The organism is Saccharospirillum alexandrii (genome assembly GCF_004000275.1).
GTDB lineage: Bacteria > Pseudomonadota > Gammaproteobacteria > Pseudomonadales > Natronospirillaceae > Saccharospirillum > Saccharospirillum alexandrii.
In genome coordinates, this window is the sequence record NZ_RCIP01000003.1 from 403,699 (window position 1) to 461,242 (window position 57,544).

The 57,544-nt window shown below is 58.6% G+C and carries 55 protein-coding genes (2 of these 55 running past the window's edge); 19 read left to right on the forward strand and 36 right to left on the reverse strand.

Annotated features, from left to right (window positions below):
• From EP166_RS15460 to EP166_RS15490, 7 genes are all read right to left on the reverse strand, one after another.
• Positions 1–584, reverse strand: partial view of a thiamine pyrophosphate-dependent dehydrogenase E1 component subunit alpha gene (locus EP166_RS15460; RefSeq protein WP_127558678.1) — the 5' portion only. 583 nt of this gene lie to the left of the window's left edge; 584 of the gene's 1,167 nt are visible here — the first part of the coding sequence; its start codon is at positions 582–584; its stop codon lies beyond the left edge, outside the window.
• A 564-nt stretch (positions 585–1,148) separates the two neighbouring features.
• The gene (locus tag EP166_RS15465; RefSeq protein WP_127558680.1) at positions 1,149–2,039 is read right to left on the reverse strand and encodes a hydroxymethylglutaryl-CoA lyase; all 891 of its coding nucleotides are present in this window, start codon (positions 2,037–2,039) and stop codon (positions 1,149–1,151) included.
• Positions 2,036–4,021 carry an ATP-binding protein gene (locus tag EP166_RS15470; protein WP_127558682.1) on the reverse strand — a complete coding sequence of 662 codons (1,986 nt, stop codon included), beginning with the start codon at positions 4,019–4,021 and terminating at the stop codon, positions 2,036–2,038. The genes EP166_RS15465 and EP166_RS15470 overlap by 4 nt, the downstream gene beginning before the upstream one ends.
• On the reverse strand, positions 4,018–4,803 hold the full coding sequence (locus EP166_RS15475; protein WP_127558684.1) for an enoyl-CoA hydratase/isomerase family protein: 786 nt from the start codon (positions 4,801–4,803) through the stop codon (positions 4,018–4,020). Before EP166_RS15475 ends, EP166_RS15470 begins: the two co-directional genes overlap by 4 nt.
• A gap of 221 nt (positions 4,804–5,024) precedes the next feature.
• Positions 5,025–6,632 (reverse strand): carboxyl transferase domain-containing protein, encoded by a 1,608-nt coding sequence (locus tag EP166_RS15480; RefSeq protein ID WP_127558686.1) that lies wholly within the window; start codon positions 6,630–6,632, stop codon positions 5,025–5,027.
• Positions 6,629–7,789, reverse strand: coding sequence for an acyl-CoA dehydrogenase family protein (locus EP166_RS15485; RefSeq protein WP_127558688.1), 1,161 nt, complete (start codon positions 7,787–7,789; stop codon positions 6,629–6,631). Before EP166_RS15485 ends, EP166_RS15480 begins: the two co-directional genes overlap by 4 nt.
• 449 nt (positions 7,790–8,238) lie before the next feature.
• The gene (locus tag EP166_RS15490; RefSeq protein ID WP_127558690.1) at positions 8,239–9,405 is read right to left on the reverse strand and encodes an isovaleryl-CoA dehydrogenase; all 1,167 of its coding nucleotides are present in this window, start codon (positions 9,403–9,405) and stop codon (positions 8,239–8,241) included.
• Between the two features lie 230 nt (positions 9,406–9,635).
• Here EP166_RS15490 and EP166_RS15495 point away from each other — a divergent pair, with 230 nt between their 5' ends.
• Positions 9,636–10,145: a putative periplasmic lipoprotein gene (locus EP166_RS15495; protein WP_127558692.1), complete on the forward strand. Its 510-nt coding sequence runs from the start codon at positions 9,636–9,638 to the stop codon at positions 10,143–10,145.
• Between the two features lie 20 nt (positions 10,146–10,165).
• Here EP166_RS15495 and EP166_RS15500 read toward each other — a convergent pair whose 3' ends face one another.
• Together EP166_RS15500 and EP166_RS15505 are read right to left on the reverse strand one after the other, a co-directional pair.
• A complete protein-coding gene (locus tag EP166_RS15500) occupies positions 10,166–10,669 on the reverse strand; it encodes a DUF2244 domain-containing protein (protein WP_220432598.1) in 504 nt (167 codons plus the stop codon).
• A gap of 224 nt (positions 10,670–10,893) precedes the next feature.
• The gene (locus EP166_RS15505) at positions 10,894–11,520 is read right to left on the reverse strand and encodes a DUF3047 domain-containing protein (protein WP_164743967.1); all 627 of its coding nucleotides are present in this window, start codon (positions 11,518–11,520) and stop codon (positions 10,894–10,896) included.
• 53 nt (positions 11,521–11,573) lie between these two features.
• Here EP166_RS15505 and EP166_RS15510 point away from each other — a divergent pair, with 53 nt between their 5' ends.
• Positions 11,574–12,299 (forward strand): DUF3299 domain-containing protein, encoded by a 726-nt coding sequence (locus EP166_RS15510; RefSeq protein WP_127558696.1) that lies wholly within the window; start codon positions 11,574–11,576, stop codon positions 12,297–12,299.
• Here the strand turns inward: EP166_RS15510 and EP166_RS15515 are convergent.
• The 6 genes from EP166_RS15515 to EP166_RS15540 form a co-directional block, all read right to left on the reverse strand.
• On the reverse strand, positions 12,290–13,879 hold the full coding sequence (locus EP166_RS15515; RefSeq protein WP_127558698.1) for an ABC-F family ATP-binding cassette domain-containing protein: 1,590 nt from the start codon (positions 13,877–13,879) through the stop codon (positions 12,290–12,292). The genes EP166_RS15510 and EP166_RS15515 overlap by 10 nt on opposite strands.
• A gap of 312 nt (positions 13,880–14,191) precedes the next feature.
• Positions 14,192–15,259 carry a saccharopine dehydrogenase family protein gene (locus EP166_RS15520; protein WP_127558700.1) on the reverse strand — a complete coding sequence of 356 codons (1,068 nt, stop codon included), beginning with the start codon at positions 15,257–15,259 and terminating at the stop codon, positions 14,192–14,194.
• Positions 15,260–15,424: 165 nt separating this feature from the next.
• The gene (locus EP166_RS15525; RefSeq protein WP_127558702.1) at positions 15,425–15,883 is read right to left on the reverse strand and encodes an AAC(3)-I family aminoglycoside N-acetyltransferase; all 459 of its coding nucleotides are present in this window, start codon (positions 15,881–15,883) and stop codon (positions 15,425–15,427) included.
• A gap of 65 nt (positions 15,884–15,948) precedes the next feature.
• Positions 15,949–16,386: a GNAT family acetyltransferase gene (locus tag EP166_RS15530; RefSeq protein WP_127558704.1), complete on the reverse strand. Its 438-nt coding sequence runs from the start codon at positions 16,384–16,386 to the stop codon at positions 15,949–15,951.
• Positions 16,387–16,407: 21 nt separating this feature from the next.
• Positions 16,408–17,670, reverse strand: a complete 1,263-nt coding sequence (locus tag EP166_RS15535) for an aminotransferase class V-fold PLP-dependent enzyme (protein ID WP_246026314.1) — start codon at positions 17,668–17,670, stop codon at positions 16,408–16,410.
• A gap of 197 nt (positions 17,671–17,867) precedes the next feature.
• A complete protein-coding gene (locus EP166_RS15540; RefSeq protein ID WP_127558706.1) occupies positions 17,868–18,782 on the reverse strand; it encodes a LysR family transcriptional regulator in 915 nt (304 codons plus the stop codon).
• An 87-nt stretch (positions 18,783–18,869) separates the two neighbouring features.
• On the opposite strand from EP166_RS15540, the gene EP166_RS15545 reads away from it, so the two are divergent.
• The 7 genes from EP166_RS15545 to EP166_RS15575 all read left to right on the forward strand — a co-directional run bounded on the left by EP166_RS15545 (position 18,870) and on the right by EP166_RS15575 (position 24,928).
• Entirely contained in the window at positions 18,870–20,132 is a 1,263-nt protein-coding gene (locus tag EP166_RS15545) for an acyl-CoA dehydrogenase family protein (protein WP_425470048.1), read from the forward strand.
• Positions 20,132–20,965 carry an SDR family NAD(P)-dependent oxidoreductase gene (locus EP166_RS15550; RefSeq protein ID WP_127558708.1) on the forward strand — a complete coding sequence of 278 codons (834 nt, stop codon included), beginning with the start codon at positions 20,132–20,134 and terminating at the stop codon, positions 20,963–20,965. Before EP166_RS15545 ends, EP166_RS15550 begins: the two co-directional genes overlap by 1 nt.
• Positions 20,962–22,005: a phosphotransferase family protein gene (locus EP166_RS15555; RefSeq protein ID WP_127558710.1), complete on the forward strand. Its 1,044-nt coding sequence runs from the start codon at positions 20,962–20,964 to the stop codon at positions 22,003–22,005. Before EP166_RS15550 ends, EP166_RS15555 begins: the two co-directional genes overlap by 4 nt.
• A complete protein-coding gene (locus EP166_RS15560; protein ID WP_127558712.1) occupies positions 22,005–22,679 on the forward strand; it encodes a histidine phosphatase family protein in 675 nt (224 codons plus the stop codon). Before EP166_RS15555 ends, EP166_RS15560 begins: the two co-directional genes overlap by 1 nt.
• A 42-nt stretch (positions 22,680–22,721) precedes the next feature.
• A complete protein-coding gene (locus EP166_RS15565; RefSeq protein WP_220432599.1) occupies positions 22,722–23,483 on the forward strand; it encodes an SDR family oxidoreductase in 762 nt (253 codons plus the stop codon).
• Between the two features lie 106 nt (positions 23,484–23,589).
• Positions 23,590–24,120 (forward strand): isochorismatase family protein, encoded by a 531-nt coding sequence (locus tag EP166_RS15570; protein ID WP_127558716.1) that lies wholly within the window; start codon positions 23,590–23,592, stop codon positions 24,118–24,120.
• A 49-nt stretch (positions 24,121–24,169) separates the two neighbouring features.
• A complete protein-coding gene (locus tag EP166_RS15575; RefSeq protein ID WP_127558718.1) occupies positions 24,170–24,928 on the forward strand; it encodes a sulfite exporter TauE/SafE family protein in 759 nt (252 codons plus the stop codon).
• Here the strand turns inward: EP166_RS15575 and EP166_RS15580 are convergent.
• From EP166_RS15580 to EP166_RS15595, 4 genes are all read right to left on the reverse strand, one after another.
• Positions 24,925–26,079 (reverse strand): alpha-hydroxy acid oxidase, encoded by a 1,155-nt coding sequence (locus EP166_RS15580; RefSeq protein WP_127558720.1) that lies wholly within the window; start codon positions 26,077–26,079, stop codon positions 24,925–24,927. The two genes, EP166_RS15575 and EP166_RS15580, sit on opposite strands and share 4 nt — an antisense overlap.
• Complete coding sequence (locus EP166_RS15585; RefSeq protein WP_127558722.1) at positions 26,079–27,059, reverse strand: EamA family transporter; 981 nt, start codon at positions 27,057–27,059, stop codon at positions 26,079–26,081. The genes EP166_RS15580 and EP166_RS15585 overlap by 1 nt, the downstream gene beginning before the upstream one ends.
• Positions 27,060–27,143: 84 nt before the next feature.
• The gene (locus EP166_RS15590) at positions 27,144–27,551 is read right to left on the reverse strand and encodes a DUF1761 domain-containing protein (RefSeq protein WP_127558724.1); all 408 of its coding nucleotides are present in this window, start codon (positions 27,549–27,551) and stop codon (positions 27,144–27,146) included.
• A gap of 185 nt (positions 27,552–27,736) precedes the next feature.
• A complete protein-coding gene (locus EP166_RS15595) occupies positions 27,737–28,351 on the reverse strand; it encodes a cation efflux transmembrane domain-containing protein (RefSeq protein WP_127558726.1) in 615 nt (204 codons plus the stop codon).
• A gap of 88 nt (positions 28,352–28,439) precedes the next feature.
• Between EP166_RS15595 and EP166_RS15600 the strand changes: the two genes are divergently transcribed.
• A complete protein-coding gene (locus tag EP166_RS15600) occupies positions 28,440–28,898 on the forward strand; it encodes a MerR family transcriptional regulator (RefSeq protein ID WP_127558728.1) in 459 nt (152 codons plus the stop codon).
• Positions 28,899–28,907: 9 nt separating this feature from the next.
• On the opposite strand, the gene EP166_RS15605 is transcribed toward EP166_RS15600, so the two are convergent.
• Entirely contained in the window at positions 28,908–29,306 is a 399-nt protein-coding gene (locus EP166_RS15605) for a MerR family transcriptional regulator (RefSeq protein WP_127558730.1), read from the reverse strand.
• Between the two features lie 374 nt (positions 29,307–29,680).
• Here EP166_RS15605 and EP166_RS15610 point away from each other — a divergent pair, with 374 nt between their 5' ends.
• Both EP166_RS15610 and EP166_RS15615 read left to right on the forward strand, forming a co-directional pair.
• The gene (locus tag EP166_RS15610) at positions 29,681–30,556 is read left to right on the forward strand and encodes a 3-hydroxybutyryl-CoA dehydrogenase (RefSeq protein ID WP_127558732.1); all 876 of its coding nucleotides are present in this window, start codon (positions 29,681–29,683) and stop codon (positions 30,554–30,556) included.
• A 194-nt stretch (positions 30,557–30,750) separates the two neighbouring features.
• Positions 30,751–34,095, forward strand: coding sequence for a methylmalonyl-CoA mutase family protein (locus EP166_RS15615; RefSeq protein WP_127558734.1), 3,345 nt, complete (start codon positions 30,751–30,753; stop codon positions 34,093–34,095).
• Positions 34,096–34,326: 231 nt separating this feature from the next.
• Here the strand turns inward: EP166_RS15615 and EP166_RS15620 are convergent, their stop codons facing one another.
• The 8 genes from EP166_RS15620 to EP166_RS15655 form a co-directional block, all read right to left on the reverse strand.
• Positions 34,327–35,934, reverse strand: coding sequence for a diguanylate cyclase domain-containing protein (locus EP166_RS15620; protein WP_127558736.1), 1,608 nt, complete (start codon positions 35,932–35,934; stop codon positions 34,327–34,329).
• A 62-nt stretch (positions 35,935–35,996) separates the two neighbouring features.
• Positions 35,997–37,721: a BatD family protein gene (locus tag EP166_RS15625; RefSeq protein WP_127558738.1), complete on the reverse strand. Its 1,725-nt coding sequence runs from the start codon at positions 37,719–37,721 to the stop codon at positions 35,997–35,999.
• Positions 37,715–39,418: a VWA domain-containing protein gene (locus EP166_RS15630; RefSeq protein WP_164743969.1), complete on the reverse strand. Its 1,704-nt coding sequence runs from the start codon at positions 39,416–39,418 to the stop codon at positions 37,715–37,717. The genes EP166_RS15625 and EP166_RS15630 overlap by 7 nt, the downstream gene beginning before the upstream one ends.
• On the reverse strand, positions 39,415–40,386 hold the full coding sequence (locus EP166_RS15635; protein ID WP_127558743.1) for a VWA domain-containing protein: 972 nt from the start codon (positions 40,384–40,386) through the stop codon (positions 39,415–39,417). The genes EP166_RS15630 and EP166_RS15635 overlap by 4 nt, the downstream gene beginning before the upstream one ends.
• Positions 40,383–40,838: a DUF4381 domain-containing protein gene (locus EP166_RS15640; protein ID WP_164743970.1), complete on the reverse strand. Its 456-nt coding sequence runs from the start codon at positions 40,836–40,838 to the stop codon at positions 40,383–40,385. Before EP166_RS15640 ends, EP166_RS15635 begins: the two co-directional genes overlap by 4 nt.
• Entirely contained in the window at positions 40,820–41,734 is a 915-nt protein-coding gene (locus EP166_RS15645; protein ID WP_164743971.1) for a DUF58 domain-containing protein, read from the reverse strand. Before EP166_RS15645 ends, EP166_RS15640 begins: the two co-directional genes overlap by 19 nt.
• Positions 41,735–41,750: 16 nt before the next feature.
• Positions 41,751–42,728 carry an AAA family ATPase gene (locus EP166_RS15650; protein WP_246026315.1) on the reverse strand — a complete coding sequence of 326 codons (978 nt, stop codon included), beginning with the start codon at positions 42,726–42,728 and terminating at the stop codon, positions 41,751–41,753.
• 159 nt (positions 42,729–42,887) lie between these two features.
• On the reverse strand, positions 42,888–43,256 hold the full coding sequence (locus EP166_RS15655) for a DUF6164 family protein (RefSeq protein ID WP_127558749.1): 369 nt from the start codon (positions 43,254–43,256) through the stop codon (positions 42,888–42,890).
• A gap of 137 nt (positions 43,257–43,393) precedes the next feature.
• Here EP166_RS15655 and EP166_RS15660 point away from each other — a divergent pair, with 137 nt between their 5' ends.
• Both EP166_RS15660 and EP166_RS15665 read left to right on the forward strand, forming a co-directional pair.
• A complete protein-coding gene (locus EP166_RS15660) occupies positions 43,394–43,765 on the forward strand; it encodes a hypothetical protein (RefSeq protein ID WP_127558751.1) in 372 nt (123 codons plus the stop codon).
• Between the two features lie 52 nt (positions 43,766–43,817).
• Positions 43,818–44,303 (forward strand): YajQ family cyclic di-GMP-binding protein, encoded by a 486-nt coding sequence (locus tag EP166_RS15665; protein WP_127558753.1) that lies wholly within the window; start codon positions 43,818–43,820, stop codon positions 44,301–44,303.
• Positions 44,304–44,355: 52 nt separating this feature from the next.
• Here EP166_RS15665 and EP166_RS15670 read toward each other — a convergent pair whose 3' ends face one another.
• The 7 genes from EP166_RS15670 to EP166_RS15700 form a co-directional block, all read right to left on the reverse strand.
• Positions 44,356–44,862, reverse strand: coding sequence for a copper chaperone PCu(A)C (locus EP166_RS15670; RefSeq protein ID WP_127558755.1), 507 nt, complete (start codon positions 44,860–44,862; stop codon positions 44,356–44,358).
• A 114-nt stretch (positions 44,863–44,976) separates the two neighbouring features.
• The gene (locus EP166_RS15675; RefSeq protein WP_127558757.1) at positions 44,977–45,348 is read right to left on the reverse strand and encodes a hypothetical protein; all 372 of its coding nucleotides are present in this window, start codon (positions 45,346–45,348) and stop codon (positions 44,977–44,979) included.
• Between the two features lie 58 nt (positions 45,349–45,406).
• Positions 45,407–46,465: an amidohydrolase family protein gene (locus tag EP166_RS15680; protein ID WP_127558759.1), complete on the reverse strand. Its 1,059-nt coding sequence runs from the start codon at positions 46,463–46,465 to the stop codon at positions 45,407–45,409.
• Complete coding sequence (locus tag EP166_RS15685) at positions 46,462–47,106, reverse strand: DUF6962 family protein (protein ID WP_127558761.1); 645 nt, start codon at positions 47,104–47,106, stop codon at positions 46,462–46,464. The genes EP166_RS15680 and EP166_RS15685 overlap by 4 nt, the downstream gene beginning before the upstream one ends.
• A gap of 8 nt (positions 47,107–47,114) precedes the next feature.
• The gene (locus EP166_RS15690; protein WP_127558763.1) at positions 47,115–48,314 is read right to left on the reverse strand and encodes a pyridoxal-phosphate-dependent aminotransferase family protein; all 1,200 of its coding nucleotides are present in this window, start codon (positions 48,312–48,314) and stop codon (positions 47,115–47,117) included.
• Positions 48,315–48,365: 51 nt separating this feature from the next.
• Complete coding sequence (locus EP166_RS15695) at positions 48,366–49,334, reverse strand: helix-turn-helix domain-containing protein (protein WP_164743972.1); 969 nt, start codon at positions 49,332–49,334, stop codon at positions 48,366–48,368.
• A 137-nt stretch (positions 49,335–49,471) separates the two neighbouring features.
• On the reverse strand, positions 49,472–51,151 hold the full coding sequence (locus EP166_RS15700; protein WP_127558767.1) for a putative bifunctional diguanylate cyclase/phosphodiesterase: 1,680 nt from the start codon (positions 51,149–51,151) through the stop codon (positions 49,472–49,474).
• A 249-nt stretch (positions 51,152–51,400) separates the two neighbouring features.
• Here EP166_RS15700 and EP166_RS15705 point away from each other — a divergent pair, with 249 nt between their 5' ends.
• The 3 genes from EP166_RS15705 (at position 51,401) to EP166_RS15715 (ending at position 56,247) form a co-directional block, all read left to right on the forward strand.
• Positions 51,401–53,002 carry a methyl-accepting chemotaxis protein gene (locus EP166_RS15705; protein WP_127558769.1) on the forward strand — a complete coding sequence of 534 codons (1,602 nt, stop codon included), beginning with the start codon at positions 51,401–51,403 and terminating at the stop codon, positions 53,000–53,002.
• Positions 53,003–53,260: 258 nt separating this feature from the next.
• Positions 53,261–54,010: a TVP38/TMEM64 family protein gene (locus EP166_RS15710; RefSeq protein WP_127558771.1), complete on the forward strand. Its 750-nt coding sequence runs from the start codon at positions 53,261–53,263 to the stop codon at positions 54,008–54,010.
• Positions 54,007–56,247 carry a YkoF family thiamine-binding protein gene (locus tag EP166_RS15715; RefSeq protein WP_127558773.1) on the forward strand — a complete coding sequence of 747 codons (2,241 nt, stop codon included), beginning with the start codon at positions 54,007–54,009 and terminating at the stop codon, positions 56,245–56,247. Before EP166_RS15710 ends, EP166_RS15715 begins: the two co-directional genes overlap by 4 nt.
• Positions 56,248–56,251: 4 nt before the next feature.
• Here the strand turns inward: EP166_RS15715 and EP166_RS15720 are convergent, their stop codons facing one another.
• Positions 56,252–56,986 carry a glucosaminidase domain-containing protein gene (locus EP166_RS15720; RefSeq protein WP_220432600.1) on the reverse strand — a complete coding sequence of 245 codons (735 nt, stop codon included), beginning with the start codon at positions 56,984–56,986 and terminating at the stop codon, positions 56,252–56,254.
• A gap of 153 nt (positions 56,987–57,139) precedes the next feature.
• Here EP166_RS15720 and EP166_RS15725 point away from each other — a divergent pair, with 153 nt between their 5' ends.
• Complete coding sequence (locus EP166_RS15725) at positions 57,140–57,415, forward strand: DUF8082 domain-containing protein (protein ID WP_127558775.1); 276 nt, start codon at positions 57,140–57,142, stop codon at positions 57,413–57,415.
• A gap of 40 nt (positions 57,416–57,455) precedes the next feature.
• Positions 57,456–57,544 carry the 5' portion of a Tll0287-like domain-containing protein gene (locus tag EP166_RS15730; RefSeq protein ID WP_127558777.1) on the forward strand. Its footprint extends 904 nt past the window's final position, so the window shows 89 of its 993 coding nt (coding positions 1–89); its start codon is at positions 57,456–57,458; the stop codon falls past the right edge of the window.

The following is a 57,544-nucleotide window of genomic DNA, read 5'->3' on the forward strand; positions in this document are numbered from 1 at the left end:
GCCATATTCAGGCCGGCATGAAAGTCACCCTCACTGGCCGCACCTTCACCAAAATAACAGATGGTGCAGGCATCAATACCGTCGAGCTTCTGGCCATAGGCATAACCGGCGGCTTGCGGAATCTGGGTACCGAGGGGCGAGGAAATGGTGTTGTAATTCAGCGCTTTGCTGCCGTAGTGAATCGGCATCTGGCGGCCCTTGCCAAGATCGCGCTCGTTGGAAAAGCACTGGTCCATAAACTGGTCGACACTGAACCCCCGGTGACGCAGAGCGCCCTGCTCCCGATACTGGGCAAAGATCATATCCTGAGGCTTCAGCGCACCCGCACTACCGACACTCGCGGCTTCTTCACCCAGCGAGGCCAGATAAAACGGAATACGACCCTGGCGCTGCGCCCCAACCATGCGTTCATCCAACACCCGAATGAACACCAGGTCGTCATACAGCTTCAACGCCATCTCTTTATCAAATTCAGGCTCCTGCGCCCCCTTATACAAGGTGCCGTCCTGCTTCAATACTTTAAAGGTGGGGATATCGAGGGCATCGCCCAGCACAAAGCCTGGCTTATGGATGCTTTTACTCATAGGACCCATTCCTGTTCTTATAGTTTGTTAACATTCAGACCGCCTTTTGGGCGCTCCCGCTCAATGTTCTATTTTTGCCAGGGGATCACCCCGGTTCTGGTTAGCTTAGGGGCTAATCGTTTGGTTGACAGCCACGTCTGTATTGATGGCATGAGTTACCCTGTTGGGCTGGGTTTACGGTTGTGGCTTTGGGCCGCGATGGGCGCCGGGTACAGCCTTGGCGGGTCGCTGTAAATACATCCATGTAAGCTCGACGGTCACCATCCATGGTGACCGACGCCCCGCCAAGGCTGCACCCGACACCCATCGCTGGTCTTGGGTGGTTAAGCCAAAAAAACCATCGAAAGATGAACCCAGTCTATCCATATCTTTTAGTCATTATTATTTGGCCGGATCGAAACCACATTGGCAGCTTCAGGGGTGTTGGGTATGCCTTTTTCGGACCGTTAGATCACATGGATGTGATCTTCGAGCCCCCATGGAGGGGTTTACGGCGTGTCCGCAAAAGGCATACCCAACACCCCGCCCAAACCTCCCAGGCCGCTCAACAACGTGCCACGGACCTCAACCCATAGCCTGGTTAACCTTGGAAGGCACGGGCTTGCCTAGCCTTTCAAACAACCACCGACCTGTAGCCGCCAGTTCCTCAAGATCGACGCCGGTATCGAAGCCCTCGTTTTCCAGAAGGTAGACCACCTCCTCGGTGGCGACATTGCCGCTGGCCCCGGGCGCATAGGGGCAGCCGCCGGCACCGCCGACGCTGCTGTCGAAGGTGCGGATGCCGAGGTCGAGGCCAGCCATGATGTTGGCGGCGGCCATGCCGTAGGTGTCGTGACAGTGGAGCGCCAGTTGATCGGCGTCGTGTTCGGCCAGCAGCGCGGTGAGGACGGCTTTGATTTGGCGTGGCGTGCCGCGACCGATGGTGTCACCCAGGCTGACTTCGTAGCAGCCCAAATCGAACAGGGCGCGGACAACGGGCAGCACCTGCGCCGGGGTGATTTCGCCTTCGTACGGGCAGGCGACCAGGCAGCTGACGTAGCCGCGTACGCGGACGTCGGCGGCCAGTGCCTGTTCTGCTACCGGCTTGAAGCGGGCCAGGCTCTCTTTGATGGAGCAGTTGATGTTTTTCTGACTGAAGGTCTCGCTGGCGGCCCCGAAAATGGCGATGTCTTTCGCGCCGCAGACCCGGGCGGCTTCCCAGCCTTTCAGGTTGGGTACCAGCACCGGGTAGCGTTCGACATTGTTCAGGTCGAGCCCGGCCAGAACCTGATCGGTTCCGCCCATTTGCGGGACCCATTTGGGCGAAACAAAGCTGCCTGCCTCGACCGTCGTTAAGCCCGCCTCGACCAACCGCCGAATCAGCTCCAGCCGGTCAGCGACCGACAGGGGCGTCGATTCATTTTGCAGGCCGTCACGCGGCCCGACTTCAACGAGATTTACCGCGGGTCGGCTCATGCGGCGGCCTCCTCTTCAGGGTCCACTACAAACAGCACCTGGCCATCGTCGACCCGATCGCCGACCACGAGTGAGCATTGCACGAGAGTGCCGTCTACAGGGGCAGTCAGGGTGGTTTCCATTTTCATGGCTTCCATCGACAGGATCTTGTCGCCGCGTTTTACCCGGGCACCTGCCTTCTGGTGTAAGGCGGTCACCGTGCCGGGCATTAATGCTTTAACCTGTCCATCGCCGCCCTGGCCATCCTCATGAGCGGCCTCAGCCTGCCACCAAACCTGGTGCCAGCGACTGTGGCCGTCGTCTACTTCAATGCCGGTAGCATCGGGCCAGGCGTCCAACTGACAACGGCGCTGACCTTCTCTGCCTTGCAGGCGGAAATGCGCACCACCCAGAAGCTCGACAGTAACATCACTCAGGGTCAGCGTTTCAGAGGCGCAATGCGCTTGCCAGACGCCCTGGTGCTCGGTGACCGCGCATTGCTCAGTTTCGCTGCGGTTGTACAACCAGCGCCGTTGCTGAAACCGGCGCCAGCCGGAAAGCCGCTGCCAGGGGTCGGTGTGTGTGGCATCTCGCTGGTTCTGCACCACGCTGGCGGCCAGGGCCGACCAGCAAGCAGGTTGGTCTGGCTGGCGTTGCCAAAGGTCTCGGTGAGCTTCGATCCAGTGGGTGTGGATGTTGAAATCGGCGACATCGGTGGCAGCGCAGAGGCGGCGCAGGAAGTTCAAATTCGTCGTAAGGCCGACCAGTCGGGTTTCAGCCAGCGCTCGGTTCAGGCGGGCCAGGGCTTCGTCCCGGTTGGCGCCGTGCACGATCAGTTTGGCAAGCATCGGGTCGTAGAAGGGTGACACCTCGCTGCCACTTTCGATGCCGGTATCAACGCGTACACCCGGGCCCTGAGGCCAGACGACGTGGCTGAGGGTTCCGGTGGTCGGGCGGAAGTCCTGATCCGGGTCTTCGGCATAGAGACGCACTTCAAAGGCGTGGCCCTTTGGAGTCGCAGGGCGCTCTTCCGGTAAAGACTCGCCTTCGGCAATGCGCAACTGAAGCGCGACCAGGTCGAGCCCGGTAACGCATTCGGTGACCGGGTGTTCGACTTGCAGGCGGGTGTTCATTTCCAGAAAGAAGAAGTCACCACTGGCGTCGACGATGTATTCGACCGTGCCGGCGCCAACATAGCCGATGCTCGATGCAGCCACTTCGGCTGCCTGCCACATGGCCTTGCGGGTGTCGTCATTGAGCGCGGGAGCCGGGGCTTCTTCGACCACTTTCTGGTGGCGCCGTTGCAGTGAACAATCGCGTTCAAACAATGACCAGACGTTGCCGTGCGTATCGGACATGATCTGCACTTCAACATGGCGCGGGCTAACCAGGTAGCGTTCCAGCAACAAGCGGTCGTCGCCGAACGCGTTGCGCGCTTCGCGGCGGGCGCTTTCCAGGGCATCGGCAACCAGCTCGAGTTTTTCAACCACACGCATGCCCTTACCACCGCCCCCGGCCGAGGCCTTTACCAGCAACGGGAAGCCGATGCGTTCGGCTTCTTCCAACAGGCGGGCATCGCTTTGGTCAGCGCCGTGGTAACCGGGAATCATCGGCACGCCTCGCGGTTCCAGCGTTTGCTTGGCGGCGGCCTTCGAGGCCATGGCACGCATCGCAGCAGGCGGTGGCCCGACCCAGGCGATGCCGGCTTCAGTCACGGCCTCGGCGAAGTCGGCGTCTTCCGACAAGAAACCATAGCCCGGGTGTACGGCATCGGCACCGGTGTCGCGTACGGCTGCCAGCAGGGCATCGCGATTCAAATAACTCTGGCTTGCTGTGGTGCCACCCAGGCAAATGGCGTGATCGGCTTCACGCACATGCAGGGCGTTTCGATCGGCGTCGGAATAGACCGCAACGGTTTCAATACCAAGGGCGCGAGCGCTGCGCTGAATGCGCCGGGCAATTTCGCCGCGGTTGGCGATGAGTAAACGGTGTATGCGTTTCATGAGGGTTCAATCCAGTTCGGGTTGCGCTTGTCGAGAAAGGCGGTCAGCCCTTCCTGGCCTTCGGCACCGACGCGTTGACGGCCGATGCGTTCGGCAAGCTCATCCATAAGTTCATCGTCGACCGGGCGCTGAGCAACGTCTTTGACCAGGGCTTTGGCCATGGCCTGGGCCTCGGGGCCACCGGCGGTCAGGTCGCTGAGCAGTCGCGACAGTTCAGCCGCCAGATCTTCTTCATCGACCACTTCGTGCACTAGGCCCATAGCGCAGGCCTGCTGGGCCGTAAAACGCTCCCCAGTCTGAAAATAGCGACGCGCCTGCCGTGCACCTATAGCGCCTACCACAAAGGGTGAAATCGTTGCCGGGGTTAACCCAAGCCGAACTTCGCTCAGTGCAAAAAACGCATTCTTGGTGGCCAGCACAATGTCACAACAAGCCAGCAAGCCAACGCCACCACCCATGGCCGCCCCCTGGGTAACCCCCACCAGCGGTTTGCGACAGGCATCGAGTTTCTGCATCAACGTCGCCAGTTTTCGCGCGTCGTCCCGGTTCTCGTTTTCGGTGCGGTCTTTCATCGCTCGCATCCAGTTCAGATCGGCACCGGCACTGAAATGTTTGCCTTTGGCTTGCAACACCAGAACTCTAACGGCGGGGTTAGCATCAAGTTCGTCGATCTGATGCGTCAGCTCAGCAATCAGTTCCGCACCAAAGGCATTGCGAACCTCCGGTCGATTCAGTGTCAGATAAGCGACTACGCCTTCGTGTCGAACAGTTAGTGCCTGCATAACAACTCCTGTCTCAAACAGTCTCTATTCGGAGGCCCACTGGACTGTATTGCCTTGGGTCCGTACCAGCCAGCGGATATACCGATCCGGGGCCGGGCGGGGTGCCGCCCACTCAACCCGTCCATGGGGCCTAGACCGCAGCATCCATGTTGCGGACTTCCCCGGATCGGTACATCCGCCGCCTGGCACTCACTTGGCTGCCGATTCCAAATTTAGGTCAATTACATTCTGAACACGCCATAGCGTGTTGGTTCAGTTGGTGCGTTACGACTGGCTGAGAGTGCCAATGCGAGCACGGCACGGGTGTCGGCCGGATCGATGATGCCGTCGTCCCATAACCGGCCCGTTGCGTAATAGGGATCGCCCTGAGTTTCGTACTGAGCCTGAATCGGTGCTTTGAAATCGGCCAACTCCGCATCGCTCATCGGCTCGCCGGCCGCTGCTTTCTGGTCGGCTTTTACGGTGGCCAAAACGTTCGCCGCCTGCTCACCCCCCATCACCGAGATACGCGCATTGGGCCAGGTCCACAGAAACCTTGGATCATAAGCGCGGCCGCACATGCCGTAATTACCGGCGCCAAAGCTGCCGCCGGTGATGATGGTGTACTTGGGCACTTTCGCGCAGGCCACGGCGGTGACGAGTTTGGCGCCGTCTTTGGCGATACCGCCATTTTCGTATTTCTTGCCGACCATAAAACCGCTGATGTTTTGCAAGAAAACCAGTGGGATGTCGCGCTGATTGCACAGTTCGATAAAGTGCGCGCCCTTTAACGCCGATTCTGAAAACAGAATGCCGTTGTTGGCGAGAATACCGACCGGCTGGCCTTCGATATGAGCGAAACCGCAGACCAAAGTGGCGCCATACAGGGCTTTGAATTCATCCAGCCTGGAGCCATCGACAATGCGCGCAATCAGTTCACGGGCATCGATGGGGGTGCGGGTATCGTCTGGGATCAGACCGTAGATTTCTTCGGCCGGGTAGGCCGGTGGCTCGGCGGGTTGCAGACCCCGCTCTGGTTTGGCGGGCCAGTTAAAATGACGAACGGCCTGGCGCGCCTGCACCAGTGCATGATCATCGTTGTCGGCCAGGTAGTCGGCGACGCCACTGGTGCGTGCGTGTACATCACCGCCACCCAGATCTTCGGCCGAGACTTCTTCGCCGGTGGCGGCTTTTACCAGCGGTGGGCCGCCGAGAAAAATGGTGCCTTGGTTGCGCACGATAATGCTTTGATCACACATCGCGGGAACATAGGCACCACCTGCGGTGCAGGAGCCCATCACAACGGCAAGTTGTGGAATCCCCTGAGCCGACAGGTTGGCCTGATTAAAAAAGATGCGGCCAAAATGTTCGCGATCGGGGAAGACTTCGTCTTGCAGTGGCAAATAGGCACCGCCGCTATCGACAAGATAAATACAGGGCAAACGGTTTTCGGCAGCGATAGCCTGAGCCCGCAAATGTTTTTTCACCGTCATCGGGTAATAGGTACCGCCCTTAACCGTTGCGTCGTTCGCGACAATCAGGCAATCAATACCTTCGACCCGGCCAATGCCAGCAATTACCCCGGCGCTGGGCACAGCGTTGTCGTAAAGGCCCCAGGCGGCCAATGGCGCTATTTCCAGAAAGGGTGACCCGGCATCCAGCAACCGTTCGATGCGCTCACGCGGCAGGCGTTTTCCTCTGGCCAGGTGTTTTGCGCGTGGTCCTTCGCCGCCACCCAGTTCAACCTGATGCAAGCGCTGTTGCAATTGATCTCGCAGCTCGCGGTTCGCTTTATCCTGTCGCTGAAACTGTTCGCCGCGCACGTCGATGCGCGATTGAATCCGGCTCATGCGCCACGCTCCTCAATGGATCGAACGATAAGTAAATTCTGAATGTCGCTGGTGCCTTCGTAGATCTTGGTGACCCGCACATCCCGGGCAATCTGCTCCAGCGGGAAATCACTCAGGTAACCATAGCCGCCCAGTGTCTGCAGTGCATCGGAACAGACTTTTTCGGCCATTTCACTGGCAAACACCTTGGCCATCGCCGCTTCCCGCAAACAGGGCAGACCGGCGTCTTTCAGCCGCGCCGCATGCCACACCAGTTGCCGGGCAGCTTCAATTTGCGTCGCCATGTTCGCCAGCCGAAAACTTACGGCCTGATACGTCATTAAAGGCTCGCCAAAACTGGTGCGTTCAAGTGCGTAAGCACAGGCCACTTCATGCGCCGCCTGCGCCATACCCACACACTGCGCGGCAATACCAATGCGACCACCTTCAAGATTACCAAGCGCAATCGAATACCCCTGGCCTTCCTTGCCCAGCAAAGCATCAGCAGGCAAAGCCAGATCGTTAAAAGTCAGCTGCGCAGTATCTGAAGCCCGCTGACCCATTTTCTCTTCAACCCGGCTCACTTCGTAGCCGGACAGATGCGTTGGCACGAGAAAAGCGCTGATGCCTTTCTTACCCGCCGCCGGGTCCGTCACCGCAAACACAATGGCAAGATCAGCAATCGCACCATTGGTAATAAACTGCTTGGTGCCATTGAGCACCCAGCCGTTGTCAGTTTTAGTCGCCCGGGTTTTCAACGCCGATGCATCCGATCCGGCCTGCGGCTCGGTAAGACAAAACGCACCCAGCTTTTCACCGCTGGCCAGCGGCACCAACCATTCCTGTTGCTGTTCCGCAGACCCAAACCCAAGCAGGGGTCCACACACCACAGAATTCATCACAGAGGTAATGGTCGACAAAGCGCCATCACCCCGGGCAATTTCTTCAACTACCAGCGCCAACGTCAGATACCCGGCCTCAACACCGCCAAGTTCTTCCGGCACGGTCAACCCATAAAACCCCTGCTGACCCATGACCCGAATCACATCAACCGGGTGCTCACCACTGCGATCCCACTCAGCCGAATGCGGTTTCAATTGCTCGCGCGCAAAGGCACGCGCCGCATCACGCATCATGATCTGAATATCACTTAACCCAAAATCGGACTGTACTGTCATGAAAAAGTGCCTGTCGTTTGAATCCAGTTTGCTTCGGTGCCGGGAGTTGATTTCCCAGGCTTCCCGGTTGAACCCTAAGCAATGCCAGGAGTCCGTGCTGGCCACTGGGTACACCTCTCCAGGGTCGGCGTGAACCCATCCATGGGGCCTAGACCGCAACATCCTTGTTACGGACTACCCTGGAGAGGTGCACCCAGCAGCCAGCACTTGCTAGGTGGTTTAACTCAATTCCTGTACTACAAACGCTTCTATTTTTTAGACGGTTAATGCAACCACCGTAGACCAGCTCTGGGGGTCGGGTGCGGTGCCGGCGGGCGTCGAGAGCCATGGATGGCTCTCGCCGAGCCTACATGGATGTATTTACAGCGTCCCGCCAGAACCGTACCCGGCCTCCAGAGCGACTTCTGCCACAAAGCTGCCGAAGCCGTCATTCAACCTCAGAGTTAACTTCACCGGGTTTCGTTGAACAGTTCGCGGCCGATGAGCATGCGGCGAATTTCGCTGGTGCCTGCGCCGATTTCGTAGAGTTTGGCGTCGCGCAGCAGGCGGCCGGTTGGGTATTCGTTGATGTAGCCGTTGCCGCCGAGTACCTGAATGGCATCGAGCGCCGCCTGTGTAGCGTTTTCGGCAGCGTAGAGGATGGCCCCGGCGGCGTCTTTGCGGGCGGTTTCTCCGCGGTCGCAGGCCGCACCGACCGCATAGACGTAGGCGCGGCAGGCGTTCAGGCGGGTGTACATGTCGGCGACTTTGCCTTGCACCAGCTGAAATTCACCGATGGGCTGGCCGAACTGTTCGCGCTCGTGCACGTAGGGCAGTACCACATCGAGACAGGCTTGCATGATGCCGACCGGGCCTGCAGCGAGTACCGCGCGTTCGTAGTCGAGGCCGCTCATCAGGATTTTTACGCCATCGCCTTCTTGGCCCATGACATTGTCGACCGGCACTTTACAGTCGACGAACACCAGTTCGCAGGTGTTGCTACCGCGCATGCCGAGTTTGTCGAGTTTCTGGGCGGTGCTGAAACCGGGGAAGTCTTTTTCGATCAGGAAGGCCGTGATGCCGCGTTTGCCGCCAGCCGGGTCGGTTTTGGCGTAAACCACCAGAACATCGGCGTCCGGGCCGTTGGTGATCCACATCTTGTTGCCGTTGAGCAGGTAGTGGTCGCCCTTGTGTTCGGCTTTCAGTTTCATGCTCACCACGTCGGAACCGGCGCCGGGTTCGCTCATGGCCAGGGCGCCGACGTGCTCGCCGCTGATCAGTTTGGGCAAGTATTTGGCTTTCTGGTCGGCGCTGCCATTGCGGCGAATCTGGTTAACGCAGAGGTTCGAGTGGGCGCCGTAGCTCAGGCCCACCGAGGCGGATGCCCGGCTGATTTCTTCCATGGCAACCATGTGGGCCAGGTAGCCCATGCCGGTGCCGCCCAGCTCTTCGTCGACGGTGATGCCGAGCAGGCCCAGATCGCCGAATTTCTGCCACAGGTCGGCCGGGAAGAGGTTGTCGTGGTCGATCTCGGCGGCGCGCGGGGCGATTTCTTTCTGCGCGAAATCACGGACGGTGTCGCGCAGCATGTCGAGGGTCTCGCCCAGGCCGAAGTTCAATGCGGGATAGGTGTTCATTGCGAATCTGCCGTCCTGTTGGATTTGTTGTAATGGGATCAGTCGATGCAGGCTAATTAACGTTGACGTTAACGTCAACTTAGACCGGCAGTACCGGTAGTCAAGAGAAGTTGACGCTTCCCCGAAAGCGCCATGGCAGGCTGGGTCTGTAAAAGATGGGTCAGGCGGGCTGCGCAGCGCTATGGCAATGGGGTATGGTAGCGCCAACACGAATAACCACAGGTTAACCCATGAAACACCTTCTGATTCTGCTCGCCGCTGTCACGCTGGCAGCTTGCTCTTCGAACCCGACCAAAGCCCCTTATGCCGGGGAGAACGAAGGCCTGGTGATTTTCGCTGCCGATATCGAAGTCCGTGGCGATACCGAGCTGGAGTACGATTTCATGTTCACCGTTGAAGAGGTTACCACCGGTGAACAGCACCGTTTACGCATGCCAGTCGTGGAAAACCAGCCTTATGCCGTGATGGGCCGGCTGGCGCCGGGTGAGTACCGGTTTGTGAAACGCGAAGACGTTCGGCGCGATGCCCGGGGCATTCGCCTGTTCGAGATTGAGGGTGAGTTCAGTGTTGAAGCCGGGCATGTGACGCTGCCCAAGCACGTTATGGTTGAGAAGAAGTTGTTCACTCGCAAAGTAGACATTACCGACCTCGACAGCGATGCAGCCGAAGTGCTGTTTCTGAGCGATATTCTGACCGACGAGACGTACGAGGGCTGGTCACTGTTGCGCCCGGCGGAATAACCGCTGCTCCCATCCGGGCCTCAAACCCGATACTGATCCCCTGCGCGCCGGTCGATCAGCATACCCCGGCGCTGGCATTCGCTGATCAGCAAGTCCACATCCCCCGGGTTTAAAAAACCCGCAAACGCCTGCTGGTCATCCCGGTAGGCGAGTGCCAGCTGCGGTGGCCCAAGCGGATGAGTGGGCAGTGAAATCACCAGCCGGGTATAGCGCCTCGGCCCCTCCCAGTGGCGCTGCCGACGGTAAACGCCCTGTTCAAGCCGGATCTGATCTTCCTCGAACCAGAGTACTTCCTGCTGCTGGCAACGCCAGGCGGTGACGATCAGGCCAGCCGCTACGGCCAGCCATTCCAGCCCGGCAAACGGCAGCACCACCCAGGCACCTATCCAGACCATGCCGGCGACGATGATCGTCGACACCAGCAACAGGGCGCCCAGTACTTTCATCGTACCCTGCCAGCTCATGGATCGGTTGGGCTGCAGGACCAGAAAAGGCCCTTTGTCTGACGCATTTACGGTGACCAATCGTTTTACGACTCCTCTTTAACTCGCCTAAATCAAGTTTCGGAGTTTGCTCGGGAGACTAGCACCGGGTGCCGGGTATGCCTCTGTGGGGTAGTCCGCAGCAGGGATGCTGCGGCCTAGGCTCCATGGAAGGATTTACGCCGACCCCACAGAGGCATACCCGGCATCCGGTGCGGGCCAACGCCTTTGAGGTGAACCGAACTCAGAAACCTGAGATCCAACTGTCACTGCACTTCAAGATCGGCCAGGCACAAATCGGTTTGCTGGCCGCTGTTGTCAGAATCGGCCATTAAGCCGATGGCGTCAAAGTGCTCGGGCCGGTCACCGAAGGCCACTTCCCAGTCATCGAGGATTCTCCGTTCGATGTGTTGCCAGTCGCCCGGGTCACCATTGCTGACCACCCACATGTGAAACTGCCCGGTAAAGGGGTTGGGCCAGTGAGTATCGACGTCCAATTCACGGGCGTGCACATAGGCCAGCACCCGGGAGCGCCAGAAAAACAGCGGATGCTCCACCGCCACATAGATGCGGCCAGCAAAATCATCGCCGGGCTTTTGCTGCCGCGTAACCCCAGAGATGTCCTGTGCAGGACGCCAGCGCCAACGGATCCGGGTGCTGCTATCCAGTTCAACTGCCTGCTCCCATATTCGCGCCGAGGCCGTACTGTCAGACCTCATTCTCAGGCAGGCCTCGTCGGCAAGCCATTCAAACCGCGACTCACCTTCGAAGCTGTGCTCCGTCCAGGTGTCTATTGCGTCCAGCGGCAAAGGCTCGGCCATGACAGGCGCGAAGTAAAGAGCCAGCAAAAATGTGATGCCGTGCCTTGGCACAGCGCTCAGGGGGCGTATCATTGAAACGTTACTCCATATCATTCGCCGGTTTCACACGTCACCACAGGGCCATCATGTTGTCGCACCTTACCCGCCGTTTGTCGCATCACACACGGATTGCCACCTTCACTGTTGCTGCGGCCTTTTTATTGGTCGCCTGCCAGACCGAAGAAGACGCCAGCGTGGCCGAGATCGCCAATCGCCCAGCCGAACCTGTGGTGGCTGAAAACGCAGCCGACTCACCTGGCCTGTCACTGTCTGAAGAAGAACAAACCCTTGAGCCGCCCGAAGGCTCGGAAGTCGCCCCGATGTCAGTGGCCCCGGATGACGACCTGGCGTTTCAGGAACTGAGCTGGGACGATCTGCTCCCCGCCGATTTCGATTTCAACACCCTGCGTGAAAAGATCGATCTCGACAGTTACGAAATTTACGACCTGACGGATGAAGACCCGGAGGCCCAGCGCCTGTATTCCGATCTGCAATCGGTCATGGCCGATGTCCCCATGGTCGAGGCACTCGACGGTATTGAAGCACGCATTCCGGGCTTTCTGGTCCCGCTCGAAATGGCCGCCGATGAAGTCCGTGAATTCTTCCTGGTGCCCTACTACGGCGCCTGCATTCATACGCCGCCACCGCCGGCCAATCAGATCGTTCACGTGGTGCTCGATGAACCCGTGGCGTTCGACAACCTATTCGAACCTTACTGGGCCAAAGGCACCATCGACGTCATAAAAACCGATACTGACATTGGAACCGCCGGCTATCGGTTAAATGTCGCCTCAATCTCGCCCTACGAGTGAGCCCTACCCGGCTCACCCAGCTTCAACTCATGACCCAGTGCGAGCGCCTCGGCGAAGGCATCGTCGTGAGTCACTATGACCAGAGTTCCACCATAATCCAGCAGCGCCTGCTCCAACAGAGCTTTTGAATCGAGGTCCAGGTGATTGTCCGGTTCATCCAGCAGCAGGATGTCAACCGGCGTCTGGTGGCTCAATATCGACAGCAACGCAACCTTTAACCGTTCACCACCACTGAGCGATGCGACGGGCTGCAACGCCTGGTCGCCGCGCAAGCGCACGCTGGCCAATTGGGTACGTAACTCGGATGCGGGGCGTTCGGGCTGGTCGCGTTGCAGGTTTTCAAGCGCCGACGCAGACGGATCCAGCCCGGAGAAATGCTGATCGAGGTATCGGACCGAACCGCGGACCTCTCGCTCGCCAGCCAGTGGCTCAATCCACTCCGCAAGGCATTTCAGCAACAGCGACTTGCCGCAGCCATTCGCGCCCGTCACCCGCCAGCGGTCACCACCGTGTACCGTCCAGGAGAGCGCCGGCTGCCTCACAAACGGCAAACGCAGATTCGCCAGGTGAACCTGCACGGCGCCGGTTACTTTCGGCTGGGTAATCGTCAGCCGCTGGGTTCGCAATTGCTCAAGCTCGGCCTGAGCCGTCTGGCGGTCCTCGTTCAGGGCGTCGCGACGCTGGGTTTGCTGCTGGCTCAGACGCGCCTGCGTCTGTTCCGAACGGTTTTTACGCAGCCCCAGTAACAGCTTGCCCTGAGAGTGAGAACGACGTTCCTGCATGCCTTGCTGACGTCGGCTGGCCGCTTTCTCGAGCGTAGCCTGCTGTTGTTGCTGCAGCCTTCGTTGCTGGCCGGTCAGGTGATCCAACCGTTGCTCTTGCGCCGCAAGCTGTGCGTCGCGTTGCGCCTGGTACAAGTCGAACCCGCCGCCATACTCCACCAGTTGACCATTGCGCAGTTCCAGAATTCGGTCAACCCCGCGCAACAGGGTTCGGTCGTGGCTGACCACCAGTGCACCGCCCGGGTGCCGCGCCAGGGCCTGTTGCAGCCAGTGCCGCCCGGCACTGTCCAGATGGTTGCTGGGCTCATCCAGCAGCAGGTAATGGCCGGTCTGCATCAGCGCCCGACACAGGGCCAGACGGGTACGCTGGCCACCGCTCAGCGCCTCAACCGGCAGCCCCAGGTCTGGCTCAAGCCCGGCGTCTGTCAGTTGTTTGGCCCATTCGGCAGGCCGGTGCCAGTGGTCGGCCACGCGTTCCAGATCACTGGGCTCGGCATCGCCTTGTTCCAGCCGGCTAAAGGCGTCAAACAGGGAGGCGACACCCAGTGCGTCGGCCACCCGAGGCCCGGTCAGCGGGTCCAGCTGGGTTTGGTAGTAAAACGGGACCGACCAGGTCACCTGGCCATGAGTTGGCAAATACCGCCCGGCCAGAACCTCCAGCAAGGCCGATTTGCCATGCCCGTTAGGCCCTACCAAGGCGGTAACGCCCGCTGGTAACGACGAGCTTAACCCGGACCACAAAGGCTCATGGCTCCATTGCAGCGTCAGTTGATTAAAAAAACAGATTGGATCGGACACAGAAACCCTCCCGAGGGCACGGGACCGGTGACATGCAATGCGGACTCACCGCCAGGGAAAGGAAATACAGCGCCTAAACACGCCAGCTACTTCAGAACGTCACCTGTCCATCAATTCAACGTAGGCCATACCGATCAATCAGCTCAGTCACTCAGCTCATCGACAGGCTGGCTGCAACTCGACTATCGAGTACATCCGTTGGAGACAGGTTCACTTCATTGGCTTAAGGCTCGCTTTATAGAATGGAAAGACACGCGCCGCACGACTCTGCTGCACGGCGCCTTGGCAAGTTACTCGAGGTTCGGTGTTTTTTCAACCCTGGCGGGTCAGTTCCAGCGGGGTGACGCCCGGCAGTGACCAGACAAAATCCGGCCCCATCAACTGCGAGGGTGTTGTGCTGCCTGCCCCGGTAACCGCTTGTTCCAGCACCGCTGTTACGATCGCCAGCGGTGCGGTGATGGTCAGGTCATAGCCATTGGGCGTTTTAAACCGGCCGACCACTGTGTTGCCCGTTGCATTGCGCGCTTCACCCCAGAGGTAGGTCCGGCTTCTGGCACGTTGGTCGGCGGTTGGGCCAGGTACGTTCTTTTCGATGCGACGTTTCATGAACGACTGCACCCAGGGCTGACCCATCAACCAGCGCAATGATTGCAACCGCTTCATCCGCTTCACCGTTCGATCAGCCACCGGGACATACACCACAACGTTTTCCACACCGGTGCTGTGATAAGCCGTGCTGACATCGCCCCAGGGAATGCTGACGGCCGTGCGTTCGCCCTGGCCCATATCGAGCCGGCGTGTTTTCAGTGGGGTTTCCACAATGCGCCCGTTGTGGCGAATCCGGCTAAGGCCTGCCATGCCTTCCACCGAGGTTTTGGCGGTACCCGGGCTCATCGGGCCACCGGCCTTGAAGGCCAGATCGAGTTCGGTCATGTCAGGCAGAGCTTGCTTGAGCTGGGCGGCCAGGCAATCGGTCGGTACCACATCAAATCCCACACCCGGGCAGACAAGAATGCCGGCCTCCCGGGCGCGTTCATTCATGCGCGCGCTGTGGGCGTGCTCAAACACGTCCATCTCACCGGTAATGTCGAAGTAGTGCGCCTTGCTCGCCAGACACCCTTCCAGCATGGGTGCACTGGTCGCGGAAAACGGGCCGGCACAATGCAGCACCAGAGTCATGTCTTCCAGCTCGCGTTTCACAGCGGTCGAATCGGACAAGTCAAATACCCGAAACCCCAACTTGAGTTCGTGGGCCAGGGTGCGCAACTTGTCTTCATTGCGACCGGCCAGCATGGGTTTCAAACCACGGGCAACGGCTTCACGGGCAATCAATTCACCGCTGTAGCCGTAGGCACCGTAAATCATCCAGTTCTTTTCCATGCTTACTCCCTCCAGAGCCTGATAAGTGTCTGCCATCCCACAGCCTAGCCCATCGGGCTGCAGGATGTTGGTTTGGTAGACCAAAGCCTTGGGGTTGGTGAATTGAATTCAAGAATGGCGAAAAGCAGCCGGGAATTAGCAGCGCAGTAACGCTGAGGAGCTTCTCTAGACGGAAATATCAAAATGCAGGACATCTTCCCGCTGGCCCAGCTTCGAATACAAGGCAATGGCGGCGGCATCTTCAATACCGGTGTCGGCCTGAACAAAGACCACATAAGCGCCCCGGTCGGCCGCGATACGCCGCAAGGTATTGATCAGGGAGGTCGCTACTCCTTTGCGCCGGTATTCAGCCAATACCGCCAAGTCGTATAAATAGATTTCACTGCGCGCCTGCTCAAACTTGGGCAATTCGTAAGCCGCCAGGCCACCGACAACCGTGCCGTTTGGTTCCACCGCCACCAGTGCAATAAACGCCTCATTGCCCAGCAGCTTTTGCTGATACTCCGGAGCCGGTGGCTTCCCGGTGTAGGTCGGCAAGTCATCAAAGGCCTTACCAAACACCTGCATCAAGGTGTTCAGCAGTGGCAGGTCGGCGGGGGTTAACTGCTGTATAGTCGCTTTCATGAAGGCACCCACTCCCAGTAAGCGGATCTTAAAACTGGTAGGCCGGTTACCCGCGCAAACCGAGCTTAGCGGGTATCAGGAATCAAGCGTTTGCCCAGACTCACCGCCGGATCAACACCATAGCCCAGCGCCTGGTAAAACGCGATAACATCCTCATTGGAGGAGCGGACTTGCAAATTGACCTTAGGGCACCCTCTGTCTTTGAGCAACGTTTCCACCTGCTGCATCAAGTGCCGGCCATAGCCGTAGCCCTGATAGCCCGGTTGGACCGCCAAGTAATTAACCCAGCCGCGATGCCCCTCATAACCGGCCATTGCCGTGGCGACCAGAGCGCCCTCTACTTCGCCGACCAGAAACAGTTCCGGGTTAACCTTTAACTTTCGGTCGATGTCTTTGTGCGGGTCGTTATGAGGCTTGGTCAGCCCGGTGGTATTCCACAGCTCAACCACCGCAGTGCGGTCTGATTCCTGGTAAGGTCTTATGTGACACGGGGGAGCATTCAACGGTGTTCCTCTCCTATTGTGTTATTGGCTGGCCATGTCCAGTGCCTGCAGCAACTGGTCCATCTCCGTCTGGCTGGTGTAGTGGACGAACGACAACCGCAGCACGCCGGTCGTCGGGTCAATGCCCATGGCCTCCAACAACCGCACGGCATAAAAGTGCGCCGCCCCGCATTGAATGCCCTGATCGACCAGCGATTGCGCCAACACCTGAGGGCTGTGTTGTTGGTGAAGCAACGATACCGTCGCTGCGCGCTGACGGGCATCGGCAGGGCCGACAAGACGCAATGTTGGATGGTCGTTTATAAACCCCAGCAGCTGAGCCAGCAAGGGTTGTTCGGCGGCATAAAATAACGATTGCAGCTGATGCGCTTTGGCGGACGGTTTGGTCGTTGCGGTAAAATGATGCGCATGGAGTGTATCAAAATAATCCAGCACCCCCTGTGCCGCCGCTACCTGAGCGTGGTCCGGCCCGGCCGGTACAAACCATTTGTGTGGGTAGGCTTCGTTAAAATAGTGCGCCTGGTTGCCTAGCGTGTCGGCAAGCGCCTGGCGAACCACCATCACACCCTGATGCGGGCCATAGGTTTTGTAGAGTGAGAACAGGTAAATGTCCGCGCCCAGTTCATCAACATCCGGCAAACCATGACCGGCATAGGACACACCATCTACGATGGTGATGACACCCGCCTGTTTCGCCTTCGCACAGATGTCAGCAACCGGGTTAATGTGCGCCACGATATTGGAACAATGCGGAAAGGCCATCAGTTTGGTTTTATCGGTAATCAGTGACTCGAGATCACCGATATCCAATTCACCGGTCTCTGGCTTAACCTGCCACTCCCGGATGACAACCCCGCTGCGCTCAAGTCGGCGCCATACGCCACTGTTGGCCTCATGATCCTGATTGGTCACTATCACTTCATCGCCCGGTTTCAACCAGCGCGCAAACGCCTGAGCCAACACATAGGTATTTTGCGACGTGGACGGACCAAAATGCACTTCATCGGCCGTTACGTTCAGGTAGTCGGCAAAGCGCTGATGGGACTGATCCATCAGCGCACCGGCTTGCTGTGCCACCGGGTGTAAATGATATGGCTGAACTTTGTTCTGGTGATAGTACGCGGTCAACCGGTCGATGACTTGCTGACAGGCGTAGGAGCCGCCAGCGTTGTCGAAAAAGGGCTGGTCAGCGAGAGAGGGTTCGCTGAATGCCGGAAATTGCGCGCGTACAAAATCGAGATCCAGTCCCGCCATTGATTCACCTGCATAGCCGATTAAAGACATCCTATGAACTCCACTATAAGTCGGGACACCTGTGAGAATCCAGCACGATGAAAAAACCGGGTGGCAGGATAGGAAGGACCACTTTTCGTTCGCTTCTTACGGCCGTGCTGGTGCTCTGTTTGATCGAGGTTCTCAGGCTACCCCAATGGCGCTTGAGGTTCGGACTTCGCGATCGAAATGGCCGAAATAACCCTCGCTTACGCGTTCGTCAAACCCGACAAGCTGTGCACAACTTCAGCGCGCAACCAACGACTCGCCGGGTCAGAGTCACGCGAACGATGCCAGTAAAGATACACCGACAGCTGCAGTCCCGGCAGTGGAAAAGGCGTGATGGAAAAGGGCTGAATTTGCAGCGCTTGTTGCAGAAACAGGCGCGGTACCGTAAGCAGACAGTCGGTAGTGGCCACCACCTGGCAGGCCGTCCACAGGCTTTGGCACCGAACGGCTGGCACACGCCGATGGCCGTGCCGGTGCAGCCAGTCGTCTTCCAGGCCGGGACCATCGGTGCGCCGTGAAACCAGTACGTGACTACTGGCAAGGTACCTCTCAACAGAGATATCTGACATCAGCGCCGGATGACCGGGCCGGCCCATGACCACATAATCGGACGCCAATAGGGCTTGTTGCACAATCTGATCGCTCACGTGCACCGAGGCATCAATCGCCAGATCCAGATTAGCATTCACCAGCTCTTCAACCAGAGCAGACCGCGAAACCGCCTGCCCGGCCATACGCACCGAGGGCGCCTGCTCAGCCACACGAGCCATGAGTGCAGGCAGCATCACGTTTTCGAAAGCGTTGTTCAAACCAATCACAAATGACTGCTCACTGGTTTGCGGCTCAAACCGGTCCAACCCGGTCAGGGCTTTGTGCAACTGGCGCCAGGGACCGGCGATCTCGGCCAGCAAACGCTGAGTTTGCGCGGTAGGCACCAGCGTTCGACCCCGACGTTCGAACACCGGGTCATCGAAATGTTGACGAAGCCGCTTCAGGGCATGGCTGACCGCCGGCTGCGACACGTGCAATCGCTCGGCAGCCTTAGTCGTGGAGCGGCATTCGTCGAGCACACGCATGACGACCAGAAGATTCAGATCCAGCTTATCGAGATTCATGTTTAGTATTCATCTATCTAATAATGCTTGATTAATAGAATTCATTCTTTTTATACGTTGCCATTGGCTAGACTGCAACGAGACTTTTTGCCCCTGTTGAGATCGCCCATGGTGTACGACCTGTCCGAACACGCCGAAGACTTTCTTGCGCGCGTAGCCACATGCGTTGAAAAAGACATCATTCCGCTTGAAGGCGCCTTTTCTGAAGCAATGAAAAACCCGGGCCGGGGATGGGAGCTGATGCCCGAGATCGAGGCCTTGAAAACCCGCAATCGCGAGGCCGGTGTGTGGAACCTCTTTTTACCGCCAGACACTCAACACTTACCCGAGGTCCGGGGCGTGCCAACCCGGGGGTTCAGTAACTACGAATACGCCTTTATGGCCGAAGCCATGGGCCGCTGCCTGCTGGCGCCCGAGGTGTTCAATTGCAACGCGCCGGATACCGGCAATATGGAAGTACTGCTGCACTACGGCAGTGCCGCCCAGCAACAGCAATGGCTAACGCCCCTGCTCAGGGGCGAGATTCGGTCCGCGTTCTGTATGACCGAGCCAGAGGTAGCGTCGTCAGATGCCACCAACATGGAAGCGACTGCTGTGGTCGAGGGCGACGAAGTCGTGCTCAACGGCACCAAATGGTGGAGTACCGGGGCCGGCCACCCGAATTGCGAGGTGCTGATTTTTATGGGCCGCAGCAGCACGACGGCACCGCGCCACCAGCAGCATTCAATGGTACTGGTGCCTCGCCATGCCCCTGGTGTCACGGTCGAGCGGTTGTTGAGCGTGTTTGGTAACGAGCACAAGCCTTACGGCCATGGCGTGGTGCGGTTCGATAACGTCCGCTTGCCAGCGTCGGCTCTGATTGCCGGAGCGGGCCGTGGTTTTGAAATTGCCCAGGGTCGGCTCGGGCCCGGGCGTATTCACCACGCCATGCGCGCCATTGGCGCGGCGGAACGCCTGCTACAACTGATGATCGAGCGCGGTCTGTCACGCACCGCCTTTGGCAAGCCGCTGGTCGACCTCGGCGGTAACCGGGAGCGAATTGCCAATCACCGCATCGCCATTAACCAGGCGCGCCTGCTGTGCCTGCATACGGCCAAGCTGATTGATCGCGAAGGTGTGCGCAGTGCCTTGTCGGAAGTTGCACAAATAAAGGTGGTTGCCGCTAACCTGATGCAACAGGTTGCCGATGATGCCATTCAGATGCACGGTGGCGCGGGGGTTGACGATGCCCTGCCACTGGCCGAATTCTGGGCGGGTGGTCGGGTGCTGCGCCTCGCCGACGGGCCGGATGAAGTGCACCGCGCCACCATCGCCAAACTCGAACTGAAACGTTACGGAGACAAGCACTGATGCCGACGTCCAAAACGCCCGATACCGTAGTCATTACCGGTGGCGCCAACGGCCTGGGGTTCGCGCTGGCCAAAGTTCACGTCGCCCGGGGTGACCGCGTTGTTCTGGTGGACCGGGATGCCGAACAGGGCAAGGCCAGTGCCGACGCTCTGGCTGGTAACGTTCACTTTTTTGCCTGTGACCTGACTCAGGTAGCAGAGTGTGAAACCCTGGCAAGCCACATTAAGTCGGTCACCGCTTCAGTTTCCCGTCTTTACAACAACGCCGGTATTGCCGGCAGCATCGGCACCCTGAAGCAACAGACCGATGCCAACTGGGAGGCCGTTTTCGGTATTAATGTCTTCGCACCGGCCCGGCTCACCCGGTTGCTGCTGCCGCTCCTGGCGGCAGCTCGGCGCGCGCGGGTTGTGAATGTTGCTTCAATGGCCGGTTTGTTATCGGCCAGCCACATGTCAGCCTACAGTGCGAGCAAAGCGGCGCTGGTGTCGCTATCGGAAACGTTGCATAAAGAATTGCAACCCGGCGGCATCGGCGTAACGGTCGCCTGCCCGGCCTTCTTTAAAACCCGGCTGACCGACAGCATTCCCCCGCAGGAAAGCAAAGCCAGGGCATCGGTTGAAAAACTGATGGCCAACGGAAAGCTCAGTGCTGACCAGGTGGCGCAGAGCATCGTCGGTGCAGCGGATCGTGGTCAGTTTATGGTCTTGCCTCATGCACGCGAACGCTGGCTTTGGTATCTGAAACGGCTCTCCTACCGCGCCTTGCATGCGGTGATGATGAGCCAGCAACCGGCACCGGCCAAAGCCCGCCCCGATACAGGAGCCCCGCAATGAGCCTGACGGACCCCACCATTGCCATGCGCCAGGGCGAGACGCTGGATGTTGCGGCGCTGGACCGGGAACTGAAAACGCATCTGCCTGACCTCACCGGCACACCCGAGGTAACCCAGTTTCCCGGGGGCGCCTCAAACCTTACCTATCGACTGGCGTATCCGGACCAGGTGTTGATTCTGCGCCGGCCACCGCACGGCCCTTTGCCAAAAGGCGCGCACAATATGGTGCGCGAAGCCGAGCTGATGCAGGCACTGCACCCGCACTACCCGAAAGCCCCGTCCGTACGCCTCATTGTGACCGACTCGCCTTTACTCGGTTGCGATTATTATGTGATGCGAGCCATTCCCGGTTTGATATTGCGGCGAACACCGCCCACCGACCTCTCGGCTGACCAGTGCCGCCGCCTCTGCCAGGTGTTCATTAACGGCCTCGCCGAGTTGCACCGCATTGATGTCAGCGAGACCGGGTTGTCGGCGCTCGGCAAAGGCGAGGGGTACATTAAACGCCAGGTAACCAGCTGGACCGAACGACTGGCCCGCGCCCACACCCCCGATGTGCCTGCCTTCGACGATGTCGGTTTATGGCTTGCACAGCATCAGCCCAAAGAACAACCCGCCTGCCTGATTCACAACGACTACCGGTTCGACAACCTGGTACTCGACCCCAGTGATTTCCAGGTGCGCGGCGTACTCGACTGGGAGCTGGCTACCCTCGGCGACCCGCTGATGGATCTCGGCACCGCCCTGGCCTATTGGGTTGAAGCCGGTGACCACCCCGCCATGCTGGCCATTCGCCCCCAGCCCACTCATTTGCCCGGCATGTTGACGCGCGAAGAACTGGTCGCTGCATACTTTGACGCACGCGGGCTGACGCCTGTCGATTTTCGGTTTTACTCCGTCTTCGGCCTGTTTCGTCTGGCCGGCATACTGCAGCAGATTTACGCGCGGTTTTATCACGGCCAAACCCAGGACAAACGCTTTGCCGGTTTCGGCACCGTGGTCGCCCACCTGCACCAACGCTGCCATGAGCTGACTGACTAATGGCCACTGTTTATCTAGTAAGACACGGCCAGGCTTCGCGCGATGTGCTCGACTACGATTCACTCAGCAGCCTGGGCCGATTGCAGATTCAGCACCTGGCCAACTTCTACCGGCCCTACTGGCAACCGGCGTTGCGCCACAGCGGCACCCTGGTGCGTCAGCGCCAGAGCGAGTTGGCTTTTGGCGAACAGATCGTTGCCCAGGAGGCCGCGACCGCCGATGCCCGCTGGAACGAATTCGACTTTCTCGACATCGTTCGCCAGCATCGCCCCGACTGGCAGGACCCGGCCCAAATGCAACGAGACCTTGGCCGCGAAGACCATCCCGGACGAGCGTTTTTATCGGTGTTTCGCGGCGCCCTCGAACGCTGGGTCGATGCCGGCACCGACGCCCCCTACACCGAAAGCTGGGCCGACTTTAACAGCCGAACCGCCGCTGGGCTGTCGACACTGGATGACGATAAAACACATTGGGTATTTACCTCGGGCGGCGTGATATCTGCGCTGGTTTGCCAGGCACTGAAACTGGATGCCGCGGCAGCCATGCGCATTAACCTGGGGTTGCACAATGCCTCTGTTACCACGCTGGTATCGCACCGGGGCCAATGGCGCTTGCAGGGCATGAACCAAACCCAGCACTTTGTCGACCAACCCGACTGGCTGACGTTTCATTAATGGCCATCAAACCGACACACGCTCACAGAAAACGGAGTGACCATGACCAACCCTTTTGATTTAACCGGAAAAATAGCCCTGATCACCGGCGCCAGCAAAGGCATCGGTGCCGCCATTGCCCATGCACTGGCCGACCAGGGTGCCTATGTCATTGTCACCAGCCGCAAGGCCGAAGCCTGCGCCGAAGTGGTTGACGCAATAAAAGCCAAAGGCGGAAACGGTGAAGCTGCGGCGTGCCACATCGGCGACTTGCACGCCATGGAAATGACGGTTCAAACCCTGCTGGAGCGGCACGGGAAAATAGACATTCTGGTGAACAACGCCGCCGCCAACCCCTACTTCGGGCCCATCGACCAAACGCCGCTCGATGCCTTCAATAAAACCCTGGAAGTCAACATTCGCGGTTATTTTTACATGACCAACCTGGTCGGCCAGTCTATGAAGAAAACCGGTGGCAGCATCATCAACATTGCCTCTGTGAACGGTGTGATCCCGGGTGATTTTCAAGGCGTGTATTCAATCACCAAATCGGCCGTTATCGCCATGACCAAAGCCCACGCCAAAGAGTGGGCCCGCCACAACATTCGCGTTAACTGCTTACTGCCCGGCCTGACCAAAACCAAGTTCGCCAGCGCCATTACCGACAACCCGGACATGATGAAACAGGTGATGCCACACATCCCGATGCGCCGCGCCGCCGAGCCGGACGAAATGACCGGCCAGGTGGTGTATTGGGCCAGCGATGCCAGCAGCTACACCACCGGCAGTGTCGTCAATGTGGATGGCGGGTATTTGCTGGTGTGACTACAGAAACACCCGGGCAGTGATTTCCCAGGTATTTTTAACAGGCGTTATTGCCCTATGAAGAAAACCGACTTTACTATGGAGACAAACGCCCGAGGGACACCCAATGCTCATGTCAGCCGCCAAATCCACACTGGTCCTGGTCGATTTTCAGGGCAGACTCTTGCCTGCGATCAGCGATGGTGAAGCGGTCGTCGGGCGAGCCCTTACCCTGGCTACCATCGCCGGGTTACTGGATGTGCCCGTCATCGGGACCGAGCAAACGCCCGACAAGCTCGGCCCCAATGACAATCGAATCTATCGGCTCTGCCAACAAACGCTGCACAAGCATACCTTCGACGCCTGCGACGGCGGCCTGCTGAATGCGTTGGAAGATCACCGGACTCACGTCATCATCGGTGGCTGCGAGGCCCATATTTGCGTATTGCAAACGGCCATGGGGTTGCTGGATGCGGGCTACCGGGTTTGGGTGGTGGCCGATGCCGTCGGCTCGCGCCTGCCTGCCAACAAGGACTTGGCTTTACGGCGGTTACGCCAGCAGGGGGCGGATATTGTGTCGACCGAAATGGTCGCCTTCGAATGGCTCGGTGAGTCAGAACACCCTCAATTCCGGAACGCTCTGGCGCACATAAAGTAACGCCAACCGGTATAGACTGCACGACGGATCGTTACCGGATGGTCAATGCATGCTTGCCCTACTGACTCAATGGATGCCCGACTCGCTGAGCGCCCTGGCATTCTGGAGCCTGGTGTTTGTCAGCTATCTCACCTCGGCGATTACCGCCGCTCTGGGCATTGGCGGTGGGGTCACCCTGCTCGCCATCATGGCTAACCTGCTGCCCACCAGCGCCGTCATTCCAATTCATGGGGTGGTGCAGTTTGGGTCCAACATCGGGCGTTTGACGACACTGTTTCGCTTCGTCGACTGGCACCTGGTGCTGTGGTTCTCCATCGGCAGCCTGATTGGCTCGGTCGTGGGCGCTGCCGCGTCAACCCAAATGCCCGCAGCGGGCCTGCAAATCGCCATGGGCATGTTCATACTCTACACCGCCTGGCTACCGGCCATTAAATTACCCTCCGGCAAGAAGTTCATGTCGATGCTTGGCGCTCTCACCTCATTCATCAGCATGATCGTCGGCGGTGTTGCCCCACTCGTCTTCGCCGCCATAAAACCACTCTTTGCAGAAAGGACTGCCCTGGTCGGCACCCTGGCGGCCATGATCAGTGGCCAACAATTACTAAAGGTCTTGTTCTTCGGTTTTTTCGGCTTTGTGTTTACTGAGTGGTATTTGATGATCGCCCTGATGCTGGTCACCGGTTACCTCGGCACTCTGACCGGGCGAATTTTTCTGGAACGCTTTACCGCCGAGCAAGTGCAGCCGATTCTAAAAGTCGTACTGACCCTGATGGCCGCACGACTTCTGTACCTGGGTATCTTTGGTTAACGCGAGAAGACATCCGGGTTATAGAGGTTATGGCGCCCGATCCTCTGAACATCACGTTCGCCGCACAGCGCCAAAGTGACATCCAGTTCGTTCTTCAGTATTCGCAGAACATCACTTACACCGGCTTCGCCGGCCGCGCCAAGGCCGTATAAAAACGGTCGGCCAATGTAGGTGGATTTGGCCCCGAGACACAGCGCTTTCAGCATCGCTTGCCCGGTGTGGATACCACCATCTATATGTACTTCGATGTCATCACCGACCGCATCCAGAATCGCTGGCAGCATTTCAATGGTGGAGGGTGCACCATCAAGCTGGCGCCCACCGTGATTCGACACGACAATAGCGTCGGCACCGGTTTTTACCGCCAGTTTGGCGTCTTCAGGGTCCATAATGCCTTTCAGAATAATAGGCCCGCCCCAGCGCTCCTTGATCCAGGCGATGTCATCCCACGACAGTTTCGGGTCCAGCTGTTTGGCCGACCATTCCGACAATGACGTCATGTTCTCGATGCCTTTAACATGCCCAATCACATTGCCAAACCCACGCCGCTTCGTGCCCAGCATACGCATCGCCCAGCCGGGCCTTGCCATAATCTGCAACAGGCTGTTCACACTAAACGACGGCGGCGCACTGAGGCCATTGCGCACATCTTTATGGCGCTGACCCAGAATCTGCAGGTCCAGCGTCACGACCAGGGCGCTGCATCCGGCCGCTTTGGCACGGTCAATCAACCGGCCAATAAAATCCCGGTCACGCATGACATACAGCTGAAACCAGAACGGCTTGGCGGTATGTGCAGCCACATCCTCAATCGAACAAATGCTCATCGTCGACAACGTAAACGGCACACCGGCTTTCTCCGCCGCCCGGGCCGCATGAATCTCGCCATCAGCCCATTGCAAACCGGTTAACCCCGTCGGCGCCAACGCCAATGGCATCGACACCGCTTGGCCAACCATGGTGGTTTCGAGATTACGATCACTCATATCAACGGCAACGCGCTGACGAAATTTCAGCTTGTCAAAATCTGACGCATTCGCCCGGTAAGTCGATTCAGACCAGGATCCGGAATCGGCATAGTCATAAAACATACGAGGTACCCGACGACGGGCCAGACGCTGATAATCGAGAACATCACAGGGCTTTGCCATTAAACCACTTCCTTAGCAGACGCTTCACTTGCTTCCAGGGTAATCTCCGGATGCGGACTCTCAGTCGGTGTCGCCCGCTGCGCAAGAAAAGCACCCGCTATAACCACCAGAGCACCCATCAATTGCACGGCAGACAACGCCTCACCCAACAACAACCAGGCCAGCACGATGGCCGTTACCACTTCCAAATAGGCCACGCCACCTGCTACCGGCGCCGACAACCGCCGAATGGCCGCAACGCCGGTTACATACGCCAATGCCGTCGCAATCAACCCCAACCACACCACCGAGACCATCGCCGAGGTTTGCATACCAGCAATGGTGATGTCGCCCGCCAGAATCGACCAGGGCAATGCCCAGGGCTGGGCAATCAGTGACAGGGACAAAAAGGCCACAACGCCACCGATGGAAATGAGGGCGAGCGGTTCGACATCGTCCTGTGCCGCGTCAGACAGTAAGAAGAAGGAAGCCTGGCCGACGGCAGCACCCGCGGCGAGCAATAAACCGAGTGGATCGAGTACCAGACCCTCCCAAACTTCCAGCAAACCCGCCAGGCCGAGCACGGCCAGCGCAACGCCCAGAATCGCTGACCCGGCTACAGGCTGGCGGCGCACCAGGCTTACCCAGAGCAGCACAAGAACCGGTCCGAGGAACTCAATCAGCAAAGCGATGGCAACGGGAATACGGGAGACGGCGCCAAAATAAAGCGCCTGAACACCGGCAATGGGGAACACGCCATAAGCGAGCAGCAAACGCCACTGGGTGCGCAACAAACGCCGATAATGCCACGCGACCGGCAACAGAATCAGCACCATACCCAACAGCCGCAGCCAGGTCACGTGCAGCGGTGACATACCTGCCACCATCAGCGGTTTGGCAAAGGCGCCCGCCCCACCAAAAGCCAGTGCAGACAGCAGGGCAAAGCCCAGCCCGGTTAATTTCTGGCGGGCAGCGCCCGGCGCAGTTATGGCAGTGGACATGGTTCAGATTCGGGTTACAAAATGAACCCGGAGTCTACTCCGGCAGACGCCTGAATGCATCTGCACGGAGCGTTGCAAACGCCGTTATCGCCAGGCGCCCAAAATCAGCCCCATCAGCGTGAAGACAACCGTCCAGTAGCCACCATGAATCAGAATATAGCGCCAACTGCGTTGCTCAAACAGCCCGGTTACGCCAAAGGCAAACAGCAACCAGCCGAAGCCGGTTAAGAAGCCATAAAGGGCACCCGTGCCAGCGTTAATCTCGGGCGTATTCAGAAACATGGCCAGGCAATAGGCCATGATCAGCAAAAAAATAAACGACAGCCCAAAGATTTTGGGCATGTTGGCCGATTTTATTTTTTCTTCGTCCAGTCCGGCTTCACGCATCCAGACAGTGGCAAACAACAGGGGGGAATACCAGAGAGCGCCGACCGCGAAGCCGATGAGTGATGCCAGCAGAATTGCCCAGATGTTCAAGGTTGCTACGTCCATTCCGTTGTCTCCATTCTATTTTTTGTCGCAAGCCAACATCCGGGAGGCCCCTGGCTTGTTCATCGAGTATAGAACGAGCGCGTCAGACCGGGAATAAAAACGGCAGCAATTCCAGGGCACCTCCAAGAGGCAGCTAACGTTGAACATAGCGGCCGTTGCGCAGAAACGCCTTCGTACACGTCTTATTAGGCCACCTGACGCAGCTCACCCCTAGCCTGACGAATAATACTGACGCTCGATTTCAAAAAGAGCCCGGCCATCAGCGCTGCCACCACCAGATCCGGCCAGGGGCTGGCAGTGAACGCCACCAATACCGCAGCGGCGATCACCGCCACATTGCCAATCGCATCATTGCGGCTGCACAACCAGACGGACCGAACGTTGGCATCGCCATCCCGGTACCGCAACAGAATCAGAACGCTGGCCAGATTGGCCGCCAGGGCCATCACACCGATAGCGCCCATGATGCCAGCGCTGGGAACGCCCAGAATCCAAACCTGCCAGATCGTTGAGCCCAGCACCCAAACCCCCATCAGGGCCAGGCTAATGCCCTTTAACAAGGCTGCACTGGCCCGGGTTTGCAGTGACCGTCCAATCACCCACAGGCTCAGTCCATAGGTCAGTGCATCGCCCAGAAAATCCAACGCATCGGCTTTCAGCGCCTGCGAACCCGCCCAGGCGCCACCGAGAATTTCGACCACAAACATGGCCGCGTTGATGACAATAACGGCCACCAAGGCTTGCCGGTACCCTCGGGTAGTGCCATCAAAGTCATTGGTTCCACAACACTGCTGACCCATGGTGATTCCTCGCAATTGTTCAACACAGAGCCCAGTCTATTAGCTACAATCATTGTAGGTTCAAGCACTTTTTTGGGGGTGTCCAAACATGCAACATTACAGCATCGGCCAGTTGGCCAAACGACTGAACTGCGCCGTTCAGACGCTGCGGTATTACGAAAGTATAGGTCTGGTCGCGCCGCCACACCGAACCGAAGGCAACCAGCGACGCTACAGCGATGCTCACCTGAACCAGCTGCGCTTCATTCGCCATGCACGGGAACTCGGCTTCTCACTCGAGGCCATCAAATCCCTGCTGCGCCTGTCGCGCCACGCCGACGAGCCCTGCCATGAGGCCAACGCCATTGCCGAAGAGCAACTGACAGCCGTGCGTTCGAGGATTGCCCGGCTGCAGGCACTGGAGGAGGAATTATCCCGGATGGTGGGGGTTTGTGAAGGTAATACGGTGGCGCATTGCCGGGTCATTGAAGTGCTGGAAAACCATGCGTTGTGCTTGCACGACCACGACGATATGACCCCTGAAAAGCCTCTGGCGAACCACTCATAAATTGGGCGCCTAGCCCTGCTTTCTGGCCAGCGCCGCCCGACAATCCCGCTCCGCCTGTTCCAGCTCCTGCAAGGTTTTCTCGAGATCCTCCTTTTGTTGCAGCAGCGTCTCCCGATGTTCGGTCAGGGTTTTCAGATACTGCTCCAACTGCGGAACTTCATCTTCGGGGGTTTCATAGGCGGTGACCAGCTGCTGAATTTCATCCAGGCTGAAGCCCAGGCGTTTGCCACGCAATATAAGCACCAGACGAGCGCGGTCGCGCTTGTGATAGATGCGGCGCTGGCCATCGCGCTCGGGGGTTAGCAGGCCTCTGTCTTCGTAAAATCGGATAGTGCGAGTGGTCACGTCAAATTCACCGGCCAGGTCGCGGATGCTGAAGGTTTGCAATTCGGGTGTCGCTTTATTCATGAGATCAGGGTCTTCAGGTAATAAATCACAGGTCACCACTACAATACGGATACCACAAAAAATGGGGTCTGATCATCTAGTTTTGATTGGCAACCAATTAAGTGCGGGTACCGGGTGTGCTTATCCGGGGAAGTCTGAGGCATGGATGCCGAAGCCTAGGCCCCATGGACGGGTTGAGTGGGCGGCACCCCGCCCGACCCCGGAGAAGCATGCCCGGTATCCAGCACGGGCTCATGCCACAACGCCTAGCCCAGACTGTTTGCCAGAGTTTACGCACGCCTGATCACACATGGCTCGCTACAAGTTGACGTTAACGTAAACGAAAACTAGCCTCGGGATCAATAAAAATTACAGCTCATCCACAGGATCCCTCTATGACGACGACCGCGTTCAGTACGGACTCACTTCACACTATCGGTGTTCTGGGGGCCGGTACCATGGGCCATGGCATCGCCCAGGTGTTTGCCCAGAGTGGCTATACCGTTCATCTCGTCGATAACCAGCAAGCCCAACTTGAGACCGCTTTAAAAGCCGTCGACCGCAGCCTGGGCAAGTTCGTAGAGAAGGGGAAACTGACCGCCGACCAGCATTCAGCCAGCCTGGGCCGATTGCATACCCATACCGACATTGAGGTGTTTGCCGGTTGCGACCTGGTGGTCGAGGCCATTACCGAGAACGAAACGGTGAAAATCGACCTGTTTCGCAAGCTCGATGCCCTCTGCCCGGCCGAAACGCTGTTTGCCTCCAACACCAGCGCCATCTCTCTCACGCGCATGGCGGCCGCCACCTCACGGCCCGATCGTTTTATGGGTATGCACTTCATGAACCCGGTACCGCTGATGCAACTGGTGGAACTGATCCGGGCGCTGCAAACCTCAGATGCAACCTTCAATGCCATCAAATCGCTCAGCGAACGACTGGGTAAAACCCCCATCGAAGTGCGCGACGCGCCGGGCTTTGTGTCGAACCGCATTTTAATGCCGATGATCAACGAAGCCATTTTCACCTTATACGAAGGCGTCGCCGAGGCCGAGGCCATCGATTCGGTGATGACACTGGGCATGAACCACCCGATGGGCCCACTGACACTCGCCGACATGATCGGGCTCGATACCTGCCTGTTCATCATGAACGTCTTGCACGACGGTTTTAAAGACCCGAAATACCGGCCCTGCCCGCTGCTGGTTCAAATGGTCGATGCCGGCTATACCGGCCGCAAGAGTGGCCGCGGGTTCTACAGCTACGACTGACGTTGCCGCTTTCACCCAAGTTTCGGAGTTCGGTTCACTTCAGTGGCCTTGGCCCGCACCGGGTGCCGGGTAGGCCTCTGTGGGGTCGGCGTATACCCATCCATGGGGCCTACCCGGCACCCGGTGCTAGTCTACCGAGCGAACTCCGAAACTTGGGTGATAGCCTAAAAAGACACCTGCTGGGAAAACGCCTTATGAGTCACGAAAACACTGCACCATTGCGCATCATCACCGCCGCCAGCCTGTTCGATGGCCACGACGCCGCCATCAACGTAATGCGCCGTTTGATTCAGGATCGCGGCTGCGAGGTGATTCATCTCGGTCACAACCGCAGTGTTGATGACCTGATCAAAGCCGCCTTGCAGGAAGAGGCCGATGGCATTGCAATCAGCTCTTATCAGGGCGGGCATATGGAGTATTTTCGGTATCTGGTCGATCGGCTCAAAGCCAGCGGTGCAGGATACATGGCTATTATTGGTGGTGGTGGTGGGACCATTACGCCTGAAGAAATCGCTGAACTCGAAGACTACGGCGTTACCCGGATTTATCACCCGAACGACGGCATGAAACTTGGTTTGCCGGGCATGATCGACGATGCCGTGGCGCGGATTCAGGCCGCACGCGATGCCCGGCCCAACACATTACCGAAAGACGCCCACCCCGATCTGATTCAGGCGCGGGCGCTGTCGGACATCGAAGCCCGGCGCAAGACGCCGGACACTAAAAACACAGGCGCACCGACACTGGGCCTTACCGGCACCGGCGGCGCCGGAAAATCGAGCCTGACCGATGAACTGGTGCTGCGTTTTGCCACCGAATTCCCCGACAAACGCTTTGCCGTTCTGGCGATCGACCCGACCCGGCGACGCACCGGCGGTGCCTTGCTCGGCGACCGCATTCGCATCAACAGTCTGCGTTTACCCAACGTCTATTTTCGCAGCATGGCAACGCGGCGCCAGCACCTGTCGACCAGTGAAGTGTTGCAGGACGCCATTGCCGAATTGAGTCAGCAGGGCTTTGACCTGGTGTTTGTCGAAACCGCCGGTATCGGTCAGTCCGACAGCGCCATTGTCGATCTGGTCGACCTGCCCGGCTACGTGATGACACCCGATTACGGCGCCGCCAGTCAGCTGGAAAAAATCGATATGCTCGACCTGGCCGACTGGATCGTGATCAACAAATTCGATGGCAAAGGCGCGGCCGATGCACTGCGTGATGTGCGCAAGCAATGGCGTCGCAACCGCATCGATTTTGAATCCAGTGATCGTGAACTGCCCGTGTTCGCGAGCATCGCCAGCCACTTTTCCGACCCCGGCGTGAACCGGGTGTTCAATCATCTGTGCCGTCGCCTCAGCGAGACAACCGGCACGGAATGGCAGGCCGAATTGCCCGAGGGTGACCCGGAAGCCCATGTCCTGATTCCCGGTGCGCAGCAACGTTACCTCGCGGAAATTGCCGAACAGGGGCGAGCACTGCGTGAGCAACTGCAGAACCAGGCCGACTGCGCACGCACGGTTCAGCACCTGTATGAAAGCCTGCGCCTGCTCGGCCTTGATGAGATTACCCCGCTGACGGAAGTAACCAGCGAAGGTCTCGACCCCGCGCAGCAAGCACTGGCCGAACGGCACAATTCAGCACTGCAACAACTGCTGCCGGAATGCCGCCGGGCGCTGCTCGACTGGGATGCGTTGATGGATTCGGTACGCGCCGATACCTTTGAGTATCAGGTACGCGGCAAAGCCATTACCGGCGACAATTATCGCGACACCCTGAGTGGCAACCGAATACCAAAAGTCAGCGCCAACACCAGCCAGGACTGGGGCGAGCGCCTCTGGTTCAGCGGCCAGGAAAACCTGCCCGGCCACTTCCCCTACACCGCCGGGGTTTACCCCTACCGGCGCAGCGGCGAAGACCCGACACGGATGTTCGCCGGTGAAGGCCCGCCGGAACGCACCAATCGTCGCTTCCACTATTTGTCGCTTGGCCAGCCCGCCGCACGCCTGTCGACCGCGTTCGACTCGGTCACCCTTTACGGTGAAGACCCGGCCGAGCGACCGGATATTTACGGCAAGGTCGGCAACAGCGGGGTTTCGATCGCCACGCTGGACGATATGAAAAAACTCTACTCGGGATTTGACTTATGCGCCCCGACAACCTCGGTCTCGATGACCATCAATGGCCCGGCGCCGATCATACTGGCGATGTTTCTGAACACCGCCATTGATCAGCAAGTTGAAAAACACCTGCGCAACAACGGCGAATGGGAACAGGCAAAAGAGCGCATCAAAAACATTCTCGGCGATGCCCCAGTCAGCTACCAGGGGGAACTGCCGGAAGGCCATTCCGGTTTAGGTCTGGGGTTGCTCGGCGTCACCGGCGACCAACTGGTCGATGCCGAAACCTACCAGCGCATTGCCGCCAAAACCCTAACCCAGGTACGCGGCACGGTGCAGGCGGATATTTTAAAAGAAGACCAGGCACAAAATACCTGCATCTTTTCAACGGAATTCGCCCTGCATTTAATGGGCGATGTTCAGGCCTGGTTTATCGAACGGGACGTGCGCAATTTCTACAGCGTCAGTGTCAGCGGCTATCACATTGCCGAAGCCGGGGCGAACCCGATCACTCAGCTCGCCTTTACCCTGGCCAATGGCTTTACCCTGGTCGAATATTACCGCGCGCGCGGCATGGACATTAACGCCTTCGCACCTAACCTGAGTTTCTTTTTCAGCAACGGCATGGACCCGGAATACGCCGTCATCGGCCGGGTCGCACGACGCATCTGGGCACGGGCCATGAAGCACCGCTATGGCGCCGATGCCCGCTCGCAAATGCTGAAATACCACATTCAAACCTCAGGCCGTTCACTGCACGCCCAGGAAATTCAGTTCAATGACATTCGCACCACCCTGCAGGCACTCTATGCCTTGTTCGACAACTGCAACAGCCTGCACACCAACGCGTTCGACGAGGCCATCACCACCCCAACGGAAGACAGCGTGCGCCGCGCGGTGGCGATTCAGCTCATCATCAATAAGGAACTCGGCCTGAACCAGAATGAAAACCCGATGCAGGGCGCCTTTACCCTGGAGTACCTGACCGACCTGGTCGAGGCGGCCGTCTACGAGGAATTCGAGCGGCTGAGTGAACGCGGCGGCGTACTCGGCGCCATGGATACAATGTACCAGCGCAGCAAGATTCAGGATGAATCGATGCTGTATGAACACAAAAAGCACAGCGGTGAACTGCCGATCATTGGCGTGAACACCTTCTTGTCGAAAAAAGACAAAGAGGCAGAAGCCCCCATTGAGCTAATGCGTTCAACCGATACGGAAAAACAGCAACAGATCGAACAGGTCGCCCGCTTCCAGCACCAGCACAAAGCCCAGGTAGTCGACGCACTCGCCACCCTGGCCGACGACGCCCGGGCTCGGCGCAATTTGTTTGCGACGCTGATGGACACGGTAAAAGTCGCCAGCCTCGGGCAGATTAGCCACGCGCTGTATCAGGTGGGCGGGGAATATCGTAGAAATATGTAGTAACAGATCGAGCCCCCTGCGAGTAACTACTCAAGTTTCGGCTTTTGCCACAGAGACTAGCAGCGGGTGCCGGGTATGCCCCTGTGGGGTAGTCCGCAACATGGATGTTGCGGCCTAGGCTCCATGGATGGATTGAGTGGGCGGCACCCCGCCCGACCCCACAGGGGCATACCCGGTAACCGATGCGGACCCCTGACGCCAAAGCAAACCCAAACGCCGAAACTCGTGACGCTACCCCCGATTCAACCCGCGCTCTGCCGAGTAAACCACTACCCGGTTGCGACCCTCCTCCTTGGCCTGGTACAAGGCATCGTCGGCGAATTCCGTCAGTTCTTTCAGGCTATGGTTCTCTGATGGTTTCAGTGTGCATACTCCGGCGCTGATGGTGACTACTTGGGCGACGTTGGAATACTCGTGCTGCAACGCCAGCGCCTCTATTCTGCGCCGACAGGTTTCGGCAACCTCGGCCGGGTTTTCGGTATCGGGCAAGATCAGTGCGAACTCCTCGCCACCGTACCGGGCCACCAGATCCAGCGGCCGGGTTGCCACCTGGCGCAGGGCTTTGGCCACTTGCTCCAGCGCTGTATCCCCCTCGGGATGGCCGTACTCATCGTTGTAGGGCTTGAAATTATCGATATCGAGCATGACCAGTGACAAGGCACTGTGTTGTCGAGCCGCCAGCGCCCATTGCTGCTCCAGATGCTGGTCGAAGTGCCGGCGATTGGCAAGCCCGGTCAGACTGTCGGTCAGCGAAATGCGTTCCAGCTCGGATTTAGCTGCGTTCAGATCCCGGGTCTGGCGCTGGGTTACGAACACATAAATCACCAGTAACACCACCACCACCGTGCCCGAGCCAAACACCAGCCAGGGTACATAGCTGCGTCGCTCGGAATACAGTGACGCGGCAGGAGTCACCTCGAAATGCCATTGCCGGCCCGCCACATCGGGCAGATCGTGAACCACGGTTCGGGACGTCAGCCAGCGCTCGGACGGATGTGGCTGCGTGTTGAACAAAACGTCTTGCGCGCCCCGGGTTCGATCAACCACCTGCAACTGCATCTGCTGATTGAGGCGGTTACCGACCGACTGATTGACCAGTTCGCCAACCCGAAAAACCCCATTCACAAACACCACGCGCGGCTCGTCACCGATGGCCTCACGCTCGTTTACCGGCGGCAAAAATTGCGGAGTAAACACCAGAAACCCGCGCTGATTGTCAGGCTCCTGCACCAGGGTAATACCCGCAGTCGCCACCATTTTGCCACTTTCCATCGACTGCAGCAGCGCCGCCAGACGGCGGGGCTCACTGGCCAGATCAAAGCCGAGAGCCGCCTGGTTCGATTCGATCGGCTCGATCATCTGCACCGGCACATATTGTGGCCGCATTAACACCGGCACCACCTCGCCACTGGCATTGCGTTCGGTAACCCGGTAGCCCGGGTACCAGTCATTCATGCGGGATTCGAAAGCGGCTAGCGTCTCGGGGGTCACAATCTGCGCCCAGGCAAAGGCCTGAATGGCCGGCGACCGGGCCAGAACGTCTTCTGTCAGCTGATCAAAGCGGTCTGGCGTCATGGTCTCGACCAGCGACACCGAAGCATTGAGCGCAAACAGAATTTCCAGATTCAGCACCACCTCTCGCTCGAACGACAACGCCTGTTGCGCCACTTCCGCTGCAAAGGATTGATGAATCGCGTTGGTCTCAGCCTGGTACAAAAACCGGGCCAGTGCCGTAAACAAAGTAATGCTCAGGGCCGCCAGAATCAGTGTCACGATTCGGATGACCGGTGATGCTTTGGCGGTGGATGCCACTTCTGTGAAGGGCCGTACTGGCTGCACAGGCAATCCTCGGCGTGGGTATAGTAATGACACTAGCCAAATTCAGGGCCAGCGCCATCAATTCAGGGGTAAAGTGTCATGACATTCGGTTCAGAGGCCTTATCTGTCGGATGCTGCAACGCCAGCACCGCGTCGTTCAATGCCACCAGGGCGGCCTGGTCGGGCGCCGTCGTTTCTGCACTGGCAGCGAACAGATAAGCCTCTACCTGCGTCAGTGTGGCTTGCTCTGGCTCTTCGAGCCGGGTGCGCAATTGTCCCGGCGTTCGCTCCGGCTGTCTTCTGAGCCAGCGCAGCAATGCGGTATGGTAGGCACCCACGTCGCCATCGCGGGCCGCTCTGGTCATCTCATCCCGGGCTGGGGCCGGCGGTGTGGTTACGTCGCGCCCGCTACTGAGCGTGGTCTGCTGCAGCCGACGTTTCAAGTAACGATGGCTGGCCCAAAACACCAGGGCCGTGGCCAGCCAGCCTATGCCCAGGCTGGCACTGACCCAGGGCCAGACGCCGCTCAGACGATCTGCTGCAGGCTCCGCATCCTGAGCTTCCGCCGATTCGCCCGAACCGGACCCGGGTTGCCGCGCGGGGTCGGCCAGCCGGTCCATAGCTTCACTGCTGATCCCCTCTATACGAACGGTGCGCGCCGGCAGTTCAGCGTACTGCAGTTCATCGGTATTGGTGTTCCACCAGGGCACGCGCACGGCCGGCAAGTCGTAGCGGCCGGGTTGTGCAAACACCAAGGCCGCCTGATCGGTTCGCTGCTGCTGACCGCCAGGCTGGCTGAACTCGGGGCTGTTCCGGTAGAGCCGAAAATCGTCTTCCGCCAACGTCGCCAGTGGGTCGGGCAACTGGGTAGCAGGCTGGCCTTCAATGCGAGTACGGATCTGCCAGTCGAGATGCTCACCCACCTCGGCTTGCACACTGGCACCCAGGTTATCGCTCAGGGTGACCGCCTCGGCGGGCAGCCAGACGGCATCGGCCGGGTAGGAGGCCGGTATGGGCTTAACCTCAACATCAAAGCCCGGGTGAATGCGGTGCATGCGCAATTGCTGGCCGTAGTTGCTGCTTTCGTACTGCCCGACAAAGCGAATTTCGGGAATGGACAGCGTACCGTCCCGCTCCGGCGTCAGGCGGTAAACCAATTGGTAGCGCCGATAGGGCTGGCCGCCGTGGCGCGTCTGGGTATTGTCTTCGTTCAGTTTCTCGGCATCGAAGGCGCTGAGATCCAATTGGTCGAAATTGCCCTGTAAGCGCACCTGGTAATCAAGATTGATGGTCAGGGTGGTGCTCTGCCCTATGTAGAGACGCTCATCGTCGATCACGGCCGACAGGATTACGGCTTCCTCAGGCAAGCCTTCCTGACGATCGGCCGGGTCCATCACGGTCACCATGATCGGGCTCGACTGGTCGCCGCCCAACGTGAAATTGGGAATCGCCAAGGTGCCGATTTCGCGCGGTTGCAACTGCAGCCGCCATTCCCGCCAGCGCTCCTGGCCCTGGGCGGTCGAGTACCGGCTCTGAGTGGTTTGCGATTGGCCGACCACCTCAAACAGAGTGGTCAGCGCCGTCAGGTCCAGTGGCTCATTAGCGGCGGGGAAATCGGCGCGAATGGTCAGCGTCAGCAGTTCATCCTGATACAACCGCGTGCGATCCACATCGGCCGTCACCGCCGCCATAGCGACGGCGCTGACCAGCCACAGAGCCACCAGCAAACCGGCGGCCAAGCAGCGACGGCCGGCTCTCCGGGCATAGGCCGACAACGACATCAGGCAGTCGCGCGCGGTGTTCACCATAACGAATCAGGCTCCTCGTCCGTTGGGGCTTGTTGAAACTGGTACTGGAATTTTCGCTGCAACACCTGGCCCTGAACGGCGGGTACCCGGTTGAGCAATTGCTCCACGGCCTGGTCACGGCGCCGGGTTTCCAGGTCGGCTTCCGGTTCTGCCTGGCGAGCCTCTTCTGGCTCGCCAGGCTCTTCATCGCTACCGGCGTCACTTTGATCCTGCCCGGTAGTCTCCTCTTCCTGCGGTTGAGGCTCATCCTGGTTGCGCGGCTGCTGCGGTGACTGTTGAGCGGGGTCTTGCGACTCGCCCGATGGTGAGTCTGAATCGCCGTTCTGTTGGTCTTCGCTCTGCGAGTCCTGTTGTTGCTGATCCTGCTGCTGTTGTTGTTGCTGTTGCTGTTGCTCCAGTGCTTCGGCCACCCGGTCTCTGTTGTGGCGAGCGGCGGCCAGATCGGCTCTGGCCAGGGCTTTATCGTAGGCATCAATGGCCTCCTGCAAGCGCCCCTGATGCGCCAGGGCATTGCCCCGGTTGTAGTGAGCCGAGGCGGTATCCTGCTGTTGCCAGAGTTCTTCGGCCTGTTCGTAATCGCCCTGTTCAAACGCCAGTTGTGCGGCCAGGTCGGGGCGTTCGGTCAGCGCCATACTTCGGTCTGCCTCGCCCTCCTGATACGCCTGAAAAGCGCGCTGTTCCCGGTTTTTTAGCAGCGGGTCGGCCCAACCGGCGGCCTCGGCGGGCATGGGCTGCCACAGCAGGCCCAGCGGCAACGCGTATACCAGGCCACGCCGGTACCAGGGCAACAACAGGAACAGCACCGGCAATAACAACCAAAACCCCCATTCTCGCACCTGGCGTTCACTGGAGGCCTCACCCTGTTCGATACTGAGATCAAGATTGGCCACCGGCTGCTCCATAGGTAACAGCGTCGCGTTCAACTGTCCGGCGACGTCCCTAAACCCGGCGCGGTCCAGCGTCGGCATCACCATGCGACTGCCATCCTGCAGATAGCCACTGCCATCCGGCAAGGGAATGGGGCCGCCCGACTCGGTGCCCATCGGCATCAGCCAGAGGCGTTCCACCGGAGGGCGGGCCGCCAGAAGCGCCTCAATTCGTCCGGGGCTGGCATCATCGGTAATCCAAAGCAGTTGGCTGCGACCCTGAAACGATTCAAGTCGCTCACTCACCTGCTCAAACGCCAACTCCGGCCGGTTGCCGAACTGCGGCATGATGTAGGGCGACATCTGCTCCAGCTGCAACGCCAGGGTTTCGATATCCCGGGTAAGCGGCACCAGCCAGTGCGCCGAGCCCGAATACACTAATACGGCCGTGCGTTCAAACACGCCCGACGAGGCCCAATCTTGCACCAGGCGCTCGGCCCTGACGGCGCGGGACGGTGGCGTATCCTCCACCGTCATCGACAGGGTGGCATCGAGCACCACAATCAGGTTGCCTGCCGTGAGCGTCGTGCCGCCGGTCAGTGGTCTCGCCGGCCCTGCTGCGGCGACAATCACCAGAACACCGGCCAGCAGCAAGGCACCTTGCGACAGAGACTGCCGCCGGGCACCGCCCTGGTAATTCAGGCGACGCAGCAGACGTTCATCCATCAGCCGGTGCCAGGCACCCTGTCGCTGCTGTCGCCGCCAGCGCCAAATAGCCCAGGCCAGCCAGGGCAGTAACGCCAGCAATATCAATGGACGCGTCCAGATCATGACGGTGCCCTCCGGCGCCGGCGCGGCAGCCGGGCATGCTGACCGGTGACGATCACCAGCACGGCCGCCAGGGCCGGTACCCAGAACCATTCGGCGGCCAGTCGTTGCGCCTGCCCGGTCCGGGGGCTGGGCTCCAGAGCGTCGATTCGGTCGTACACCCGAGCCAGCTCGTCGGTGTTTTCGGCGGCAAAGAGTTCGCCACCGGTCTCCCGGGCAACGCGACCCAGGGTCTCCACATCGACCCCGGCGCCGCGCATGATGCCGAAGAAATCGCCACTGCGCTGTTGCCCGAAGGCAATGGTGTGCACCCGAATGCCACTGTCGCGCGCGGCCCCAGCGGCGGCCATGGGCTCGAGTTCACCGGCGTTATTCTCGCCATCTGACAGCAGCAGGATCACCGGGTCGGTGACCGGCTGATCGCGCAGCTGCTTAACCGCCAGGCCCAGGGCATCACCAATGGCGGTGCTGTCGCCCGCCATGCCAGGCAGAATGTCAAACAACAGGTCGCGCACGGCTTCGACATCCGGTGTCAACGGAGCCTGGGTATCGGCAAATTCACCAAACACCACCAGGCCAAGCGCATCGCCCTGGCGTTCGCGGACAAAATCGCCGACCACCTGCTGTACCGCCTGGAACCGGCGCACCCGCCGGCCATCCCATTCCATATCCGGTTCTTCCATGCTGCGCGAAACGTCCACCACCAGCATGATGGCCCGGGCCGGTTGTTCGGGTTCAACCCAGGGGCCCAGCGTCTGGGGGCGTGCGAGGGCCAGCAACAACAAGGCCCAGGCCAGCCACAGCCAGCGGCTGTGCACGGCCGAAGGCCCGCCACTCGAGGTTCCGCCCGCCGACCAGCGCGCCAGCACCGGGTGATCGAGCCGGTCACCCGCGTCCACCGCTTTTACCCAACGTGCGATCATCCAGGGCACCGGCATCAGCGCGAGCATCCACCACCAGGCCAGCGTCATCGGCACCACCGTTTGATCAGGGTGCGCGGTTCACGCCAGTCGATCTCGACCCGGGCATCGGGGCGATAGTGAGCATTTACCCAGGCGGGCACCTCGGCTCGGTTCAGGGTGCTGCGCACGAGTTGGGCAAAGGCAGGGGCCGACTCGGTCTTGAGCGCGGGTGTGCGTTGCGCAGCCGCGTTGCGCAGCAGTATGTGTAACTGCTGCAACTGGCGCTCGGCATCCGGCTCCTGTTGCAGGGTTTTCAGTGCCAGCAGGCAGCGACGCCGCATTCGGCCCCGACGCCACAGCCAGACGCCGGCAACCACCGCGGCCAGCACCAGAATGAGGCTCAGCCAATACACCGGTGCCGGAGGCCAGAACCCCGGGGCGGCAGGCGCGGTATTGCCTTCAAGTTCGGCCAGCAAGGATGCCAGCGCCGGGTCAGCCGCATTCAACTGTGGATTGGCCAACGGTTCACCTCCCCCCAGTCGAAATCGTGAACGAAATGGCTGATCAGCCTGGCCTGGTGTGCCGGCGCCCAGCGTTGCCAGGCCCGTTGACGGTGTTCAAAGGCCCGGTGGTGGGCACTGCGCACCGAGGCCGAGCCGGTATCGAGCTGGACGCTTTTATCGCGCGCGCGGCCCTGCAAGACCCCGACGTCGGGCAAGTCGGATTCGAGCCGGTCGATCGGTTGTAGGATCAGAGTGCGGTTTATGCGCGCTTGCGGCAGGCAGGTAGCCAGGGCATCGGGCTGCCAGTGCGACAGGTCGGAAACCAGCCACAGGGTCGGGTTCTGGTACAGCAGCGACGCAATGTCGCTCGGTGTCGGTGGTACGGTGCCCTCGCGATACTGTCCGGCCAGTTGGGCATGGGCGTCGACCAGGCGCTGGCAGAACTGAGCAACATCGCTGGAGCGGCGCAGTATCATCGGGCGGGCATCGCCGACGCCGGTAATCACGGCCCGCGTCGGGTGGCGCAGCGCCAGCAGGCGCCAAGCGAGAAAGGCGGCCCAGTGACAGGCCAGTACGGATTTCAGGGCTCGCTCGCTGCCAAAATACAAACTGTCGGACAGGTCGACCCAGATCAGTTGCGCGGCCTGCCGGTCTTCTTCCATCACTTGAACATAGGGCGCCTGCTTGCGAGCGGTGACGTGCCAGTCGATGCGGCGTACGTCGTCACCGGGCTGATAGAGGCGCATCTCAACAAACTCTCGACCCTGCCCTCGGTATGGAGAACGTTGCTCGCCCGCACCCAGTCCCAGGGCCCGGCGCACCGGCACCCGGCCGAGATCCGCTGCGACAAAGCGCAGGGCCAGCAGCTCGTCTCGTTCTACTTCGGTACCCTCAACAACAAAGGGTGTCGCCATGCCCGCTGTGCTCATATCACCCGACGGCCACCCGCTCCAGCAAATGGTTGACCACACTGACACCACTCCAGCCCTGGGCCTGGCCAGACAGCGACAACACCAGCCGATGCGCCAGTACACGAACGGCAACCTGTTGCACGTGTTCGGGGGTGACGAAATCCTGCCCCTCTAGCCAGGCCAGCGCCCGGGCACAGCGGTCGAGTGCGATGGTGCCCCGCGGCGAGGCTCCGAACTCAATCACCCCGGCCAGTTCGGCACTGTAGCGTTCGGGGGAGCGCGTAGCATCGACCAAATGCACCAGGTAATCGGTCACGGCATCGGCCATATACACATCGTTCAGCGCCCGGCGAGCGGCAAGCACGTCATCGGGCGAGACCTGGGGCAGCGCCCGGGTTTGGAGGGCTTCCTCTTCCCGCGCCAGCTTTAAGATGGCGTGTTCAATGCCGACATCGGGATAATCGAGCGACACTTTCAACAGAAACCGGTCGAGCTGGGCTTCGGGCAGGGGGTAAGTGCCCTCGTGCTCCACCGGGTTTTGCGTGGCCATCACCAGAAACGGCGAGGCCAGCGGGTAGGTGGTGCCGGCAACCGAGACCTGGCGCTCTGACATGGCCTCCAACAAGGCCGACTGCACCTTGGCCGGTGCCCGGTTGATTTCATCGGCCAGCACCAGATTGGCAAACACCGGACCGGGCTGAAATTCAAAACGATGCTCATCGGCCCGGTAAATCTCGGCCCCGGTAATATCAGAAGGCATCAGATCGGGCGTGAACTGCACCCGGCTAAAGGCGCCGTGCACCCCTTCCGCCAGGGCTTTAATGGCGGTGGTCTTGGCCAGGCCCGGTGCGCCTTCCACCAGCAAATGCCCGTCTGCGAGCAGCGCCAACAGCAGCGATTCGACCAGTTCCGGCTGCCCCAGAATCCGGTGTTGGAGGGCGTCTTTCAATTCGAGCAGAGGGTGTTGCGTTGCCATTGGCGAGCCTGTTTCATTCATGGAGTTGAATCGATCAGTGAACGCCGGTCCCGCAGACCGACCCGTCGATTCTAGAGCGCTGTCAGGCCGGGTCAACGGCACCGGCAAAAGGAGGCGGAGGGTTTACACTGGCTTGACCATGCTGGTTGGGCGCGTGGCCATGCCGGGGGGTAGCCTGCACTAACCCCGCACCCAATTGAAAAATGGCCAAATCGAAATGGCGACCACTACTGCCAGCCCAATCCACACCAGAATCAGAGTTGCAGGCTCCTCGCGCCACCGATCTTTCCAACTTGAGGCCCGCCCCTCTTCACGGGCTCGCTGTATGGCTTCCCGTTGCTCGGTCTGACGCTGCTGCTGATAACGATCAATACACTCGCGTGCGGCGACATAATCATCATCCTGAACCAGCCAGATGGCCGCCACCGAAATATGCCAGCGACCTGCGCTGGTTTCATAAAACTCAAAGCCCTCAGTCGACAACAGCGCTCGAACCTCATCGGCCTCTTGCTCACTGACGCCATTTAACCGGAATACCAAAACGGCCACGCCGCTCTCCTTTAAATTTCAAATGCGATACCTAGCCTATTGGCGTAAGCAACCCGCCGACCAAACCGCTGAAGCTTGCGGCTCTAAGCGGTTTGGTCGTATGGTTGCTATCCCAATCTTAGACGGCACACCCGATCATGAATTTTGGCCCGTCCGACCTGGTTACCAACAGCGTAACCTTCACCCTGAGTAATGGCGAGCCTGCCGAACAGCTGTGCTTGCGCGGTGGCTCTGTATTGGTGATCAGCGCGAGGGCGCTGGCCTTGTACAAAGATGAAGCCGCCGTCGGCGACCCGCTTGGCAATGGCCTGATAGCGCTGACCGATCTGTCCAAAACCTCACCGCTGACCCATCGCGACGGCCATTTTATGACCGAACACCGGGCCGGGTACATTGGTTTGCACGGGGAAAGGATGTTGTTGATTACGCCCGTTGCCATTCAACTGTTCGATGAACGCCGCGATGCGCTGCAGAATCGCAACGAGCGGGCCCGGTTGCCGCTGGAATAACGGATTGTGTTAAACTGCCCACAACCTCATTTTCCGACTCAAGGACACTCCCATGCCTTCCTTTGATATCGTCTCTGAAATTGATGAAGTGGCGCTGCGTCATGCCGTTGATAACGCTAACCGGGAACTGGCAACCCGCTTTGACTTTCGTGGTGTTGAAGCCAGCATCGAGCAAAAAGGCTTGGTGGTGACGCTGAAAACCGAGTCCGACTTTCAGGTGCGCCAGCTGGAAGAGCTGTTCTCCAAAGCCTGCGTCAAGCAGGGCATCAGCGCCGCCGGGGCCGATAAGGAAGACACGCCGGTGCACAGCGGTAAGACCTTCTCCTGGAACATGGAGTTCAAACAAGGCATCGACCAGCCGACGGCAAAGAAGATCATCAAGCTGATCAAAGACAGCAAGCTGAAAGTTCAGGCATCGATTCAAGGCGAACAGGTGCGGGTCAACGGCAAAAAGCGCGACGACCTGCAGGCGGTCATGGCTCTGCTGAAGCAGTCTGATATCGAGATTTCACTGCAGTACAACAACTTTCGCGACTGAGCGAAACCCAGAAATGCCGGGCTGACCTGACGTCCGCCCGGCAAATATCTTGCTAGTGACTCATATCGCCATGGTCCATCTCCATGGCGTCCCCATCCTGATGCGGCCCCTGCTCCCCGGGGCCTTCAATCGTGAGTTCAACCTCAATCCCACCGGCCCGTTCGAACTCCAGCCTCACGGTTTCACGCTCGCCTTCCACCAGCCGACGCTGCAAACCGACAAACATCAGATGATAGCTACCCGGACGCAGTACAAGCTTTCCCCCCTCAGGCACGACGACACCGTCTGGCAGATGCTGCATGCGCATCATGCCATCGGCCATGCTCGATTCGTGTATCTGCACTTCGGTGGCAAAATCGGCCGCCGCGCCAATCAGGCGGTCGGGCTGGTCGCCTGCATTGTTAATGCTCATAAAGCCCCCGCCAACGGGCGCCCCCGGTGCCGTTGCCCGCGCCCAGGGGTGATCGATCGACAGGGAGCCCAGGGTGTAGTCGTGGGCTTGTGCCACGACAGAAAACAAGAGTGTGGCCAGCGCCACGGTCAGTTTGAGGTTACGCATCGTTGAATTCCTTACTGCATCGACGGAATGACGCAAGGAGGCCTATTCCGTCGTTAGATTGTAGGTTTTATCAGTGATAGGCCGCGCGATGAGGCAACAGCCGATGGTTATAACTTACAGGTGGGCAGTCAGGGGTGGTGCGCGGCTGACATAGGCTTGAAATGCGGTTGTACGGGGGGTGACAAGGCGGTCTTGCCGGGTGACTGTTGCCACGCCTGACAAGGTTGCAAATGACCAGACTTCGGGCAAACCCAGCGCCTGGTTTACGCAGGGGCAGTGTTGCGACGACGAGCTGGTTTCAACCGGGGCCGTCTCGGCAGTTTCCAGCGTATCGATCTGTACCCAGGTAACGCCCAGCCCGGTGCACAGGCGCAGCCAACCCTCAGCGGTTTGAACGCTGCTGGCGTTAACAATGGGTATGGCGGTGAAGCACAGCCAGGTGATGACCTGGAGTGCCCAGCCCGCCCGGAGCTGCCTTCGGGTCACAGCGTCATGTCTCGCTATTTGGGTTGGTTACGATGACGCACGCGGCCGGGTGCGTCAATCAGCAAACCGGTGGCGCAACATCATCGATGTCGAGCAAATCGAAATAACTCTGCCCGAGTGCGATGTAGCGAAAGGCGCGTTTGTCGAGGTACTGGTTGATGAAGCTGTTTTGCTCGAGTGCCCGCAGGTAATCGTTATAGCTGGTGTAACTGGAGGCCACCAGGTCGGTGCCGGTCAATATTCTGCTGGCATATTTATTCAGAAATTCTACATAGGGCTCGCGCCGGTCGGCATCGCGAAAATAGCCGTCGTACAGGACGTTCCAGGAGATGTCGAACCAGAGGTTGGGGTAAGCATCCATCAGCCGGCTCATTTGGGCGACGTGTTCTTGCGGGTCGAGTTCCATTTGCTCGCGCGAGGTACCCAGATGCATCCACACGATGGTGTTGTCCGGGTACTGCTCCAGTACCGCTTCCATCAGGTGCACATAGCCGTAATCGTCTTCGTCGTTGCCCATGTCGGAATGCAGAGCCAGCGGCATATTGCGCTCGGCCAGTCGTTCCATAAAGGGCGCCCAATTGGCAATGTCGTCCAGCGTGGCCGCTTCATGGCCATAGGAGAACAACGCCTGCTTGACCAGATTCGCCTCGCCCATCCACTGAAACAACCCCGGAAATTCCCGGTCCAGTATCGCCATGCGGTCGACGATGCCCTCAGGGTTTTGCAGATCGGGGAACGTCATTGAGGCGCGCAGTTCCACCCCGGTTCTGGGGTAGGCATTCATGTTCACACCGTTGACGAAATCGTTTTTCATCGTCGGAGCAATCACTGCATTGCCGCTACAGTCGCCGCCGTTGAGACAAGCCCAGTCTTGAATGCGGGTCTGCCCGATGCCGTAAACATTGGCGTATTGGATGCCAGCACGTTGCAGGTATTCGACCATGACCTGATGATCAATATGCGGGCCGCTGAAGGGTTGAAAATGCAGGTGGCTATCCACCACCAGCCGGTGCCCCTGCACACTGCGGTCATAGCACATCTCGGCCAGCGCCGAACCGCTGACCACCAGAGACAACACAGCGCCCAATAGTGCTGCTTTCCTGCCACCCTGCTTCATTCCACACCCTCTTTTATTCCGTCATTCTTATTCATTCTGTCAGCCGGCCAGGCAAACACCTGCACCATGCAGTACGCCCAGAATGCCAGGCTCAGATGAAACACATCCATACGCACGGGCAGCCCCAGCAGGGGCTCGGTACCGCCGCCGATCACTAACCCATTGACCACGAACACCACGGCAGCAAGCAATAACCAGCTCGCCTGTACGTTCTGCCTCCGGCGCCACAAGGCCACGGCAATAACAACCGCGACCAGCGTCATGGCCAGACCAATAACCAGTTGAAACAATGATAATCGGGCCAGCCAGTAGCCGAGGATAAACACCAGCGCCGCATCGGCCAAATGCGCAAGCCACAATTTACGGTGCAGACGCAGCCAGCCAATCCAGTCGAGCAATGCCATGGTCAACAGGTAGAGACCGGCAACACCAAAAGCCCGGGAAGCCAAAGTGTGCAGGTCATCGAGCCGGGTCTGCCACTGAAAACCGAACTTGACCGCGCCAATGGCGGAAGCCAACCCCAGCAATGCAAAACAAACGGCGGCCAGAAAGGCGGCCGACCGGCGGCTTTGCATTAACCGCTGACTGGCCCACCAGGCACTGGCCGTCAAAACGACTTCGGCCACCCACCAATGCGTCATGCGCGACCTTACGCTTCGGCCGACAGGGCTTGCAGGCGATTCTCCAGCGCAGCCATACCCGCAGGAACGTCAACTGGATGGCCCAGGGCGTTAAAGGTGGAACCGAACGCATGCAGGGTGCGAAACAGGTTGTGAACCCGGCACTGCTCGCCCATCTGGCCGATTCGCACGATCGGCGGGCCAAAAGAACCGGCGATCTCGACCCTAAAATGGCGGGAAATATGTGCACACACGGCTTTCGAATCGAGCCCTTCGGGCAAGGCGATACCGACCACTGAATTCAATCGGGCTTCGGCAGGCACATAGAGCGACAGCCCCAGCGCTTCAATGCCGCCCTGGAGCGCCAGGCTGCTCTTGCGATGACGCTGAAAACGACGCTCCAGCGTTTCCTCGCACACCAGGCGCATGGCTTCGTGCAGGGCGAGCAGGCCCGAGACCGGTGCCGTGTAATGATAGGAGGCTTCATGCCAGAAACGGGTGGCAAGGAGCGCATCGAGCGTCCAGTGCGGCATCGGCACCGGCCGTTGCAGAATGCGCTGCCAGGCCAGTTCGGAGAACGCGACCAGCGAAACACCGGGTATTGAGCTCAGGCCTTTCTGGCCACCGGTGATCACCACATCGATGCCCCAGTCGTCCATGTTCAATTCCATGGTGCTGAGCGTGCAGACGGCATCGACAATGAGACGGCAATTGTAACGCTGAGCCAAAGCGCCGATAGCGGCCAGGTCTTTATTGTGGGTGGTGTTGGAGGTTTCGCCCTGAACTATGGTCATCACCTCAGGCTGAAATGTCTGCAGAATGTCCTCAATGCGACGTGCGTCGGCGCTGCTGCCTTCGTCAACCAGCAATCGTTCAACCTCGCCACCTGCACGAACGGCCATTTCAGACAGGCGCTGTGAGAAAAAGCCGTTGCAGACGCACAACACCCGGGTACCAGGCCACACCAGGTTGGTGACGGCCATCTCCATCGCCGCCGAGCCGGGGCCGGCCACGCCCATCAGCCAGGGCGATTCGGTCTGAAAAATATAGCGCCCCATGCGCTTCACCTGATCGATGATGCGCGCCATGGTCTCGCCCAGGTGATTGATCACAATGCCATTTGCCGCCGCCACCGGGCCGGGAATGGGCACCGGTCCGGCCCCCATCATCAACAGGGGTTCTTCGGGCAAAATTTGGTTGAGGCCATCAATGTGGGGAGCTTGAATCATCCTGGGCGCGTCCGGCTGGGTGGAAAATCAGTAATCGAAACAGTGCCCATATCATGATGTGCGACGCCCGGCAGCGCAACCTTCTCCCACGCGAGGATATGCCCCGGAGCCGTCTTTCAAGGACAGAGCTCGTTCACTCGCCACCAGCAGCGCCTTGCGCTTGGCCAGCGTTTCGCTGGGCTTCTCACCGAATTGACTTGCATACAGTGCAGGCAGACGCCCCAGATGGTTCAGGCCATGCTCCAGCGCATGCCAGGAAATACTGGGCGAATCGCCTTCACACGCCAGCAAGGCCATGCGCAGTCGGAGCAGCTTGCAGCGCTGGTAATAACGGTACGGCGTCATGCCGATGTAACGTTTCATCTGGTAGTAAAGGGTGCGCTCGCTGCTGTGCACAATTCTGGTCAGGTCCTCCAGGTTGAACTCCCAGCCTGGGTTGTTGGCTATGAATTGAACCGCCTGCTCAATTTTTGGATCAATAATTCGCCGTCGGGGCAGGTTGATCTGGAAGGTCGGTTCACTCAGACACGCTGTCAGTTGTGTCAGCATATGCCGGGTCTCACGGACGGCGCTTTCATAGTCCGGGAAATAACGGCTCCTCAGGTTATAGTCCTCCAGCAGCGAGCGAACTTGCTGCCGTTGACGATCGGACTCCAAAAAGCTCCGGTCACTTGAGAACCTGGCTGCGTCTGATTCTGGAAACTGAACAATCGTCAATACCGAATGGCCGTCGGTAACCAGGTTAAAGGGTTCATCGGCACGCACAAGGAATACATCATTCTTAAATTGTATCCGCCCCGTGCATACCCAGATCAGCACCGGCTGACCAGCGTTCCGTCCAGCCACCCCCGTAGGTCCGTCCACAACGATCTGACCCAGATTGCCACTGGCGGTATAAAGGACGGACATCCCGGGGAAACTTTTCACGCTGGGTGGGAATGAAAACTCAATATCGGGGAGGCCGAGCAGTACCTTAACACTCCCCAGCCACTGCCCGGGACTTGACCGGGTAAAGCGCAAATAGGAAGCCAATCCAGATCCGTAATACATCATCAGACTCTTGTTATGGTGTCATTCGAGGGGGTCTTATATGAGAATATACTAAAACCGGATCACCCGATTCGTACGGCGGACCACTGCAGCGACAATCTGCAACGCTATTGATCCATATCAAGGGCGTGAAACAATTGCTCGCTCCAACGCTGGGGTTTTGCGAAAAGGAACCCCTGGCCATGTTTGCAATCCAACTGGCACAAAATCAGTCGCTGCGGTTCGTTTTCCACACCTTCCGCAACCACTTCGAGGTTCAGGGCATGGGCCATGGCCAGAATGGCCCTGACCAGAGTAATGTCAGCTTGTTGCTGGTTAAGCCTGGCCACAAAGCTCCGGTCAATCTTGAGAACATTGACCGGTAGCGACTGCAGATACGCCAGTGAAGAATATCCGGTACCGAAATCGTCAATCGCTATTCGAATGCCCTGTTCCTGCAATGACGCCAGCTTTAAGCCCAACTGATCATTAAAATGAACCAGTGATGTTTCGGTGATCTCAAGTTCCAGTTCCCAGTTAAGCTGATCGGTAGAACGGCGCATTCGGGTTATTTCCGACACGAAACCGTCGTCCAGCATATGCCGGGCAGAAACGTTAATGGCCAGACGTATACCCATGGGTAGTCTGAAGGTGCTCTCCTTCAAGTGAACTTGAATATTTTGCAAAACAACGGTCGTCAACTCGGCTATCCAGCCTCGTTTTTCGGCAATCGGAATAAAGTCGCTGGGTGGTACCGGACCGAGAACGGGGTGATGCCAGCGCACCAGTGCTTCCAGCCCTGTTACTTCACCACTTTCAAGCATGTAATGTGGCTGATAAACCACACTGAATTCATGCTGGGACTCGACGATTGAGCGAGACAGATACTGCCCAATGGTTTCTTCATACAGTAGCGTTCGGTTGATGTCCGGATTGAAAACCTGGTACCGAAACCGGCCCAGTCGCTTCGCGGAGTACATGGCCTGATCCGCTTTTTCAAGCAGCGATCTGTCTTCGTCTGCATGCAAAGGAAACAAACTGGCACCGATCGACAAGCTCATATAATGTGGCTCATCATTAACAACAAAGGGTTCTTTGAAGACGTTCAGTATTCTCTCGCAAAACGCTTCTGTTCCGGCCATGCTGTCAACCTCGATGATGGCCGCGAATTCATCTCCCGAGAGACGCGCAAGTACATCCCCTTTGCGCAAGACCGAATGCAGCCGCTGTGCCACCTGCACCAATAACTCGTCACCTTTCGCATGACCATGAAGATCGTTCACTTCCTTGAAGAAATCGAGGTCCAGGTACAGCACTGAGAAGTGTGCGGGGGAGTGATCCTGCTGTCCGGTTCTCGATTCCAGGAATGCCTGGAACAAATGGCGGTTGGGCAGTCGGGTCAGTACATCGTAGTAGGCGAGGCTGGCCAGCTTTTCATCCATCCCCGCAAGATCACCCACGTCCATGAAGGTGCCGACATAGCACTGCGACTCATTCACTTCGACGCCGTATATCGTCAGCCATTGTGGATATATCTCACCATTGGAACGCTGGTTCCAGATCAACCCTTCCCATCTATTTTCTGTTGACAACTGTCGCCACATGCTGCGGTAAAAATCATGTCCGTGATAGCCCGAGCTGAGAACCGAGGGCTTTTCACCAACCACGGTGTCGGCGTCGTATCCGGTCACCTGTTGAAAAGCCCGGTTGACGTAGACAATCCGGGGTTCCTGAGTCGCGAGCATCATGGCTCGGGGGTGGCCGTCGACAAGTGCCTTGAATTCCCTGTCCAGAATACCTGTGTCCATAAGTCAGAATGATTCAATGTGTCGGTGTGTATGAACAGGCTAGTGAAGTTTCAGGACCAGCCTATCCAGATAATGCAAATTAATGCATCAATACATTGAAGAAGGTGACTTCTGGTTTTCGCAAGCAAGCTTTGTCGCTGGTGATTTCCTGAAAACTCCGAACCCGAATAGAAAATTTGCAGAATCTGGATGGCTGCATTTGGGTTGGCCACTCATAGTGGCTGACACCTAGAAAATCGAGACAGCAGAATGCGTAAAACAGGACCAGTTACCGGACATCAGCGGTTATACGCGGCCAGCGAACATCTGATTACTACAACAGAACTCGACAGCACCATTACTGCGGTTAATGACAGTTTTGTGGCCATTTCCGGCTACACGAAAGATGAGCTTATTGGCCAGCCACACAACCTGATACGACATCCTGATATGCCAGAAGGTGCGTTTGCAAATTTGTGGGAATCCATCCGGGCCGGCAATTCCTGGAAAGGGCTGGTTAAAAACCGGTGCAAGAATGGCGATCATTACTGGGTGGACGCCTTCGTAACTCCCATCACCAAAAACGGAAAAACCGTTGAGTACCAGTCAGTTCGGGTACTGCCAACTCCGGAACAGATTGCACGTGCCGAGAAGGTGTACGAGGCCTGGCGTACGGGCAAACTGCCTTCACGATATCAGGCTCTGGCTTTACCCTTGCACCTCAAAATAACAGCCGCCTATTTGGCCCTCACCGGACTGCTGCTGATCAGCGGTCTCTTTCAGGGGCTATGGACACTGGCATACGGTTTCACTGGCATGTCTTTGTTGTTTGCAGCGACGCTGCTTGCTGTCTGGCCTCAGGTAAAACTGGCCCGTGAAGCCCGAGTGGGAACTCATCCGGTTATGCCCTATCTCTACACCGGCAAGCGAGGCGACGCTGCCTGGCTGGAATACGACCGTATGAAGCGAGATTCGACCATGAGAGCCATCGCCGCACGGATGTACGCCAACGTGGGTATCATGGGCTCGTCCAAGGAAAAAACGCTCGACTGCATCCGGTTTTCCATGAATCACATCCAGGCGCAACGCAGTGACATAGTGTCGATACAGCAGGCCTTCGATGAGCTCGAATCCAGTGTTCAGCGAGTCAGCGAACTGACGGACATCACCCACTCCGCTACACAGTCCGCTCGCGAATCGTCGCGGCTTAGCAATGAAAAGATGCAACAGATGACCGATGCCATTACAGCACTGACATCGCAGTTGGAGCAGGCATCCACGGGTATCGAGGAACTGGCTCGGCGCAGTCTGGATATTAATCAGGTACTGAACGTCATTACCGACATCGCCGAACAAACGAACCTGCTCGCCTTGAACGCTGCCATTGAAGCGGCCCGTGCAGGCGAAGCCGGTCGCGGTTTTGCCGTTGTCGCTGATGAAGTGCGCGGCCTCGCCCGGCGCACCCGGACCTCTACCGATGAAATTAGCAGCATCATCAATGGTCTGCGTCAGGTTACCGGGTCGGTTGTGGGAACCATTCACCAGGGTCATAAAGCCTCAACGCTCGCAACCACCATGACCCGGGAAGCACAATCGAGCCTGAATGATATATTGGGGCATATTGAACTGATCGAACAACACGCTCAGGAAGTGGCCAGCGCCACCGAAGAACAATCTGTCTTAAGTGTCCAGGTTCAGCAGCAAAGCAACAACCTCGGTATGCTGGGAGATCAGTCTGTCACCAGCAGTGAGCATGCATGCAATGAATCCGAAAACCTGGCTCACGCCGTCGACCGGGCACAACTACTGGCCAGCCACTTTCTGGCCATGCTGACCCGGGGTCTCAAAGAGTCATCGGAACAAGCTCGCTGACGCCCGTGCATAAGCGCTATTAATCCCACAACGTTGAACGACCCGCCCGGCACAACAGCGTTTTAGCACGGTAGCCGTCATCAAATGCCCGCACCAGAGCCTTCCAACAAAACTTTACATCCATTTTCATCCTGGCGACCACATAACAGCGGCAGATCACTACACTAATTAGCTGACTGTATTTTTTTATGGGTTCAAGCATTGAGCCCGGATTCATTCACTTATGACCAGAGGAAGGATGATCAGGATCTGTTGCGAATGAAAGAACACACTCCCGCCCCCGCTAAAAGGGCTGCCTCACCCTTGCTGGGCCTCATTGCCAGCGTGGTGTTTGTGACGCTCTTGTTGGCAATTTTGCTGTATTTCGACGTTCACCATTACATTATCGATTTGTTGCACTGGGTGGATGCCCAGGGCATCTGGGGGCCAGTGCTGCTGATACTAATCATGGCGCTGGTGGTGGTGCTTGTGTTGCCCGGTATATTGCTGACCACCGGGGCTGGCTTTGTGTTCGGTGTCGTTGAAGGGTCGATCTACATTGTTCTCGGCACCACGCTGGGCGCGTTCGTTGCCTTTATGATTGCCCGCTATTTGTTTGGCCCCTACGCTGTCGATTTTGTGCGCCGTCGTAACCGGTTGCGGCTGATCAATGAAGAGATGAGCGCCAACGGCTGGAAAATTGTCTTGCTGACCCGGTTGATTCCGTTTTTTCCCGGCAAGCTGTCCAACTACTTTTTTGGACTGACCCGGTTTTCCTGGAAGGGGTACCTGGCCGGCTCGCTGATCGGTTTTATTCCGTTCTCCGTGCATAACGTCTACCTCGGCTCGATCGCTGCCGATGTCACTACGCTTGGCTTGCGCAATACAGAGCGCACCGGGTTTGAATGGATCCTCTACGGCGGCGGTTTTGTCATGACCGTGATCATCGTGTTCTATCTGAACCGTCTGGCACGGCGGGCCCTGAGCCAATACACCGAACCTGCTGACAACGAGGAGTCTGTACCATGAAGTGGACCAAGTGGCTGCCCTGGCGTTTTGCCATTTCCTACATTGCCAAAAAGCAGGGCATACTCGATCCCATTCCGATCATGGCGAGGGTGCAAGCTCTGGCCCAGCCCTCCGAGGTGGCCGAACCGATTGAACTGATTCGCTCAGGCGTTGTGTTTCACGCGCGCGGGCTGATCAACAGTCGCGTGATCCAGCACAACCTCGACTGGGTGTGGCCGGTCTGGATCGAACGGCAGTTCGATCCGAAAGACCCGTCTTTCATTCCGCGGGCCTTTGCCATTACCCACATCAACATCAGTAATCGCAACTGGACGGCTGTGGGCTACCCCGATTGCCCGGACTTGCCCATTGTCGACCCGAACGGCCTGCTGACCCCCCTGTTTAATGGCTGGTCACTGGATGCCTGGCTGATCACGGAAGACGGTCGCCGTTTGCTGCCGTCCAAACTGAAACAGGTTGATCAGCGCCAGCACCTGGACGATGGCCCACTGATCCGGACTGTGGCAACCGATGAAGGACTGGAGCTGCGCACCAAAGTCTGGGTTGAACGCGTCGACGGTAAAATGCTGTGTCGGCTGCACATCAGCGGCGACAGTGACCAGGCCGGGCACCTGGTGCTGGCATTGCGCCCCTACAACCCCGAAGGCATCTCCTTTATTCACGATGTGGCACTGAATGACAGCCGCGATGGCTGGCGCATTAACAACGACAGCACGGTTCAATTCTCAGCATCGGCAGACCGCCACCACCTTTCCCATTACCGCGAAGGCGACGTGAACATTCATCTGCACGATCGTGAAGACCAGCACAGCGGCCAATGTGACGTGGGCATGGCCACCGCCGCGGCTCTGTTCAATCTGGAGCCGGGTGTGACCAAAGAGCTGACTGCCAGTATTGAGCTCAACGCCAAGCCGAGCACCCCGTTAATTGACGATGCCTGGACGGCCGTCAACAACCAGAGATGCACCCTCACCTGCCCGGACCCGCACTGGCAATTCCTGTTCGATGCCGCCACAACCTCACTGGTATTGCACTCACCGGACGATGTATTCCCGGGCCCCTACACTTACAAACGGTTCTGGTTTCGTGATGCCGCCTACATTATCGATGCCCTGCTCAGTATCGGCTTGACGCATCGCGCGGAGCGGGCACTGGATCGCTTTATCGATCGACAAACCGCAGCTGGCTACTTTCGTTCCCAGGAAGGTGAGTGGGATTCGAACGGTCAGGTGCTGTGGATACTGGAGCGGTTTTTTAAGTTCACTCACCGGCGCCCGGACAAGTGGCTGAACATCATCAAGCGCGGTGCCGACTGGATCATCAAAAAACGGGTGTCAACGGAACTCGATGCCCCTCATGCCGGCCTGATGCCAGCCGGTTTCAGCGCCGAACACCTGGGGCCGAACGACTATTACTACTGGGATGATTTCTGGAGCGTCGCCGGTCTCAGGTCCGCCAGCCGGATGCTGGCCGCGACCGACCCGGAACTGAGCCAGCGCTATGTCGACGCAGCACGTGATTTTGAACAATCGATCGAACGCAGCCTGGCTACCCAGGCCGACAAATTGCGCCGGCCAGCCATGCCAGCCTCTCCCTACCGGCGGCTAGACTCCGGTGCCATCGGTTCTGTGGTATGCGGGTACCCGTTACAACTCTGGGCAGCGGACGACCCGCGCATGAGTGATCTGGTCGAGTTTCTGCTGGAGCGGTGCTTCCTGAAAGGTGCCTTCTATCAGGACATGATTCACTCGGGCCTCAACGCCTACCTCACCCTGCACGTGGCTCAGGTCATGATGCGTGCAGACGACCCGCGCTACCTCGACCTAATTGACGCCGTGGCCGACATCGCCTCGCCGACCGGGCAGTGGCCCGAGGCCATTCACCCGCTCACCGGTGCCGGATGCATGGGCGATGGCCACCATGTCTGGGCGTCTTCGGAATGGGTATTGATGATGCGCTACTGTTTCTTGCGCGAAGAAGGCGATCATCTGGTCCTGTGTCAGGGCATTCCCGAGCGCTGGCTCGAGGCTGAGGGCCCCATTTCATTCGGGGCCGCCCCGACCGAGTTCGGTGAAGTGACAGTGACGGTTAAAGCCACCAGCGCTACCGAAACTGAAGTCCGATGGGACGCCGACTGGCATGGCCCGGCGCCCGCACTGGCTATTCGTCTGCCCGGCCATCAGCCGGTCTGGATTGACGCGGGGCAATCGCAAAACCAGGCTGTGCTAAGCCGGTGAAGGGTCAGTCGTATTGTTGCAGGTCGTTGCCGCGGATCATCGCCTGCAACTCATTCACGTACTCTTGCCCCCGTTCGGAATAACGAATCAGGGTCGGTGCCAGCGCCAGGCCGCTGATATCATTACCTTCGTTGCGCAGCGACGCTCGCCGGCTTCTCAGATCGGCATAGGCTGGGTGAGTGTTGATGTTGTTCATGTATCGGCGAACCGATTCCCGAACCGACTTGAACGCGGCCACTTCGTGGCTGGCACCGGTGTTTCGTGCCTCGGGCACCAGCCCGCAACCGGCCACAAAGCACCACTGGCCGAAATAGTTGTTGCCCAGCCGGGCGAAGCGCGAGGTGCCCCAGGCACTCTCGTTAGCCGCCTGAGCCAGCGCAATGGAAGGCGGTACCACGTCTAGCCGTTTGATCAGTTGCGCCCGGTCTGTGCTCTCGGACGGGTCAAACGCCTCCAGTTCATAACGCTCTGCCAGCTGCAGCAGCCAGCGGCGCTCAGCCCATCCCGGCGAGCCATTCTCATGTATAGCCAGCAACCGCTCACGGCTGCTCAGTATGGCGGCGTTCTCCTGCTCGACCAGGGGCACCATATACTCAAAAAATGCCGCTTTTCGGGCATCACCGGCGGCATAATCGTCGAAATTCGGGGCAGCTGATGGCCCCAGAGGCAACCAGAACCCTAACAAGGGGGCCAGAACAAACAAGACGGCAATGACGGCTAAAGGCCCTATTTTGTTCATGCAAACTCCTGATAAGTCGACTATTCACTCCCACAGTCTACGTTAATAACCAGCGAGCAGGTTGATATAGCACTATTTCAGTCAACACCGGGAGTCGAATCTGGTATTTTGCTGCCTGCCCAAATGCAATCACACTGAATAACGAGACCCCCCATGGCAACACAGGGAAGCCGTTCGCAACGCCTGTTGGCACTGATCGACCAGGAATTCAAATCCGCTGTCGGCCCGATTGGCGAGATACTTATAGAAGATACCCGGCAAATATGGCGTCGCAAGGGCTGGAAAGGCCCGTCAGCGCTGCGCCACTACATCAGTGAGCTGGCATCGAACATCGAGAGCGAACGGGATAAACAGGCTTTTCTGGAAGCCACCAGCAAGGTGGTTTACAGCATGACATCCGGTACCGGGCAACCCCCGGCTCGCCGCTAATCGCATAGCCACAGACAAGGTATAAAAGGAGTTACCGCTCATGTTCGGAAAACGGTTTTCGATCAGCACCCAGTTCGTGCTGCTGTTGTTGTGTGTTCTGGCCTTAAACGCAGGCGCCTTCTTTCTATT

Bases quoted from the DNA above. Each gene is read 5' to 3' on its own strand.
- EP166_RS15465 (WP_127558680.1), bottom strand. From the start codon at position 2,039: ATGAGCCGACCCGCGGTAAATCTCGTTGAAGTCGGGCCGCGTGACGGC.
- EP166_RS15470 (WP_127558682.1), bottom strand. From the start codon at position 4,021: ATGAAACGCATACACCGTTTACTCATCGCCAACCGCGGCGAAATTGCC.
- EP166_RS15475 (WP_127558684.1), bottom strand. From the start codon at position 4,803: ATGCAGGCACTAACTGTTCGACACGAAGGCGTAGTCGCTTATCTGACA.
- EP166_RS15480 (WP_127558686.1), bottom strand. From the start codon at position 6,632: ATGAGCCGGATTCAATCGCGCATCGACGTGCGCGGCGAACAGTTTCAG.
- EP166_RS15485 (WP_127558688.1), bottom strand. From the start codon at position 7,789: ATGACAGTACAGTCCGATTTTGGGTTAAGTGATATTCAGATCATGATG.
- EP166_RS15490 (WP_127558690.1), bottom strand. From the start codon at position 9,405: ATGAACACCTATCCCGCATTGAACTTCGGCCTGGGCGAGACCCTCGAC.
- EP166_RS15495 (WP_127558692.1), top strand. From the start codon at position 9,636: ATGAAACACCTTCTGATTCTGCTCGCCGCTGTCACGCTGGCAGCTTGC.
- EP166_RS15505 (WP_164743967.1), bottom strand. From the start codon at position 11,520: ATGATACGCCCCCTGAGCGCTGTGCCAAGGCACGGCATCACATTTTTG.
- EP166_RS15510 (WP_127558696.1), top strand. From the start codon at position 11,574: ATGTTGTCGCACCTTACCCGCCGTTTGTCGCATCACACACGGATTGCC.
- EP166_RS15520 (WP_127558700.1), bottom strand. From the start codon at position 15,259: ATGGAAAAGAACTGGATGATTTACGGTGCCTACGGCTACAGCGGTGAA.
- EP166_RS15525 (WP_127558702.1), bottom strand. From the start codon at position 15,883: ATGAAAGCGACTATACAGCAGTTAACCCCCGCCGACCTGCCACTGCTG.
- EP166_RS15535 (WP_246026314.1), bottom strand. From the start codon at position 17,670: ATGTCTTTAATCGGCTATGCAGGTGAATCAATGGCGGGACTGGATCTC.
- EP166_RS15540 (WP_127558706.1), bottom strand. From the start codon at position 18,782: ATGAATCTCGATAAGCTGGATCTGAATCTTCTGGTCGTCATGCGTGTG.
- EP166_RS15550 (WP_127558708.1), top strand. From the start codon at position 20,132: ATGCCGACGTCCAAAACGCCCGATACCGTAGTCATTACCGGTGGCGCC.
- EP166_RS15555 (WP_127558710.1), top strand. From the start codon at position 20,962: ATGAGCCTGACGGACCCCACCATTGCCATGCGCCAGGGCGAGACGCTG.
- EP166_RS15560 (WP_127558712.1), top strand. From the start codon at position 22,005: ATGGCCACTGTTTATCTAGTAAGACACGGCCAGGCTTCGCGCGATGTG.
- EP166_RS15565 (WP_220432599.1), top strand. From the start codon at position 22,722: ATGACCAACCCTTTTGATTTAACCGGAAAAATAGCCCTGATCACCGGC.
- EP166_RS15570 (WP_127558716.1), top strand. From the start codon at position 23,590: ATGCTCATGTCAGCCGCCAAATCCACACTGGTCCTGGTCGATTTTCAG.
- EP166_RS15575 (WP_127558718.1), top strand. From the start codon at position 24,170: ATGCTTGCCCTACTGACTCAATGGATGCCCGACTCGCTGAGCGCCCTG.
- EP166_RS15580 (WP_127558720.1), bottom strand. From the start codon at position 26,079: ATGGCAAAGCCCTGTGATGTTCTCGATTATCAGCGTCTGGCCCGTCGT.
- EP166_RS15585 (WP_127558722.1), bottom strand. From the start codon at position 27,059: ATGTCCACTGCCATAACTGCGCCGGGCGCTGCCCGCCAGAAATTAACC.
- EP166_RS15590 (WP_127558724.1), bottom strand. From the start codon at position 27,551: ATGGACGTAGCAACCTTGAACATCTGGGCAATTCTGCTGGCATCACTC.
- EP166_RS15595 (WP_127558726.1), bottom strand. From the start codon at position 28,351: ATGGGTCAGCAGTGTTGTGGAACCAATGACTTTGATGGCACTACCCGA.
- EP166_RS15600 (WP_127558728.1), top strand. From the start codon at position 28,440: ATGCAACATTACAGCATCGGCCAGTTGGCCAAACGACTGAACTGCGCC.
- EP166_RS15605 (WP_127558730.1), bottom strand. From the start codon at position 29,306: ATGAATAAAGCGACACCCGAATTGCAAACCTTCAGCATCCGCGACCTG.
- EP166_RS15610 (WP_127558732.1), top strand. From the start codon at position 29,681: ATGACGACGACCGCGTTCAGTACGGACTCACTTCACACTATCGGTGTT.
- EP166_RS15615 (WP_127558734.1), top strand. From the start codon at position 30,751: ATGAGTCACGAAAACACTGCACCATTGCGCATCATCACCGCCGCCAGC.
- EP166_RS15625 (WP_127558738.1), bottom strand. From the start codon at position 37,721: ATGGTGAACACCGCGCGCGACTGCCTGATGTCGTTGTCGGCCTATGCC.
- EP166_RS15630 (WP_164743969.1), bottom strand. From the start codon at position 39,418: ATGATCTGGACGCGTCCATTGATATTGCTGGCGTTACTGCCCTGGCTG.
- EP166_RS15635 (WP_127558743.1), bottom strand. From the start codon at position 40,386: ATGACGCTGGCCTGGTGGTGGATGCTCGCGCTGATGCCGGTGCCCTGG.
- EP166_RS15645 (WP_164743971.1), bottom strand. From the start codon at position 41,734: ATGGCGACACCCTTTGTTGTTGAGGGTACCGAAGTAGAACGAGACGAG.
- EP166_RS15650 (WP_246026315.1), bottom strand. From the start codon at position 42,728: ATGAATGAAACAGGCTCGCCAATGGCAACGCAACACCCTCTGCTCGAA.
- EP166_RS15660 (WP_127558751.1), top strand. From the start codon at position 43,394: ATGAATTTTGGCCCGTCCGACCTGGTTACCAACAGCGTAACCTTCACC.
- EP166_RS15665 (WP_127558753.1), top strand. From the start codon at position 43,818: ATGCCTTCCTTTGATATCGTCTCTGAAATTGATGAAGTGGCGCTGCGT.
- EP166_RS15670 (WP_127558755.1), bottom strand. From the start codon at position 44,862: ATGCGTAACCTCAAACTGACCGTGGCGCTGGCCACACTCTTGTTTTCT.
- EP166_RS15680 (WP_127558759.1), bottom strand. From the start codon at position 46,465: ATGAAGCAGGGTGGCAGGAAAGCAGCACTATTGGGCGCTGTGTTGTCT.
- EP166_RS15685 (WP_127558761.1), bottom strand. From the start codon at position 47,106: ATGACGCATTGGTGGGTGGCCGAAGTCGTTTTGACGGCCAGTGCCTGG.
- EP166_RS15690 (WP_127558763.1), bottom strand. From the start codon at position 48,314: ATGATTCAAGCTCCCCACATTGATGGCCTCAACCAAATTTTGCCCGAA.
- EP166_RS15700 (WP_127558767.1), bottom strand. From the start codon at position 51,151: ATGGACACAGGTATTCTGGACAGGGAATTCAAGGCACTTGTCGACGGC.
- EP166_RS15705 (WP_127558769.1), top strand. From the start codon at position 51,401: ATGCGTAAAACAGGACCAGTTACCGGACATCAGCGGTTATACGCGGCC.
- EP166_RS15710 (WP_127558771.1), top strand. From the start codon at position 53,261: ATGAAAGAACACACTCCCGCCCCCGCTAAAAGGGCTGCCTCACCCTTG.
- EP166_RS15715 (WP_127558773.1), top strand. From the start codon at position 54,007: ATGAAGTGGACCAAGTGGCTGCCCTGGCGTTTTGCCATTTCCTACATT.
- EP166_RS15720 (WP_220432600.1), bottom strand. From the start codon at position 56,986: ATGAACAAAATAGGGCCTTTAGCCGTCATTGCCGTCTTGTTTGTTCTG.
- EP166_RS15725 (WP_127558775.1), top strand. From the start codon at position 57,140: ATGGCAACACAGGGAAGCCGTTCGCAACGCCTGTTGGCACTGATCGAC.